This is a genomic window from Pseudoalteromonas sp. TB64 (assembly GCF_000498095.1).
Classification (GTDB): Bacteria; Pseudomonadota; Gammaproteobacteria; order Enterobacterales; family Alteromonadaceae; genus Pseudoalteromonas.
The window spans coordinates 1-57,671 of record NZ_AUTQ01000189.1 but is presented as its reverse complement, the minus strand read 5'-3'; the positions used below and the strand labels follow the sequence as shown (position 1 = coordinate 57,671).

The following is a 57,671-nucleotide window of genomic DNA, read 5'->3' as shown; positions in this document are numbered from 1 at the left end:
TGAACATATTGCTCACTTACTAGCATGGGCAGTTCAAAATAAAATGACCGTACCTGAAATGCTCGATATGCCATTTTACCACCCAGTAATTGAAGAAGGGTTGCGTACTGCCCTTCGTGACTTAAACGCCAAACTTAAATTTGGTCCAGACATTGTAAACTCATGTATGGAATGTGGTCCAGGCGCATAACCTACTCATCACATACAAACTTGCTAAGTAAAAGCCAAAACATTTGTTTTGGCTTTTTTTATAATTTTTTAAAGCAGGCCTCTCAAAAAATATTTTAGCTGTTACACTTAATTGATAATTAAATTAAATAATGGAATAGCTATGCCCAATAATAAATTTAGACTAGTTACTCGCAGCGATTTTGATGGCTTAGTTTGTGCCGTATTGCTTAAAGACTTAGACCTAATTGACGATATTTTGTTTGTACACCCAAAAGACATGCAAGATGGTAAAATAGACATTACCGAAAATGACATTACTACCAATCTTCCCTACGTTGCAGGCTGCCATATAGCATTTGACCATCATCTTAGCGAAACCGTACGTAACTCAAGCGATATTAAAAACCATATTATTGACCCAGAGGCGCCATCAGCAGCACGCGTAGTTTATGACTATTATGGCGGTGCTGAAAAGCTTCCTAACATTTCTGTTGAAATGATGGATGCTGTAGATAAAGGCGACGCCGCTCAGTTTTCAAAAGACGAAATTCTCAACCCAACTGATTGGGTGTTAATGAACTTTATTATGGATGCGCGCACGGGGCTTGGCCGTTTCCGTGAGTTTAAAATTTCAAACTACCAATTAATGATGAAACTTATTGATGCATGTAAAGATCAAAGCATTGAAAGCATTTTACAAATGGAAGACGTAGCCGAACGTGTTGCTTTATATAACGAGCATAACGAAAAAGCCAAAGAGCAAATTACTCAATGCGCAACGGTCCACAAAAACTTAGTGGTACTTGATTTAACCCAAGAAGAAACTATTTACGCCACAAACCGCTTTGTTATTTATGCCATGTACCCCGACTGCAACATCTCTATTCATAAAATGTGGGGCCTTAAAAAGCAAAACGTAGTGTATGCCGTAGGTAAATCAATTACTAACCGCACATCAAATACTAATGTTGGCGAACTGTGTCTTAAATATAATGGCGGGGGCCACTTAAATGCAGGTACTTGCCAAGTAGAAACCAGCAAAGCCGAAGCCGTACTTAGCGAATTAATTGATACAATTACAAGTGATGGTTAATATAAAATAAGCTTACAATAGCCAGAGTAATAGCTCTGGTTATTACTCATTTATTTTATTTTGGTAGAGTGAGTTTATATCACTCCACCACCCTCTCATATCAATTTCAGTAGTCATAAAAGGAATTACCATTTTATGTTAGATACTAAAAAATTCGAACAAACACTTTATCAAGATACAAAAAAAGCATTTAAAAACATCATACAAAAATATGGTGACGATCTTTATGTAATGGGGTTTTACCACACAGGTAGCTACTCACTACTGCCAATGTTTAATACCTTATCGGATTTAAAAGAAGTATTTGAAGAAGAATACGACAACGATGTAAGCAGTTTTTACATGGCTAAATGGAACCCCGAAGACTACCCAACACTTGAGGATTACTCAGAATACTTTGATGAAACAACTGCGGAATGTCAAAAATTAGAAAGTAGCATCGATTTTTTTCAATCAGATATAGAAGCGATGGATAATTGGCACCAATGGCTTGCAACAATGGAAAAAGTGCTGGTGCAATTAGATGCCGAAGGCATGTTTTCAAACGGTATTGAACGCGAAAAAGTCACTTTAGCAATACTTGCCTATGACGAAGAAGAAAGTATTCAATTTAAAAGAATCAAACGACTTAATCCACCAGCCGTTTTAACACAAATTCAAGCTGACTTTGAAGCTATGATTGCAGAACGTGAAAAATGCGAGCAAGAAGTTTTAAACGCCTTTAGTTAAACAGCACAGCGTTACTAAATAAAAAGGGTTGCTCAACTAAAAAAGCATACTCAACAACTTAGCATCAATAGGTTTATGACTCATAACACAAAAATCAGTCATTAAAATTGGATATCACTTTATATTTAATTGTACTCTTTGATGCCCCAATTACTTCAATTAAAGCGCCTTTATAAACCAGGTTATTACCTTCACCTAAATCCATCGTAAAATCTTCTGAAAACGGTTTATGGGTCATAGACTCGTTAAATTCTCGGTATGTAAAATTAAGAATGCGTCCTATTTTTCCATTATATTCAATGATGTGCTGTAAGGCATCTTTTCTAACCGTTAATGACTTCTCTGGAGAATAAACAAAATCAATTATTGTGTCATCAAAGCAAATCATTAAATCGATACATAACTCATTTTTTTCTGGCTCATACTGCACATAATTTTGGTTACGTAATGGCTCACCAAAACTATTGTTAATACTCACAGCAGAATCATCATTCGATTCAAAAGTAGCCCCTGCACTTTTATAAAATACAGTTCGGTTCGATACACCACCATAATAGGCTTTAAAAGGCTCCACAGTAATCGTCTCGGCGTAAGTTCCCGTTGTTTGAGTGAACAGTTTTGAGCCAATCGTTGTTTCTGAGATTTTATTTAATACAGGAGTAGAAATAGTAATGTATTGAGATTTAGGCGCCTTAGACGCACACCCCGATAACGCAATTGTTAACGCGGCAACTAAAGATATAAGTATCGTCTTGTCTATCACTTTTCTGTCCTTGCATTTTTAGAGCTAATATTTTTAATAAAATGGTGAGCTATCAACCATCCTTTGTAGACCTGTTTATGATAACTTAAAGCTGTAATCAATTCATATTTTATAGGGATTTATCCTTTAATTTTAAACGTTAGAATTAATTCATACCCAAAAATATAAAAACGAGCAAGAATATTACATAGCTAAAGACTGTATTTTATCTACAACGTTTGAAAAATAAAAATAAGTACTTTTCATTTTTAGAATATATACGTTATAAACAACGTAATTAATTATGCCATTTAAGGAGCTTTAAATGTGGTTTGAAAAACTAACCGGTTTTAGTGAGCAATCCCCTACACAAGTCCGTAAAAACTTATCCGTTAAAGGGAATATATTAAAATCGCTAGTAAACCAAAAAGAGTTCTTTTGTGGCTTGCTAGAAACACCAACACTAGAAAAACTACGTAGTCGTGTTAGTCACGTTAGTTGCGACAAAGAGTTAAATACAAAAACATCTCTTCGCGAAATAGTTGCCAATGTTCAAGATTTACATATCGACGAAGCGAACATAGGGGCATTATTTCAAGTTGCCTCACAATTTAATCTGTTAGAAATGGTCTCTCCAAATGTTACACCAGAGCAAGGCATTGATGGCTATGAGTACGACCGAACACAAGGACCCGCTTGTGCAATTGCTGCCGGCGCAGGCACTATTTACCGTAACTACTTTGCAAACGTTAACGGTGAAATTGGTCAAACTTCTAACAATCAAATAGATTGCCTAGCTGAAATGGGTGTTGCACTAGGTAATAAAAGCAACCGCCTTTGGGAAATGAAAAATGGCTATGTTTTAGCATCAGCAGATGGCCTAACAGCAATAAATGCAAAACTAGAATTAGCGACTGAATCAGAACGTGATGAACTAAGAAGTTTATTACGCATAGGCGTACAGTGGAATACCGAAGTAACACTGAATAATTTAAAACAAACAGTAACCCAAGTTTATTGCTCTGCGCTACCTGTAGCATATTCACAAGTACCAGCTCAGTTATGGACTAATTTTGCCAAACTCATTTTAGAAGCAACTTACGAAGCAACTATATGCTCAGCTATTTTAAACTTTCAAAAAACGGGGAATAATAAAGTCTACCTAACCCTTATCGGCGGCGGTGTATTCGGCAATGAGCGAGAGTGGATTATGAGTGCGATTGAACGCTCATTAAAACGATACGAATATGCAGGCCTTGACGTGTTTATCGTAAGTTATGGCTCATCAGATCCATACGTTCAAGAGTTAGTTTGTAAATTCAAAATATAAGTAAATCAAGAAAGCCAAATAGTAAAAATGTATTTACTTAAAACGCTGTGAAGAACTTTAAAATAATTTATTTACACTAAATATAACAGTCGGCTTAGAGCTGAGAGTTCAACCATTCGATGCAACACACTGATTAAATAGTTCCGCAGGTGTTTTGCCGTCTATTTTTTTCAGCGCCTCTCATTAAGCTGTTTGGCAACTTGGTTTAATCTTATCTGAGAATGCTCATTTAAGTTAGTTCCTTTTGGGAAATATTGTCTGAATAGCCTATTTTTATTTTCATTAGAACCTCGTTGTCAAGGTGATTGTGGATCACAGTAATAGGCTTAATGCCTGTAGTTAGTGTGAAATCTTTATGATTAGTAAACTCACCCCCTCTGTCGCAAGTTAATAATTTATAAAGCTCTGCTGGCAACTCTCCAGCTTGTTTTATCAACGCTTCAATTACTTGTTTTTTATTACTAGGTACTTTCGCTAACATTACACATCTAGAGTGTCGTTCAACTAGGGTTACGATAAAGCTGTTTCCTGAGCTCTGGATCAAGTCTCCTAGACTTTCCATAGTTTGCTAGACACCAAATAAGTTACATTGTGACTTCTAATAATAGGTGTTTTATGAGCAAAGGGAATGATGCATAGTGACCAAGGTAGCCAATACGGTAGCACTGACTATCTCGCATTTATGAAAGAACATAAACTTGTGCCATAGATGAGTCGAGCTAGGAACTATTATGATAATGCGATTGCTGAAAGCTTTTTTGCTACGACTAAAAAACGAATCATTAAGCGTAAATATACTCAACACACGAAGATGCGAAAGCTGAGACATTCAATTTTATAGAAGTATTTTACAATCCAAAAAAGCGCCCTTCACATACAGGCGGTGTTTCACCTGCTAAGTTTGAAGAAGCGTATTATTCTGAGTTAAGAACTGCCTAGCCAAGCTAGGAAGTCCATTATATCTATATATTTCTCTGTGAGGTGGCACATTTTTTATAACCCAATCATGAGCTTTGTTCTTAACAAAATTAATAAGTAAAATACTATCGAGTGGATCGCTAATTCCAATGCCAGCCATGTGAAGGTTTAACCTTGCTCGTAATATGGCTTATTAGTTATATCACCCTTTACCAGAAATTATATGATGTGCTTCATGCTTCTTTTGTAGGCTTGGCTCACTCATCTACTGAAAACAGAAACGCGCAAGCGTGTTTGTAGGGTCTTGATTCTCTTCCGATAATTAAAATTGTAAGGCGGTAGAATTTTAGTCCCTGCCATATTTAAGCGCTATTTGTGCAAATAATAACGATTCAATTCTTTTCTCTGTCACCTAAACACAAAATGTTAGGGCATCATATACGGCAGCATTAGTGTATTTAAAATAGTTAAAATTATGTTTTATATATTCTTTACAAAGAGAATAACTCAAAATAGCTTTAGATGGTACTGTTGAAAACATCGCTTTATCTAGGTGCTTTGTAGTAAATATTTTTAGGAAGTGCGAATGCGGAGCGCAAAGTCAACACAGCAAAATCAAAAGGGCTGGCTAGAGTGATGATTATCGGGGGAGGATATTTTTTGGATTATAGTAATTTAAAATATATGAAATAGAAACACTCATTTAAAAGAAGTAGAAAGCCATTCCTTAAGTCAAAATGGTTTTTTTGACTCTGTTCTAACGTTCACTTTATACGGTATAAATTCAGACTCTAACCTATCAGAGTAATTCATAAATATAAATTGTTAATATAAGTTACTAATTTTGCAAAATCGCAAGGACTTAATGATTCGCTTTTGATAAACTGCTCGCTGAAAAATACGGCGAGGAAATAACGCATGTGGCTTGAGCAACTCAGGCGTCGACTGGCAAAACCTAAAACATCTGTACAGTTATGCCTATTAGGCGTAAGTGCCGGATTGATTGCTGCATTTTTTATTATTTTATTTCGTTTAACTATTTTATTTTTTCAAAGCTTATTTTTAGAAACCCCTGACGACTTTACTACACTGCCAACACTCGAACGTGTATTAATGCCGCTCATTGCTGCATTTTTAATAGCTTCTTTTGCCGCCTTTACAGGCTTTAAGCATTACCGCTTAGGTATCCCTTTTGTTATTCACCGAATTAAACGCCATTACGGACAAATGCCTCTTTATAACACTGTAAATCAGTTTGTTGGTGGAGCATTGGCACTCATTAGTGGCTTTTCGGTTGGTAGAGAAGGACCTTCTGTTCACTTAGGTGCAACGGGCGCAAGCCTCTTAGCGAATAAACTTCACTTACCTTATAACGCCATGCGTACCTTAAGTGGTTGCGGTGTTGCAGCAGGAATAGCTGCTTCATTTAACACCCCTCTTGCAGCCGTTATTTTTGTAATGGAAGTGGTACTTAGGGAATATAAAGTACATATATTTGTACCTATTATGCTTGCTGCCGTTACTGGTGCACTTGCCACACAATTTGTTTTTGGTGAAGGCTCTGAGCTAGCACTCATTACTATTGCTCCGCTAAGTGGTTGGCATTATCCATACTTAATATTATGTGGCATGGCATTAGGTGCAATTGCTTACAGTTTTAACCAAAACTTAATGCTTATTATTAAAACATTTAAACCTTTAAGCATGTTCCCTCGTTTATTAATTGCAGGCTGCATTGCCAGTGTAATCGCTTATGCAGTTCCACAAGCTATGGGCTCTGGTATGAGTGCAATTACCATTGCAGTTGAATCACCTGATAACGTAAAGCTACTAACGACTATTTTAATTGCTAAATTACTCGCCACGTTGTTTGCGATTGGTTTAGGTATTCCTGGTGGCTTAATTGGTCCTGTTATCGGGCTAGGTGTATTAGTTGGCACCCTTATGGCGTTTTTCGCACAATATATTAGCCCAGGTACAGATATAGCAGGAACTTACGCTGTTTTAGGTATGGCAGGATTAATGGCTGCTACCTTACATGCGCCACTTGCTGCATTAACTACGGTTATGGAATTAACCTCTTCTCCAGAAATAATAGTGCCAGCAATGATTGTTATAACAACTGCTTATGTAACTGCATTACAAGTTTTTGGTAACCGCTCTATATTTTTGCAGCAACTTGATTTTCAAGACTTACCCTATCATGTATCCCCTGCTACAGAAGCACTGCAAAAAGTGGGGATAATGGATGATATGGATGAGGACTTTAAACTTCTTTACTCAGACGATAAAGAACAAATAAAAAACACGCTTGATGCTATGGATAGCCAAACTCCACTTATTGTATTTGACGAAGAGAATGGTTATAGGCTTGCCGAATATGATTTAAGTTTAATGTCTGATCAAGCAATTAATTTAAACTACATAAACTTGCAAGGAATAAGCAGCCAAGCTACGTTAGCTGATGCATTTGATATTTTAAAAGATAAACGCAGTGGTGCATTGTATGTGTATAACCTTTTAGATGATCAACAAATTATGGGGCTGTTACGCTGGGATCAAATAAACAATATTTTGACTATACGTAATAGCTTACTTTAAACAATGGCGAGAACATTATGAGCGCATTATTAATTTATAAAACTCTGCATATATTTTTTATGATTGCTTGGTTTGCTGGCATTTTTTACCTACCACGATTATTTGTATATCACGCAATGAGTGAAGAGAGATCTTGCAACTCTATGCTTAAAGTAATGGAGCGCAGGCTACTTTACTTTGTCACTCCATTTGCCGTTTTAACAGCCGTTTTTGGTGTATTAACAATTGTTGAATATGGTCGTGATTGGTTTAGATACAGCATGTGGCTACATTATAAACTCGTACTCGTTATTATTTTATACCTATACCACGGCTACTGTTTTAAATTACTCGCTGATTTTAAACACGACAGAAACACTAAAACAGATCGCTTTTACCGTATTTTTAATGAGCTTCCCGTTATTGCATTACTTATTATTGTTGCATTAGCAGTGATAAAACCAAGCTTGTAAATCAGCCCAATGAATACCTTATATTTGCTATAATACGCGCGATTGCGTGCCCCATTTTATGGGTTATCGCGCCCTTTTGAATAAATAGGAATAATCCCATGTTAAGTTTCCAAGGTGAAAATATACTATCAGTAGGTCAACTTGACCGAGATTGTATTGAACGTATTTTTGCAGTCGCTAAAAAAATGGAGCCTTATGCAAAAAAACAAAAGCGTACCAACGTACTTGAAGGCGCAATTTTAGCAAACTTATTTTTTGAACCAAGTACTCGTACACGAGTAAGTTTTGGTACAGCCTTTAATTTACTTGGTGGTTTAGTTCGTGAAACAACAGGCATGCAAAGTTCGGCACTGGCTAAAGGTGAATCGTTATACGATACAGCACGTGTTATTTCAGCCTACGCTGACGCGGTAGCTATGCGCCACCCTGACTCAGGTTCAGTAAGTGAATTTGCTACAGGGTGCACAGTACCGGTTATTAATGGGGGTGACGGTCCAAATGAACATCCAACTCAAGCTTTGCTTGATTTGCTTACAATTGAGCGTGAGTTAAGTCGTTTTGATCAAAATATCGACGGTATGCATATTGCCCTTGTTGGCGATTTAAAATACGGACGTACGGTACATTCACTTTCAAAACTGTTATGCCATTATAAAAATGTAAAATTTTCGATGGTTGCACCCGATGGCTTACAAATGCCCGATTACATTTTAGATGCCGTCGATAATGCGGGTCATAAAATTGAACTAGTAAACAAAATGGAAGGCAATTTAGCGGCCGATATCGTTTACCAAACCCGCATACAAGAAGAACGCTTCCCTTCTCAAGAAGAAGCGAATAAATACCGTGGTGGTTTTAGAATAAGCCAGTCTATTTACAGCGAACATTGTAAAACTAACTCTATTCTTATGCACCCGCTTCCACGCGACAGTCGTATTGAAGCCAATGAGCTTGATAATGACTTAAACGCGAATGACAATTTAGCTATATTTCGCCAAGTACAAAATGGCGTATTAATTCGAATGGCTCTGTTTGCTTTAACTCTCGGTGTAGAAAATAAAGTCGAGAAGTATGAAGTAGACGTGCCTTGGTTTAGCCGTAAACGCGATAGCTAACCCCATTTTTTTGTGACAAACAATAGGATTTTTCATGACAATTAGCCAAGACTTATTTGAACGCGCTCAAGCGTCTATTCCAGGTGGTGTAAATTCGCCAGTACGTGCATTTAACGGCGTAGGTGGCACACCACTTTTTATAACCAAAGCAGAAGGCGCGTTTACATTTGATGCCGATGGTAATCGTTATATTGATTATGTTGGCTCTTGGGGCCCTATGATTATGGGTCACAACCACCCTGCAATTAAAAAAGCAGTGCATGACGCAGTAGAAAATGGCCTTAGCTACGGTGCGCCAACCGAAGCTGAAATTTTAATGGCTGAAAAAGTAAAAGAACTCGTACCATCAATCGAAAAAGTGCGCATGGTAAGCTCAGGCACTGAAGCAACGATGAGTGCAATTCGCTTAGCACGTGGCTTTACTGGTCGCGATAAAATATTAAAGTTTGAAGGTTGTTACCATGGTCATGCCGACTCTTTATTAGTTAAAGCCGGCTCTGGTGCACTAACTATGGGCGTACCTAATTCTCCAGGTATTCCTGAGGACTTTGCTAAACATACACTTACGGTATCGTTTAATAACCTAGATGAAGTAAAAGCTATTTTTGCAAAATATGCAGACGAAATTGCCTGTATTATTGTAGAGCCGGTCGCAGGAAATATGAACTGCATTCCTCCGGTAGCAGGCTTTTTAGAAGGTTTGCGTGATGTATGTGATGAATATAAGTCAGTACTTATTTTTGATGAAGTAATGACGGGTTTTCGTGTTGCACTTGGCGGCGCACAAGCTTATTACAATATTAAACCAGACCTTACGTGTTTAGGTAAAGTAATTGGCGGCGGCATGCCTGTTGGCGCATTTGGTGGTAAAACCGAAATAATGGATTACATTGCTCCTGTAGGACCAGTTTACCAAGCTGGTACACTTTCTGGTAACCCTATTGCAATGGCTGCTGGTTTAAAATCACTTGAACTATTAAGCGAGCCTGGCTTGCACAATAAATTAGAGGCAATTTCGAAGGCTATTTGTGAAGGCTTTGAAGCAGGTGCTAAAAAAGCAGGTATTGCATTAACGACTAATTATGCTGGCGGTATGTATGGATTCTTTTTCACTGATGCTGAAAAAGTAACAACGTACAAGCAAGCAACTGAATGCGACCTAGAGCGCTTCAAACGCTTTTTCCACCTTATGCTTGAAGAAGGTGTTTACCTTGCACCATCGGCATTTGAAGCAGGTTTTGTATGTGCTGCACACACTGAGCAAGAAGTTAACGATACAATTGCAGCAGCTGAGCGTTCTTTCGCTAAACTATAAAAAATCTAACTTTACGTTTATTAAATTCTTGTTTTAATAAACATAATTAAGACTAAAGATTGAAAAAAGCCCTTCTGGGCTTTTTTTATTTGTAAAGTAATATAAATGAATAATAATTAAGTAAAATCAGGTCTATTTATTATTACAATTATAAAAATAAAGAGAGTCTTATGTCAGGATTAAGAGATTTTACTGCCCCTGCAATTAAGCTAATGGCAAACTTAAAATACAAAACAAAAATAAGCCTCATGTTTGGCATATTGCTACTCCCTCTTGCTCTGAGTTTATTTTTTTTAGTGTCACTACTAGGTGACAGCATTAACGTTTCAAAAATGCAGCAACAAGGCTTAAAAGGTTACAAAGCTATATTTAACAATCAAATGCAGGGAATAAACGGTCAAAACATTAAAGTAGCTCGTACATTAGGATTCACAATAAAAGATAATCAGGCAGACGATATACTCGAGCTTATTTCTATTCAATCAAACTTAGCACTCGATAGTCAACTTGCCAGCGCTTATGTTAACCGCGCGCTCGTCACACCAATTCCAGCATTAATGATGCAAATAAATTTAACGACTGAAAGTGCAAACACGGTAATTACCAATAACCGATTTACACCGGATACATTTATCGCACTCTCAAATTTAAGTAAATCACTACCATTATATGAAGAGCAATTAAGTAACACTTTAAATGTAGCAATAACAGCAGAAAAATCCGTTCATAAAGAACTTAACCCTCTTTTAAAGCAATTACAAAATGCGGTATATACCTTTAAAAATGCTATAGATAAAAAACTACTTGAACCCGACAACATAGAATTAAATAAAAATGAATTTACACAACTAACTGAAAACGTAAATAATAATATAAGCCTTCTAATTAATAAAAGTATTCCAACTTTAGAAACCTTAGTAAAAAACAAATTACAAACTCAACAATGGACTCGTAACATTGTCTTAATAGCCTCAGTACTTAGTTTAACCTTTGCTTTTTACTTAATGGTCGGTTTTTACTTTGCCGTAGTTGATACAATTATTCGGTTTTCAGAAGCGGCTAATAAAGCTGCCAACGGTGATTTAAAAGCAACGCTTCACTCAAGTGGTAATGATGAAATGAGCATTATTGCATTGCAATATAACGCTTTGCTTAACGCTTTTTCTGATCTGCTATCTGATGTAAAGGCAAGTACAGTAGAGCTTTGTGATGCAACTAAGTCACTATCACACGCAAGCAGTCAAACGAGTGATGATGTTACTAAACAACAAGCGCTTGTAAATGCTATCCATAATTCATTAAGTGATATGGCACAAAGTGCACACGCAGTGGAAGAATCGGCTCATCAAGCGACCATAACGGCTCAAGATGCTGCTATACATGTTAAACAAGGATCAGACAATACGATGGAGCTTGCTAAGTATATGCAAGATCTACAAATTGAATTTGCTGAAAGCCAACAAGCTCTTGATAAACTAGCCCAAGATAGCCAAGAAATCAGCAAAGTAAGTAAAGGTATTAGCGAAATTGCCGATCAAACAAATTTACTCGCACTTAATGCAGCCATTGAAGCAGCTAGAGCCGGTGAGCATGGTAGAGGTTTTGCCGTTGTTGCTGATGAAGTAAGAACGCTTGCTCAGCGTACTCAAATTCAAACTCAAGAAATTCACCAAATTATTAGCTCTTTACAGCAAGCGTCTGACGATACGCAACAAAAAATGCGTTCTAGCGTTAGCAAAATGGAGCAATCTGTAAAAGCCGCAACAGAAACAAATACCGTATTACAAAGCGCTGAACTTAGTATGGGTGATATAAAACATCAAGGTGAAGTAATTGCGGAACGTGTTAAGCAACAGTCTAATGCAACAACACATGCACTAAGTAATTCGAAGGAAGTAAGTGCATTAGCAGATCATACACTCGTCTCTGCTCAATCAACGTTACAAGATGCGCAGCAACTTTCTCGCTTATCGAGTGATTTGACAAGATCAATGAGCTTTTTTAAGTCGTAAAACTAGCAACAGTTAAACAAGAAAGCCGCTAAAAAGCAGCTTTCTTGTTTAACTTAGTTATTACCTTATACACTGTGGTCTTGGCTCGAACTCGCTTGCTCTAAGTGGCAATTGAATTACCTTACCGCATCCAGGCGGAGCTTGTTTACCCGTTTCTTCATTAACAAAAGCCCAGCGAATAGAAGGTGGTCGAGTATCAGCTATAGATTGCGGGTTAAGTGGCTTTAAATAACGAATATATGCTTCAAGCGCCCCTACACTCCCTGTTAGTCCCGTACTTTTGTTGTCATCTCGTCCTAACCAAGCCACAGTTACCGTATTTTGATCAAACCCTGCAAACCAGCTATCACGTAAATCATTACTAGTACCTGTTTTTCCAGCGAGCTGAATTGACGGAAAGTGTAAATTTAAACGCTTAGCAGTGCCGTCTTTCGTTACACGTTTCATGGCATATTTAGTCATGTAAACAGCACCTTTATCAAAACGTGGTTCTGACTTTACAGTATGTTTATAAAGAACTTTACCCACTGAGTCGGTTAATGCTGAGATAGCTGTAAGCTCTCTGTATTCACCGTCAGCAGCGATAGTGGTATATAACTGTGCAACTTCGTAACTCGACATTTCTAGAGCACCTAAAAGCAGCGAAGGATATTCATTTATCGCGCCTTTAGCACCTAAACCTTTTAATGTATTTGCTACTTGATCTACACCTACATCAAGCCCTAAATTTACTGCAGGAATGTTTATGCTACGGCTAAATGCTTTATAAAGCGGGATAGCACCTCGATACTGATGATCAAAGTTTTCTGGCTCCCATACTTTTCCTTCTTCATTCGTTACTTGTAATGGCGAGTCATCTAGTAACGTCGCTAAGTTATAATGAGGAAGTTGTAAAGCAGTTAAATATACTGAAGGCTTAACTAAAGAACCTATATTACGTTTTGTATCTAAAACGCGATTAAAACCAGAGTAACGAACATCACGCCCTGCGACTAATGCCGATACACCGCCTTTTTCTACATTAACAGAGATCATTGCCGCTTCTAGCTTTTCGGTTTTAGGTCTATTTTCTAAATACGGCAAGCTTTTTTCAATCGACTCTTCCATCGCCGTTTGTTTTTGCAAATCAAAATAAGTAAATACTCTTACACCTGCATCAAGTGTTTGCTGATCAGGTAACAACTTATTTAGCTCACGGTTTACTAATTCTAAATAACCTGGGTAAGATTTTTGTAAACTTGCTTTCATTGGTGCAATATCAATAGGTCTATTTAACGATGCTCTATATTCTTTTGTATTTAATAGTTTATTTTCAACCATTAAACGAAGTACCAAGTCACGACGCTCCATAGTACGTTCTTTATAACGACGAGGATTGTAGTAAGACGGTCCTTTAACCATAGCCACCAGCAATGCTATTTGGTCGTATTCAAGCTCATCTATAGGCTTTGAAAAATAAAAATCAGAAGCTAAGCCCATACCATGTACGCCTTGGTTATAAGACTGACCTAGGTAGACTTCATTTAAGTAAGCTTCTAAAATTTGATCTTTTGAATAACGATAATCCAAAATAAGCGCTATAAAAGCCTCATTTACTTTTCGTAAAAGTGATCGCTCGCGCGTTAAATAAATATTTTTAGCTAATTGTTGTGTAAGTGTACTACCACCTTGAACGGTGCGCCCTGCACGTATATTGCTATAAAGTGCACGTAAAATAGAAAATACTGACACCCCATGGTGCTCATAAAAATTACGATCTTCTACAACAAGTAACGTATCTTTTAACATTGCAGGAAACTTATCAAGCGGCAAAAACTCTCTATCTTGTTTTGAGTCGTTACCAATTCGCGCTATTTGTACTGGCTCTAATCTGGCGTTATTTAAGCGTCTACCAAATTTATCTTTTATGGTTGCTACTTTTTGTCCTGCAAAACGAAGTTCAATAACATGAGACTCCTCAAGCCCATCATAAAATTCAAAGTCACGACGATAAATTTTGATGCTATCAGCCGATTTTACAAATTGCCCTGTACGGCTTAGCTTATTTACCGACGTGTAATTTAATCGCTCAAGTTCCCATATTACTTCTTGGCTTGATAAAAACTGTCCTGGGTAAAACTCCATAGAACGCGCATAAACTTGTGCAGGTAATTGCCACTTATTGCCTTCAAATTGACGAGTTATTTTTGAGTCTAAATAAATGAAGTACATCGCCATCGCTATAATTACAGCTAAGCTAAACTTCCAAAACACAGACCATGTTTTTCTAAAAAACGAGCGTTTAGCAACAACAGCAGTTGTTTTTTTAGCTTTTTTAGAAGCACCCTTTTGTGGCGTACTCGATGATTTACTCGCACGTTTAGTTGGAGACTTACTGGTAGGTGTTTTTTTATTATCAGCCATTTAAGTGTAATTTATTCCAAAGGTTATTTGCAAAGTGGATCTTAGCATATAGCCCATAACCCTAACACCTCAAAAGTTAACCTTCCCTGAAACCAAAAAAAGCTCTACCGAAGTAGAGCTTTGAGTGAACACACTATTATTCAAAAAAACAAATTTTAGCCATTACGAACTGATACAAACTCAGGGTATGCTTCAATACCACAGTCGTGTTGATCCATACCATTTAGCTCTTCTTCTTCTGTAACGCGTATTCCCATTGTTTTATTTAGCACAGTCCAAACAATGAACGATGTGATAAAAACAAACCCAGTAATACAAAGAAGACCAATCAACTGAGTAACAAAACTTGCCTCGCCATGTGTAAGTGGAACTAACATAATACCTAGTGCGCCACACGTACCGTGTACAGAAATAGCACCTACTGGGTCATCAATTTTAATTTTATCAAGCGCTATAATACTAAATATAACAAGCGCACCACCAAGTAGACCAAGTAAACAAGCCATTAATGGTGAAGGAGATAGAGGGTCAGCTGTTATAACAACTAAGCCTGCTAATGCACCATTTAAAACCATTGTTAAATCTGATTTACCCCAAAGTACTTTACATACAAACAGTGCAGACACAGCACCCATTGCTGCAGCAGCATTAGTGTTAAGTAGTATTTGGCCAACTGCAGTTGCATTTTCTTTATCAGAAATTAGTAATTGCGAACCACCATTAAAACCAAACCAACCCATCCATAAAATAAATGTACCTAATGTAGCAAGCGGCAAGTTAGAGCCTGGTATTGGGTAAATTTCTCCATTTTTACCATATTTACCTTTACGTGCTCCTAATATTAAAACACCAGCCAATGCGGCAGCTGCGCCTGCACCATGCACAATTGCAGACCCTGCAAAATCAACAAAACCCATTGCATCCAAAAACCCTTCGCCCCATTTCCAGTAACCTTCAATTGGGTAGATAAATCCAGTAAGCACAACGGTAAAAGCTAAGAAAGCCCATAGTTTCATACGTTCAGCAACTGCACCCGATACAATAGACATAGCTGTTGCAACAAACACTACTTGAAAGAAAAAGTCAGACTCTAAAGAGTGACTAGCATTAGCATCTTGCGTACCAATTAAAGCGCCTATCGAAGGAATAATTCCCCCTTTGTCATTGCCTACATACATAATATTGTAGCCAACAAGTAAAAACATCGTACAAGCTATTGAGTATAACGCGATATTTTTAGTTAAAATTTCAGCCGTGTTTTTAGAGCGAACCAAACCCGCTTCTAACATGGCAAAACCTGCTGCCATCCACATTACTAATATACCTGATATCAAAAAATAGAAGGTATCGAGTGAAAACTTTAGTTCTAGTATTGTATTTTCCATGAGACCTCCTTAAAGCGCTTCTTCGTCAAGTTCACCAGTACGAATACGAACAATTTGATCTAAGTCGTATACAAAAATTTTACCATCACCAATTTTACCCGTTGAAGCAATTTTAGTAATTGCTTCTACAACGCGTTGACAGTTTTCAGTACGTGTTGCAATTTCAAGTTTAATTTTAGGAATAAAATCAACCTGGTATTCTGCACCACGATATAACTCTGTATGACCTCGTTGACGGCCGAAACCTTTAACGTCGACTACAGTCATCCCCTCAATACCTAAATCAGCAAGTGCTTCTCGCACATCGTCTAATTTAAATGGTTTTATTATTGCACTAATCATTTTCATAGTGGCCCCCTTTGGACGCTTATTGTTATTCTGTTTGATAGATACAATCCAACCTTTGTGCCACTATTTTATATAAATTAAAAACAATAACTTAAGTTAAAAAGCAAAATAAAAGACAAAAAAAACGCACCATCTAGGTGCGTTAATTTAACAAGTTAGCTACATTGGTGCATTGAGTGTTTTATTCTTCTTTAAAAGCGACTAAAAACCTTAAATCAGACAACGCTTTATTTTCTATACTATACAGTTACGACCTCTACTTTTAGCTTCATACAAAGCGGTATCGGCAACGCGCATTGCATCAGTAAGACTGGTATTTTGAAAATCTGCGACACCTATACTTGTTGTGATGGTTAATGGCTTATCTGTAATAGAAAAATCATAACTTGCCATTTTCTTTCTAAATGCTTCTAAATATTCACGCCCTCGGGCAAGCTCTATATCAGGTAAGATAATCGCAAACTCTTCACCGCCTACTCGTGCAACCGTAAAGTTTGAAAACGTAGAGCGCATTAATGAACCGACTTGTTTTAAAGCCTGATCACCACCTTCATGCCCAAATGTGTCATTAATTTTTTTGAAAAAATCAATATCAAGCAATGCAAGCGTGTTTTTTTGATTTTTATTTTTTAATAGTTTTTCTGCATATTGATAAAAGTAACGGCGATTATAAAGCCCTGTTAAATGATCTCTAAAGGCACTTTCTTTTATGTCGGCTATTAAAGAAAGCTGCTCCATTGTTTGTAATACTCGACAATGAAACTCTTCATTCATAAATGGTTTTGTTAAAAAATCATTTGCACCATATTTAATAAATCGTGCAGACAAACCATGCTTGCCGGCACCTGATAAACCAATAATGGCCAAATCGTCGCGACCTCTAAAATTTCTCACTGCTTTAACAAGCTCGAAGCCATCCATTGTAGGCATTGCATAATCGGTCATTAATAATTTTATATCTGGATTAGCTTTTAATATATCAAGGGCTTGCTGACCGTCGTGGGCGTCTGTTACATCAAACAGTTGTTTTTGAAGCATTTGCTTCATCAAAGAACGACTCAGCATTGAATCATCTGCTATAAGTGCCTTACAGCCTTGGTTTCTTAATAGCTGAGCAACTAGCTTAACGGCGTAATGATACGAATCACGATTATCTTTAATAACATAATCAACAACACCGAGTTCGAGCATTTGCTGGCGTTTATATTCATCAATTTTAGATGTTAGAACAACTGTTGGTATTTTTTTAGTTAAAGTGTACTGCGCAACTTCACCGTGTGGTGCATCGGGTAAAGTTAAATCAACTAAGGCGAGTGAATAATTATGTTTTTCAACATATGTTTTGCATTCAGCTAAGGACCATGCAAAATCAATTGCAACATCAAGGTACTGCGCAGTTAAGTGGCGTAGAACCTGTTGCACTACTTTACTGTCTTCTACCACTAATACTCTTTGCATAGACCTTCTCTTTACTTCTGATTAATTTTTATAGCCGTAACTACAAATAAAAAATAATAAAACTATATTTTTGCAGCTTTAAACTACAAAAAAGAGTAAATAAAACATCCGGTAAGTATTGTTGTAATGTGCTTTAAAGATTAAAGCGTATTCCATTAGATTTATTGAATGAGCTTGTATACAAAAAAGATACAAACTAGAACGCAAATATACCGTATTTTCGTAACCACCTAAATAAATAAACATAAAATAGTGTTAATAAGGTGCATTACACAGCTCTTTAACACTTATTATTTTTACTTAACCAGTATTATCGGCCACTAGTCTCAATACCTTTGTTATTTCTCTCATTTTTATCTTTAATAGCGTATCAACAATAATAAGGATACTCCATGAAGCTTAGTCGTATTATCGGTTTACCGGTAACTGTTATTGCATTAATACTCAGCACTGCCTCATTTGCAGATAATCAACGTCGTATAGATGTTGATAGTAAGGTTGTAACTCAGCATAAAGCTAAAATAAATGGTCAGCGCTTTACTTATACTGTAGCGACTGGCACACAGCCTGTTTGGGATGATAAAGGGGATGCCGTAGCCACATTGCAATACACTTACTACACACGCGATAAGGTAGACGATAGAACAACTCGTCCATTATTAATTTCGTTTAATGGCGGACCTGGCTCAGCCTCTGTATGGATGCATCTTGCATATACGGGTCCTCGCGTATTAAAAATTGATGACGAAGGCTACCCTATTCAACCATATGGTGTAAAAGATAACCCTTACTCCGTGCTCGATATCGCCGATATTGTGTATGTAAACCCCGTTAATACTGGTTACTCTCGTGTACTTGAAAACGATAAAGGTGAAATTTTATCTAAAGCAGAACAAAAGAAAATGTTTTTTGGTGTAAATGCCGATATTAAATACCTTGCAGAGTGGCTTAATACTTTTGTAAATAGAGCTGAGCGCTGGCGCTCTCCTAAATTCTTAATTGGTGAGAGCTACGGTACAACACGTGTATCTGGTCTTGCTCATGAGCTACAAAACAGTCAATGGATGTATATAAACGGTGTTGTACTTGTATCACCTACCGATATTGGTATTAAACGCGACGGCCCAATTAAAGCAGCTAACCGCCTGCCTTACTTTGCAGCAACAGCTTGGTACCACAAAGCGCTTAAAGCCGACTTACAAGCCAAAGACCTAGATGAGTTATTACCTGAAGTAGAGCTGTTTACTGTAAACGAATTAATTCCAGCACTTGCAAAAGGTGGTTTTATTAATCCTGACGAGAAACGTCGAGTTATTACAAAGATGGCGCACTACGCAGGTTTATCAGAAAAGTTTGTTGAGCAAAATAACTTAGATATCCCTACTCAATTCTTTTGGAAAGAGTTGCTACGAGAACGAGGACAAACTGTTGGTCGTCTCGATTCTCGCTATTTAGGAATGGATAAACGCGATGCTGGAGAATCTCCTGACTATTGGGCAGAACTTACGTCTTGGTTACACTCATTCACACCTGCTATTAATCACTATTTACGCGAAAAGTTAAACTATAAAACAGATGTAAAATATAACTTATTTGGCAACGTACATCCGTGGGATAGAACCGGTAACAATACAGGTGAGAATTTACGCTTGGCAATGGCGCAAAACCCTTACTTAAACGTAATGATTCAGTCTGGCTATTTTGATGGCGCAACCAATTACTTTGACGCTAAATATACATTATGGCAATTAGATCCAAGCGGAAAAATGAAAGATCGTTTGAGTTTCAAAGGCTATAGAAGTGGACACATGATGTACCTTCGTCATGCTGATTTAGAAAGTTCTAATAACGATTTACGTGACTTTATTGAACAAGCTTTACCTAAAGCAGGACAAGCCGCAAAATACTAAAAACATCTATAAACATAAAATGGCTCCTTAAGAGCCATTTTATGTGTGCTTTTCATGTCGCAAACAATAGCTTTTAAGTTGAGTTATTACATCGTTAAAACATAACTCTAAATCACTTATTATTTCGCTTTTAACAGCTTTCTTTTCTGCAAGCAATTCAACGTGCTCGCATAATTGGGCAAGTTTTAAAGCAGCGACTGATTTGGATGAAGACTTTAAACCATGCGCCTGAAACGCTAAGTCAGTGTAGTTTTCGCTTATCGCGTAAGCATTTATTAGTTTTACTTGCTCACCTGCTGTTTGTAAAAATGCGTTAAATATCATGCAGTGAATAGCTGGATCATCGCCTAACATCGCTTTTAATAGTGTAATATCTAATTGATCAAAGCTATCTGAAACTATATCTTTAATATCTTGTTTTTCTATACTTGTATTTACCAATGCTTTCGAGTGCTTCATTAGTAGCGTCTTTAATTTAACAAGTTCTATTGGTTTTGTTAAAAAGTCATTCATCCCACTGTTATAACAATTATCTATATTACTTTTAGTAATATTTGCAGTAATTGCTATTATAATAAGTTCGTTAAAAGAGCTATGTTCACGTATTTTTTTTGCTAAGCCTAATCCGTCAAGTAAAGGCATTTGAATATCAGTTAATAAAATATCAAAGTTATTACTTTGCAGGATTTGCCACGCTTGTTCTCCATTACTTACAAAAGTAGAGCTAACTCCTAACATGGTTAGTTGTTGCTTTAAAACTTGTTGATTTGTTACCTGATCCTCAGCAACTAAAACTTCAAGAGTAGGCAATGTTACTGCATCTAAATTTTGCTTAGTTATCTCAGGCACTTGTTCTTGTTCAGGTAAATTTGCTTGTTCAAAACAGTTAAACGTTACGGTAAAACAAGAACCTTGATCTAACTCGCTTTGTACACTAAGCACTCCTTGCATACGCTCAATTAGCTCCTTAGTTATTACTAAGCCTATGCCTGTACCATTTACTTTGCTGGTTTCTGCACCTAAACGATCGAAAGGTTTAAATAAACGAGAAATATAATCAGAAGCAAAACCGCACCCTGTATCTATTACGTCTATTTCACATTGCTTTGTGCTCAAAACCCTACAGTTAATATTGATACTACCATTAGGCTTGTTATATTTAATCGCATTAGACAGCAAGTTAAGCATTACTTGCTTAAAGCGACGTTGATCAATATAAATACTTAACCCATTAAGTGATTCAAAGCCTTGAGTTGTAAGTGTAATCGATTGCTCATTAACCAGTTCTGTTACTAATTCTACTGACTCTTCTAATATATTTTTAACTGGAACGTAAGAAAAATTAAATTGCATATTACCCGACTCAATCGAAGTTAAATCAAGCACATCGTCTATAAGTAATAATAAATGCTCACCTGCTTGATAAATGCTTTTAGCGTTTTCCTTATGTACTTTATTTGCTTTTTCATCGTAACCATACAGTTGAGCCAAACCCAAAATTGCGTTTAAGGGTGTTCTTAACTCATGGCTCATACTTGCCATAAAATCAGATTTTGCTTTACTTGCAGACTCAGCTTGAATACGTAATATGTTTAACTTTTGATGGTTGCTAGCAACTTCATTAACCATGCTATTAAATGCATTAATAACACGACCAACCTCATTTTTTTGTTGTTTGTCTATGTGGCAATCAAAATCACCTTTAGCTAAACGTGCAAACCCTAGTTTTAACGTTCTCAAAGGTGACGTAACTCTATAATCTACCAGCCAAGCCAAGCCTATAAAAACGACAACTAAAATTATAAACTGTATGTATATTAACGTGTAATGGAGTTTTGATGATTCATTTATTTCATTTGTAAAGTTAACAACCAAGCTAATATTAGCAAGTGATTTATCTAAAAATTCAACCTGTTGAAATAACAACATATCACCATTCTCATTAGTCCCTATCCATGTTTCGAGTGGGTACAACTGATTTCCTGTTTCAGAATCAACAATTTTTATGCTTTTCCAATTAGGACGGGTTTGCAACTGGCTGTCTATTTCTTCATAAAGCTCTGCATATTGCCTAGTTAATAATGGTGTAGTAAGCGAGGTAGATAATTGAACTAAAGAACGCTGAGCTGCTTTTGATAAACCATCATTTACCCAGCGTGCCTGTTCAGGTAATGCGTAAAATATAAAAAGAAAAGCCATTAGTAGTCCACAAAGCAATACCACAATAAAGCTTTGCGCTCTTAAACTACGAAACCCTCTAATTTTCAACATAAAATGAGCGTAAGCCCCATTGGGTTAACTGTTGGTATTCAGCTAATGTTGCAATACTCGGCTTAATAATTGGGATCTCTTCAAGCAAATATTTAAATTCTGGATCTTGTCCAATACTTAAAATAGCCTGCTGTACTTTTAGCTGTATTGCAGGGTCAACCCTTGGATGAGCAACAATTGGATGACGGCTTATTTCACGTGTTTTATAAAGTATATCAAGCTTATTTTGTAAGTTTTCTGGTTGTTGCTTAAACGTACCCATTACACCACCACCAGCCATAGTTGAGTGCAACGCTACATTTAAATAGACCGATGGATGGGTTTGAACATAAACCGGTTTAATAGTTATTCCGTGTAATAAAGCTAAGTCGGCTCTCATTAGTAATGAAGCACCTAATGCATTTGGTGCTGGAAATGCAATCTCAGCCCCTTCAAGCTGGCTTAACTTAGTAATACCGCTGTCTTTATTTACAACTAAAATACCTTGAAGTTTACGCCCTGCATCTTTTATTAACGGTAAATACCCTTGTTTTTCATGTGCTATAACACTATGCCAAGGATTCATATAAGCAAAATCGTATTCACCATTAGCAAAAGCTTGTTCAAATACAGGGATCGATTCAACCGTAATTAACTTAATCGTCACTCCGGTCTGTTTACTTACTTGTTTAAGCAAAGGCTGCCAAATTGCATTTAGCTTTTGTGACTCATACTGTGGCACAACACCAAAGGTATACTCTTGAGCAAATAATAATGAACTGTGCATTAAACATAATATAGCCACTAAATACTTCATTAAATCTCCAAATAATAGCGCGTAATTATTATTAGCTTAGTTAAATACTGAGAAACCCACCATAAAATTATTATTTATTCGGTATTTAACACTGACCAGCTTTAATAATAGGCGGTTTTGCTTGATATTCTTTGCTAATAAGTATGTTGCGTAAATTTACGAGAGTTTTATGAGTACTTTTAAGTCCCACTTTATTATTAAGCCATGTAGGAATAGAGCCGCCTGGTAAAGCATAAATCTGATAGACAATATTTAAATCGTCACCTTGTTTGGTCAACAACCAGTGTGCATTTAAAGTAATAACTCTTACAACCCCTTTGGCACGAGGTAGCGAGTCGGCTCTAGCCTTAACTACTAACTGGCTTTGAGTTGGTGTTAGTTGTGAGTAGCAGGAATAAGTAATTACATCTCTATTAGCAACAGGCCAAGGAGAGTCAAAGTAACTATACACAAGGTTTTCGGATGGGCTTAAATGCTTAATAACATTTACTTTTGAGGCGTTTTCTATCCATTGGGGTGCGGTGTTTGTATCGCTAAGCAATTCTAAAAAATCATTAGCATTTACATTACTTACTGTAACTACCCCTCTTACTTCAAATGTATTATCACTGTGGCTTTGATAATACACACTTACTCCACCTTTGTTATTATACAATTGCCATTTAGGCTCAGAGTAAGCGTTAAAACATTGAACTAAAAATAAAATACTAATGCACCTTTGTAAAAAATTAACGTTACAAAAGTGCATTGTTGTTATTGCCAATAAGGTTTTATATCAAACGAAGCTAGTCGGCTTTGCTCCATAGCACTGATTAAATATTCAGATTTTTGATCAAGCCAAGATTGAATTTTTGCTAAATGTTCATCCTCTTGACCCGCACATAGTTGCTTTAAATACTCCAAAGTACTCAGCTCATACATACCATGAGAAATATCTAACCAAGGTAACCTAAACTCTAACCGTTCTTCTTTATCAAATAAAGTACCGAGGCAATTACCACTTAGTAGACTATTTTCAAGCTGCGAACGTAAATCAAGATAACCAACAACATCCATTGTTTGTTCTTTTGGCAATAGTTGATGTAAGTTTTTCCAGTCTTTATTAAAAAGTCTATTAGCAATTGACGATACAGGTTTCTCTGCAGCTTGAAGCTCTACTTGTCCCCAATCTTTACGCCATTGCTTATCAATCAACCAAGTTGTTAGTGACAGTAATAAGCGGTTATAACGTGCGCTATGAAACAGTGCGTTAATATCATCAATACTCGGTTGTAGTTCTTTTAAATCGCCGATAACTTGCGCCAACGCGGGAGCTGCATTTATTTTTTTATAAAAAGCATGGCGTTTAGATGTATATGTTTTTAACTGAATTGCATTTTCTACCCATGCTAATTCACTTAATAGCCACTTAAGTTCTGTACGTAAATGTTCTGTACTCTCTTTAGACACAATATCGTCGTATAACCAAAAAGTATGGCGGATTAAACTAATGCCATCGGTTACTCTTTTTAGTGTTTTTAAGCTCGGCTTGTCAAAATAGCATTGCTCATGTTTTTGCACAAAACGAATACCAAAGTTCATTGCTGCTGTTAACGCACTTTCTTGACTTGCGTTACTTGGCAATTGAACAAAACCTATAGACTTGCTTGGTTTTAATGGTTTTTCATCTGCAAGGCGATAACCACGAGCAGCTTTAGAATATAATCCTAAACGAATACAGTTTTGGCTAACCAATAGGTCTGCAAAAGCAAACAACTCACTACGGCTTCCCTCAACAAGTTCAATTTCTAACTCGCTAATAATCTCAACTTTGCCCGCAGCTGCAACTTCACCTTTATCTAAAACAACTTCAATTTTGCCACCTGTTTCGGTTTCGATTAACCAAGTACGGCGAATAAAGTTAGTACTAAATATGGGATATAGGTTTTTAGAAACGCTACTCACCTGCATGCCATGCGGCCAAATATTGGCATTAAAAGCCATTAAATTAGGACGATTTGACTCAATAGGTAAATTGTACTCAGGTCGTTGATGCAAACCGCCAACAACTTCACCGGCAAGCTTTATAGTTTGCTCGCATTGGGTATCGGCACAACGTGTCCTAAAGCCAATATCAAGCGCTCTAAGCTCACGGCTTGGCGTATCATAATAAGCATTTTGTAAACTACGCGATGGCTTATTAATAACTGTTTTTGCAAATTGAGTAATTAATGAGGGGATCAGTGGAATAACGGCATCTGACACCAAAAACTTCAGTTCTATCTCAGTATCCATTCGGTTTGCGGATTACCTTTAAAATAAATAAGTGCTCAAAATAAACAAAGCGCATCCACAATGCAAATTTTTTAACCTTATTTATCCATCAAAACCAGAGCTGAGTTACAATATCAGTCTTGCTATTACGTTATTTAATCCATACTATCTAACTACTTATGTGAAATAAAAATCATGTTCATAACGGACGCAGTTAGATCAACAAGGTAGATAAATGCTAAAACATTGTTTATTAGGGCTACTTTTAACAGCCACCACATTTATGAGTTATGCAGAAGAAGCGCAAGTAACCAACTCATCTGATGCAAAAACCGCTTATATTATCGATAATTTATATACATTTATGCGCTCTGGCGCGAGTAAAAATTATCGACTACTCGGCTCTGTAGATGCTGGAACAAAGTTAACCTTGTTATCTGCTGAAGAAAACGGCTTTATTAAAATTAAAGATGATAAAGATCGAGAAGGTTGGATAGAATCTAAGTTTGTTACTAAAACAGCAGGATTACATCAGCAATATAAAACGCTTAGTAGCGAAATGAGCACGATGCAAGAAAACCTTCGCCAAGCTCAAATAGAACTTCCGCAACTGCAAGAACAAAATCAAACTTTAACTGATCAAAACTTACAATTATCTGATCAGATCACTAAATTAAAAACAACGCTTGAACAAGAGCGCACTCAAAAAGAAGCAGCAAGCTCTAAAGAGAAACGCCAATTGCTAACTTACGGTGGTGCTATCGCATTTTTGGGTCTGTTTTTAGGTATTATTTTAACCATAGTGTTGTCGCGTCGTAAACGCTACGAAGGTTGGGCGTAATGCTTAAATGATGTGGGATAAAATCCCGCATCGTTATTTTTAAATATCTATTATTAATCCGTCGTCTTTTTTAATTTTTTCAATCACCATATAAGTATGATGCGTACCAACGCCTGGAATATCCACTAAATCACCAAGAACTTGTCTATATTCTTCCATATTAGAAACACGTATTTTTAATAAGTAATCATAACCACCAGCAACCATATCGCATTCAACTACTTGTTGTATTCTTAAAATATGTTCTCTAAATACCTTAAACACAGCCGTGTTAGAAGCAACAAGTGATACTTGCACATGTGCAACTAAACTTTGATTAAGTTTTGCTTCGCTAAGCTTAGCGTAGTAGCCTTCGATATAGCCTTCTTGCTCTAATCGTTTTACACGATCAAGACATGGGCTTGCACTCAAATTAACCTGTTTTGCGAGGTTAACATTTGAAATTCTGCCGTTCTTTTGTAGAACGTCTAATATGGCTAAATCGATACGATCTAGCATGCGTAATCTATTTGGAATTGTCATAACAGAATTTTATGCGGATAAGTTAAATTTATGCCCTGTAAATTATCGTAAAACGCGAAATTTAACCAGCATATTCTGCTGAAATTTAATTAGAATGCACTCACTATATCACTGGTAATTAATTTTACTTTAAATCTAAACACTCCTGGGAGTTGCTTATGTTATTCAAAGGCGATTTGACAACACACTGTCCTATTAGACAGAAAATTCGTGACTTTTACCGCATTGACGAGAATGCGGTTATTGATCATATTTTACCGCTTGCAGAAGTAGGTGTAAAAGCACGAAGTCGTGCATGGGAAAGAGCTCGCCAGATTGTTTTAAACATTCGTAAAGAGCAAGATGGGCAAGGCGGTGTTGATGCGCTTTTAAATGAATTCTCACTCTCTAGTGAAGAAGGCGTAGTATTAATGTGTTTGGCCGAAGCTTTACTTCGCGTTCCAGACAAAGCAACACAGGATGTTTTAATCCGTGACAAACTAGCTAAAGGTGATTGGAGTTCTCACTTAGGAAGCAGCGATTCTTTATTCGTAAATGCGTCTTCTTGGGGTCTACTAGTTACCGGTAAAATGGTTAACTACACAGACAAAACGAAAGAACAGCAGTTTGGTATGCTTAAAAAGACCATTGGTCGTTTAGGTGAACCCGTTATTCGTAAATCTGTAAATTTTGCTATGAAAATTATGGGTAAGCAATTCGTTATGGGTCGTACCATTGACGAAGCAATTGAACGCGCTGCCGATACAGAGCAAAAGGGTTATGTATATTCTTACGATATGCTAGGCGAAGGCGCGCGCACAATGAAAGATGCGAAGCGTTACTTTGACAGCTACATGAATGCAATACACTCTATTGGTAAAGCGGCAAATGGTCGTGGTCCAATAAAAAGCCCAGGTATTTCAGTTAAGCTTTCAGCAATCCACCCTCGTTATGAATTCACTCATAAAGACCGTGTAATGAAAGAAATTGTACCAAAGCTAAAAGAGCTTGCACTTGCTGCTAAAAAATACGATATCGGCTTTACCGTTGATGCAGAAGAAGCAGACCGTCTAGATATTTCTCTTGATGTTATTGAAGCCGTATTTAGCGATAAAGATTTAGGCGATTGGCAAGGGTTTGGTTTAGCTGTGCAAGCGTATCAAAAGCGCGCTATTTTTGTTATTGAATGGCTAACAGAACTTGCGACCCGTGTTGGTCGTAAAATGATGGTACGTTTGGTTAAAGGCGCTTACTGGGATACAGAAATCAAAACCACACAGCAAGACGGTTTAGACCACTACCCCGTATTTACACGTAAAGCGACAACTGACGTTTCTTATAAAGCATGTGCAATTAAAATGCTCGAAGCGCGCGACGTACTTTACCCGCAATTTGCAACGCATAACGCTTATACTGCTGCCACTATTTTAGAAGTTGCAAAAGGTGATAACACAGGCTTTGAATTTCAACGTTTGCACGGTATGGGTGAATCTTTATTTGACCAAATCGTTAACGAAGAAAAAATCCAATGTCGTGTATATGCACCCGTAGGTCAGCACGAAGACTTACTCGCTTACTTAGTACGTCGATTACTAGAAAATGGCGCTAACTCATCATTTGTAAATGCAATTGTAGATACAACTAAACCTGTTGAATCGTTACTGCCAGATCCAGTTGAAACACTGCAAGGTTTACGTAATAAGTACAATACGCAAATTAAAATGCCAATTGATTTATACGGTGAAGAACGCGCTAACTCTAAAGGCATGGATTTAACCGATATAAACGTTATTACCCCTTTCAAAGAAAACCTTGAAATCTGGTTTAACGAGAATTTAATTGAGCAAAGCCAAGTACCTGAAGGCTCGCTTGCAGTTAAAAACCCAGCTAACCATAAAGAAATTATTGGTCACGTTAAATTGCAAACTGGCGAAGAAATGAAAGTATTGCTTGCTAATGCTGAAGCTGCTTTTGAATCATGGTCGCAAACATCAGTAAAAGAGCGTGCTAATTTGCTGCGTCGAATTGCTGATATTTTAGAGCGTCATCACGACGAACTCGTTGCTATATGTATTAAAGAAGCAGGTAAAGTAGCGCAAGACGGTATTGATGAAGTACGTGAAGCCGTAGACTTTTGTCGTTATTATGCAGCGCGCGCAGAAGACTTATCGCAAGATGAGCGTTTTGAAGCCCGTGGCGTTATTTTATGTATTAGCCCATGGAACTTCCCTCTCGCTATTTTCTTAGGTCAAGTTGCTGCTGCTATTGTTACTGGTAATACAGTTATTGCAAAACCAGCAGAGCAAACAAGCTTAATCGCATTACGTGCAATTGAACTTATGCTATCTGTTGGTTTACCTGAGCATGTTGTTCAGCCTGTTATTGCTCGCGGTAGCGAAGTAGGTAAAGTGATAGTGCCTGATGAGCGAATTCAAGCAATTATGTTCACGGGTTCTACCGAAACAGGTACCATCATTTCACAAACACTCGCTGCTCGTAACGATATTCAAGTACCGCTAATTGCAGAAACTGGTGGTCAAAACTGTATGATTGTTGACTCAACAGCCCTTCCTGAACAAGTAGTTGATGATGTAATCAGCTCTGGTTTTCAAAGTGCGGGTCAACGCTGTTCAGCTCTTCGTGTTTTATTCATTCAAGAAGACGTAGCCGATGGCATTATTGAAATGCTTAAAGGCGCATTAGCTGAATTACACATTGGTGACCCATCGTTACTTTCTACCGACGTAGGACCTGTAATTGACGAAAAAGCACTTAAAAACTTAAACGATCACGTTGAGTATTTAAAAGGCAATGCAACACTTCATTACGAGTGCAAAATTCCTGACAATACGCAAAACGGTGCATTCTTTTTTGCGCCTCGTTTATATGAAATTAAAGACTTATCAGTACTTAAGCGCGAAGTATTTGGTCCATGTGTTCATATTGTTCGCTTTAAATCGAGCGAACTAGACGATGTAATGGATCAAATAAATAACACGGGCTATGGTCTAACAATGGGTGTGCATTCACGTATTGAAGAGCGTTGTGAGTACCTTGCTAAAATGTCACGTGCAGGTAATGTTTACATTAACCGAAACATGATTGGTGCAATTGTTGGTGTGCAACCATTTGGTGGCCGTGGTTTATCAGGTACTGGTCCTAAAGCTGGTGGCCCTAACTACCTACAACGCTTAGTGAAAGAAAAAGCATCACCAGATAACGTACAAATGACTAACCTAACGCCAGACGAACTTGATTTACACCACTACAGCGGTGCAAATGAGCAAGTTAAAAAGCTAATGGCTAATTCAATGCGAGATGAAAAAATTTGGCGTGCAACTCCATTAAACGACCGAGTTTCAGCTGTGCGTCAATTGCTTGCTAAAGTTGCTACGGTAGAAATTATCGACGATTTAGCAGACGATTTAGCATTAACATTATCTGAAGCGCGCGCACAACTTAATCGCCTTGAAAAACACATGCGTAAGTTTACAACCCTTCCTGGACCAACGGGTGAGTCTAATACACTTCATCTAGAGGCACGTGGTTGTGTAGTATGTTATGCAGATAAGAGCACTTCATTTAACTTCTGGGCATTATCAATTATTACCGCTATTGCAGCGGGTAATACGGTAATTACAGTAGCGTCTGAGTTGTTTTATGATGAAGCAGTCGCCTTTAAAGATAAATTTATCTCTACCGGTGTTGCTGAAGGTGTTTTCCAAGTAGCTAAACCTAATCAGTTACAAGCTATTTTGGCTCACCCTCATTTAGCGGGTGCGGTAGTTGCTGCTCGTTCGTCTCGTTTAGGCTACTTTAGCCAACAGCTTGCACAACGTAAAGGTGCTATTTTACCGGTAATTAGCTCAGAGTATTACGATACGCTAATTAAACGCCTTATTACCGAAAAAACTATCAGTATTGATACAACGGCATCAGGTGGTAACACATCACTAATGACACTCGTCGAAGACGATGAATAATTAATCTAATACTTTTTTAGTTAAAAATAAAATAAGGCACTGCAAAGTGCCTTTTTTATTTGGTAACACCGTATAACTTTGTTACTTTGTATATAGATTAGTCATATAAGTAATAAAATTGAAAATACTCCCTATCTCACAATTACTTCCTGGCATGTTTGTCCAAAACGTTACTAAGCAAACGGGCAAAATAAAAGTAAAAAGCCAAGGCTGGGTTAAAACCCAAACAAGTATAGATAAACTGATAAAAGCAGGCATTTTAGAAGTAGAAATTGACCCTGACAAAACACTCATTGACTCAGTTCCTGAAAAAGAACCAGTTAAGACACCTTCAGTAAAAATCAAACGAGATCCTTGGCAAAAAGCGCATAGTGCCGAGCAAGAAATGGGAAAAGCCAAAAAACTTTACGACGAAGCAAAAACACTGCAAATAAAAGCATTTAAAGATATAAAAGCGGGTCGAGATATAGATATTGCACCATTTAGAGAACTTGCTAGTGGCTTTATGGACTCCGTTTTTAGAAACCAAGATGCACTAGCGTGCCTCACACAAATGCGTCAAAAAGATGCCTATCTGCTCGAACATTCTATTAATGTATCTATCTTAATGAGTATTTTTGCAAAGCATTTAGGAATAGAAAAAGAAATTATAGAGCAGCTAACAACGGGTGCTCTATTACATGACATTGGTAAAATAAAAATCCCTGATGAAATTCTAAATAAACCAGGTCGCTTTACCGATGATGAATTTACGATAATGAAAAATCATGCACTTTATAGTAAAGAGATTTTAGAAGAGTCAGGATTAACTGGTGTTGCTGTTGATATAGCGGGTATGCACCATGAACGATTGGATGGTAAAGGCTATCCATTTGGTAAAAAAGGCGATGAAATAAGCCAGTATGTACGCATGGCTTCTATTGTAGATGTTTATGATGCACTTACAGCAGAGCGTGTTTACAAAGCCGGTATGGAGCCAATCAAGGCATTTAAAATATTGAAAGATGGATGCCCAGACAGCTTTGACCCTGTATTACTAACTAAGTTTATTCAATGTATTGGTATTCACCCAGTGGGTACATTAGTTAAACTCTCCAGCCAAAAAGTAGGGTTAGTAACAGAAAGCAACCCAACAGCACCATTAAAACCGGTGGTTAAAACATTCTATAGCGCTAAACATAGCCGTTACACGCAAATTCAGGACATTGATTTATCAAGCAAAAAAACTTCAGATTCGCTTGAGGCTGCGGTTAAACCCAAAGAATATAATATTGATTTAGAGCGTTTTTACAAAAATTCTATTTTACCTTAAGTGTATTAAGCTACTTCATTGAACGCAGTTAACTGCATATTGAAGTAGCTCCAACAGTTTTATTCAGGCCAGTCTTGTAAGGCTTTTAAACTAAATTCATACCCATCAAAATCCAGCACACTTTGCTCTGGTGTAATTTCTTGTACTGTAAGCGCTCCAATGCTTTCGCCTTCATGAAGCTCTCGTCCATTAAGTTTTATCCAGCGCTTATCGTTACTCGATGAGTAAATATGTGCTTGATACTTTATAGGCGGCAACATAATTTTTAGTCCATCAGGTAATAATTCTACAGGTCTAACTCTTGATGAATGGTACGTCCCTTGTGTTACTTCATAATCATTTGATTCTTGAGTTTCTTGAACCGCTTGGGCAAATGCATCTTTAAGCTTGTTAGACACTGCATCAAGTTCTGGATCATTTACCGTATTTTGTTTATTACTTAACTGACGACCCAATACTTTATATTTGCTCATATCAAGCTGCGCAGATTCTATATTCTGCTGTTGATTATTTTGCGATTGATTATTCTGAGGTTGATTATATTGAGGTTGATTATATTGAAGCTCAGGTACACTTTGAGTTTGCTGCTGATAACTTTGCTGATTAGGGTTAGCTTGGCTATAACCTTGCTGATTAGCCTGAACTGACGAACCATAAGCTTGAGAGTTATAAACTTGTTGATTTCTCGTTGGTGTAACATTGCCTTGGTTAGGCGCCATTGGCATATATTGCCCTTGCGGTGTTAATAACATTTGCTGAACACCATTTGGTGTTTGTACAAAAACTAACTGCCCTTGCAAAGTTTGACTATTTACTACTTGCTGAGGTGCTTGCTGCTGAACCGTCTTTTGAGCAACGCCTTGTAAAGGCGACTGAGCATTACTATCTGATTCATCTAAAGCTTTAGATTCTTTTTCAGATGCTACTTTAACAGGCGCTGCCTGTATTTTTGTAGTCGTTGTTATATTTTCAACGCTTTCACTTTGTAGCCACTTACCTGTAGCAAAACCACCCGCTACAACAATAAATGCAGCTAAACTTGTGCCAAAAACTAAAGCTAGTCTACGGTAACGTGTTAAAGCCTGCTGTTGTTTTAACTGTTCCGATTGCAAATCATATTGCTCAGCGCTCATATCTGTTTGTTGCGATTGCTTTAAAGCATCTAATAAATAAGACATAACTAACCCAACTATAATATAAATGAAAGCCCAACACCTGCTGCAAAAAAAGCAACAAAGCTAAAGCTATATGATAAAAGCGGCACTGTTTTTTGTGGCGTATTAGTTGAAGCGATAAAATCCATTGGAAGAGATTCTTGAGCTGATTTTTTAATAATATCAACATCAACAATTAATTGTTGCTTAGCAAATGTGCCAACTAAAGCTCGCTCACAAACTAAATTCATAAGCCGAGGAACACCACCAGTTAACTGGTGAACCGCTTGCATAGCATCCAACGAAAATATTCCTTTATCACATCCTGCAATATGCAACCGATGTTTAATGTATGCAATGGTTTGCCCTTGTGTAAGGGGCAGTAGATGATAACGCGCCGTTATTCTTTGAGCGAGTTGTCTCAGTTCATTCCGTTTTAGTAATTCTTGTAGCTCAGGTTGCCCCACTAAAACAATTTGTAATAATTTTTTATGGTCAGTTTCTATATTAGTTAATAAGCGTAACTGTTCTAATACGTCAGGCGCTAGCAGCTGCGCTTCATCAATAATAAGTATGGTGTGCCCACCCGCTTTATTATTTGTCTCGAGGTGCTTTTTTATAATATCAGTAAGGCTTTTAAGCGTTGCATTTTGTGTATCGTAGTTAATATTTAACTCGTCACAAATACTTGCTAACAATTCTAATTCTGAAAGCGCTGGGTTATGGATCATTGCCACTTGCGTGTTTTCAGGTAACTGTTCAAGCATACTTCGGGTAATAGTGGTTTTACCGGTTCCTACTTCACCTGTTAATAATACAAAACCACCGTCCTCTCCTAATCCGTAGGTAAGGTGTGCTAAGGCTTCTTTGTGTCGTTCACTTAAAAATAAATAATGAGGGTTAGGTGAGATGGAAAAAGGTTTTTCATTCAGACCAAAATAGCTTAAATACACCGTGATGTTCCTTCGTAATTAAATCACGGCCTATAATGGCAAAAAAACACGCTCAGTGACAACACTGTGAGTGCTTTATTATTGAAATAACGTAAATTTATGTAAAAGACAAAATACGCAACACAATATTGTGCTGCGCATGAGTAATAAACATTTACTTTTCGTAACGCATTAATCGTAAATACACACTGCTTGTTTTTGCATGCAGGCTATTTAGTCCACTATCAAACTGATACACCCAAGCAGAACTCATATTGCTGACACCTGAAGTATTAGACCAATAATTTTGCAGCTTAGTACCAAAAAACACATTTTCATTAATACTTGGTTCTGTGCAGCTGTGCTCTAAAATACTGGCGAGCTCTTTGATATTAGGTACTTGCCAATCATCATAATCTGCAGTGGTATCATTTAGCGCGCCGCGAAGCGCTTCTTGCCATGTTAACGAGGGCGTTGAGCCATCGCACGCACTTGTTTCACTATTATAAACTTGGCCGTAGCTGCAACGCTGCCACATTAAACCTGTTTCGCTATCAGATACTGTGCCATCAGTATTTATAGTAAACTGATCTGTCGGTGTTGTTGTATCAGCGCCGGCATAGCACGTTTGCTCAGCAGCAACATTAAAACTAAAACCCATCGCTGCTATTGTTAATAGTAATTTTAATTTCATAGCTTTCTCCTAACGACTTCTAACTAAACGAACATACGCCGTATTATTTTTTGGATAAGCAAGGTCGTTGCCATCACTCATATCAATAATGTACGCTTGCGATAAGCTTGTACCATCGGCCGCCGTTTGTGAGGTCCAATAACGTAAGTGGTTAAGTGCACTTTCATCTGGTAAATTGGGGAAAAAATCAGCATCTATTAATACACTTTGAGCTTGCTTACCGTAATCAATTAAGCTTAATAGCTCTGTATAGGTAGGGACTCGCCAATTTGTTCCACCACAAAAATCAAGCGCGTTAACTTCATTTACATACGTTTGTATTCCGCAACTAGTGCCATTTGGACAAGTAGTATTAGCAGTACTTGTATCTGTAAATTCAGTGTCGCCTAAATCCCAAAAATAATGGTTTTGACCATCACGCACTGACGTATTTGGTAAAGTCCCAGAATTCACACTTTTCACTTCCCAAACCAACCCGGTCACATTATCACGCACACAACTAAAGGAGTTGCTGTCATCTGAAACCTCATCAGCAAATTCATTTAGCTTTGTGTAATCAAATGCTAAATTACCTTTGCCAACTTTATCTAATCGATTAGCAAAACTATCACGACCAAGCTCTGCATCTTGAGCAGGAAAGTCATCACTGGCACAGTTAATACGCTGTGTATTATTATAACATTCGCCAACACCACTATCATTTATAAGCCCCAGCGCTTTTGGCGATACATCTATAAATAAAGAGTCTGTATCGGTGCGCCCTTTTGAATCAGTTACTGTCACTTCAAAACTCAATATGGTGTCAGTATCAACATCAGAGGCAGTAAATGTAGTTGTACATTGATTGCTGTTACTTAATGTTTCGGCATTACCGGTAAGTTGTTGCCAGCGGCATTGATATGTATCTGTAACGGTTTCACTACTGGTGGCATCTAACGTTACTTGTTCAAACTCTTCAATATCCTGATCTTCACCCGCATTTGCATCCACTAACTCATTTGTTTTATTAAGTGTCATTGAGTATTGGGTACTTGCTTCACCGCCTTCATCATCGGTTACCGTTAACTGCCAAGATAAATTCACATTACTTTCCAATAAAGGATGAGAAAAGCTAAGTGTTGACTCATTAAAACTCGTAATATCTAAATCAGGACCAGATAATAATTGCCAAAAATAGCTATCAATTTGACCATTTTCATCCGGATCATTTGACTCAACACCACTGAGGGTTACGGTATCTTTATATACTGAAGGAAGTGTTTCGGGCAGTGTTTGCGTTATAACCGCAAGAGGCAGTTGATTATTAGAACTTACAGAAATAGAAATATCGTCTGTAACAACGTTACTTCCTGAGCTTTGATAGCTCACCCTTAAAATAATATTGCTATCGGCTTTTATATCAGGAGCCGTACTTGTTTGTTCTGCTCCGTCAAGCGGAAACCCCTCTAAACTAGGACCACTAACTTGCTGCCAAGTAAATGTGCCATTAGCGGGAGAGCCCTGTGCAGTAATGGTGAATTCGGTTTTTTCGATAATTTGTAAATCAATTCCAGCGTTAACAGATGTTTCTACAGCTGTACTATCACTACTATCACTACTATCACCACTGCCTCCACACGCACTAAGTAAACCGCAAGAAATGAGAGGGATTAAAGCAAACGCTTTCATACGCAGCACCTTTTTATGTCAAATAATTACTATAATGTAATTACAAGCAATAAAGATGCCATCAAACATTACATATAAGCATCTTGATGAATACGCACAAACAGCTTTGTTCCTACTTTACTGTAATCTATTTTATATTCGCGCCCATCTAATGCCTGAATAAATAATAATTGTTTTTCTTCACCAAAAATATCGGCACTACTAATATAAACCATTTCGAGGTAGCGCTCTTTTGCGTCGCGTCTATTTTTTGGTAGTTCTTCTTTAAATGGCTCTAAACCATGTTGTGTTACTTTAATTCGAGGATGAATCTCAGAATTTACAATCACTAAATCAAGTTTTTTATCTTTATGTATTATGGTGTTTCTACCACTTTTAATGAAGGATCTTTCTTGGCTCATTACTGTTCCTACTTACCGTAGCTTAATCACCTAGCTCCGATGCTATAAACTGAGAGGGTTCGCGCTTCCATTTATTTAAGTTAGCGCTAAACCCCCAAATATCTGTATCTAAAACACTGGCAGGTAATAACAAATCGTAACCTGTTAATTGTTGAAGATGCTTTGTTCTATTTGCAAACATAGCAATAAGTCCGTTATAGCTAATCCCATTTTGAGATGTATGTTGCGTATCTTCTATTAACCATTCTGATGGGCAATTGCCATTTTTGCAATGTTTTTGAACAACTTGCATAAATAAATGTCGTTGCTCTATGAGTAATTTACCTGCTATACGAGGGGCAATATTTGCTAAAAACTCATCAATATCATTTACTTTCACGCCTACAGCATTTAATTCTAAATACTCAAATCCATCCTCAACTTTAGGGATACCGCTGTGATGAAAATTATGATGAGCCAAGCTCCAATAGCCGTATTTATGCTTATAAACCAGCGAAGATTCGCTAAGCATTAAACTATAAAATGGTTCTTGAGTTTTTAAAAAACCAACAAAAACAGCCACAATACAAACACTGACTAAAAATATTTCGATGATACTAATTTCGCCAGGGCGTAATAAGTTAAATCCCATTATAAAAATTAATCCAATAGCCCCCGTTATTAATACTTCCATTCCATTACGAGCACCTTGCGCTCTGTATTTAACATTTTGTTTATCTTGATTATCCATGCTGGTAAAACACCATATAAAATACAAACATAATTATAGCCCACAGCACTACTTTTCGAGTTGTTAAACAAACCTTACAGGATGTTTTAAAGTTCATATATTAACCTATTGATATATAAAAAAAGGTACACCCCATAAATATTAATTACTTTTACGCTTAACGCACAAATTAACGAGACACATAACAGCCTTTTTCCGGTCTTATTTCGTACAATACTTACAATTAATTTTCAGGTGTGAAAACGATGTACTCAAGACAATCAGGAAAAGCGCTTTTTCCATTTATTATTGCGTTACTTTTAATATTTAGTGTTTATTTATATTTACCATCAAGCCATGGTAAGCAAGCAGATCCATCTCAAAAATCTACGCAGGTATCTGCGCATACAGTAAGCTCACAAGAAAACGCAGTAATGATTGAAGCAATTGGTAGCGCGCGCGCTAACCAAGCGATTTACATTAATAGTGCGCAAAACGATTATGTCACAGATATTTATTTTAAAGATGGCGACTTAGTCAGTAAAGGTCAAAAGTTAGTTCAATTACAAAATAAGCAAGAACAACTAACCGTTAAAGAACTTAGTATTAACTTACAAGAAGAAAAACGTCAACTTAATCGCTTAACAGAGCTTTCGCGTTCGCAATCAACAGCTAAATCGTTATTAGAGGAGCAGCTCTCTCGCGTTGATGCAACAGAAGCTCAACTAGAAAACGCTAAAACAAAATTAGATGAAATGCTAATCACCGCTCCTTTTTCAGGCCTTCTAGGTAAACGTGAAATATCAATTGGTGCTTACCTTGATAACACAACGGTTATTACAACTCTTGATGACGTTAGCATTATTAAAGTTGATTTTAAAGTTCCTGAAAAATACTTAGCGCAACTTATTATAGGTATGAAAGTATTAACCCAAAATGATGCTTACCCTGGTCAAACCTTTACCGGTAAAGTAACTCATATTAGCTCACGTATTGATTCTGTAACACGCAGCGTAGAAGTAACTGCAAGCTTTGCTAATAAATCAGGTTTGTTACGCCCAGGTATGCTGTTAAACACAGCGCTAGAACTAAGCAGTAATCAAGCATTGATGGTGCCAGAAAAAGCAGTTATCCCTTTACAAGATAAACATTATGTATTTCAAATTAAAGACGGTATTGCTAACAGAATTGAAGTGCATGTTTCAGGTCGAAATAATGGCTGGGTTGCTATTGATGAAGGTCTAGCAAGTGGTGAGCAAGTTGTTACTGAAGGGCTGATAAAAATCCGCACTGGAAGTAAAGTAAGCGTTAAGGGGTAATTAGTGAAAATTACCGATACGAGTGTAAAGCGCCCCGTTTTTGCGATTGTAATTAATTTACTTCTTCTTACTTTTGGAATGGTAGCATTTACGATGCTGCCACTACGTGAGTACCCAGACATTGAAACACCAATAGTAAATATTAGTACTGAATACACAGGTGCATCTGCCGAAATTATAGAAACTAAAATAACCCAAATAATTGAAAACCGTATATCGGGTATTGAAGGCATTAAAAGCATTAACTCATCGAGTCAAAATGGTCGTTCCAATATTACTATTGAGTTTGATATTAATCGTGACATAGATGCAGCATCTAACGATGTACGTGAGCGTGTAGCGCGTGCGCTAGACAGCCTGCCAGACCAAGTACGCCCACCTGAAGTATCTAAATCAAATAGTGATGAAAGCCCGATTGTTTGGTTTGTATTAAACAGCGATAAAATGGACTCATTACAGCTATCTGACTATGCACAGCGCTTTATAGTAGACCGCTTAGCGGTTGTTGATGGTGTATCTAATGTGCGCATTGGTGGTGAACGTAAATACGCCATGAAAATTTGGCTAAACCGCCAAGCAATGGCTGCACGAGGCATTACTTCAAGCGATATAGAAAATACATTACGCACTGAAAACGTAGAATTACCAGCCGGTGAAATAGAATCAATCGATCGTGATTTTACAGTACGTACAGCACGTAGTTACAAAGATCAGCGCGACTTTAATAACTTAGTAGTTAAACGAGGTGAAGAAGGTTATTTAGTTCGCTTAGGCGAAGTTGCAGATGTACGTCTAGAAGCTGAAGATGACGAAAGTTTATTTCGCGGTAATGGTCGTAACATGATTGGTTTAGGGATTGTAAAACAAGCCAAAGCCAACACATTAACGGTAGTAGATAATGCCCGTAGTGAGCTCGAAAAAATAAAACGCAATTTGCCAGAAGGCACAACTATTCAAGATAGTTACGACTCATCTGTATTTATTAAAGAATCAATAAGTGAAGTATATAGCACCCTAGCTGTTTCGATGGGGTTAGTAGTTTTAGTTATATTTTTGTTTTTAGGTAATATACGAGCAACACTTATTCCTGCGGTAACCGTACCTGTAGCGTTAGTTAGTAGCTTTATGTTTTTGCTAGCCATGGGTTACTCAATCAACTTACTTACTCTACTTGCCTTAGTGCTTGCTATTGGTTTAGTTGTTGATGATGCGATTGTAATGCTTGAAAACATTCACCGACGTATCGAATTAGGCGAGCCACCGCTACTTGCTGCATACAGAGGCGCACGCGAAGTGGGCTTTGCAATTGTAGCAACTACCCTTGTGCTTATATCGGTATTTGTACCATTGGTATTTATGGATGGTCGTATTGGTGCGTTATTTACTGAGTTTGCAATGGCGGTGAGTGCCGCTGTATTTTTCTCAAGTGTTACGGCACTAACACTTGCACCTGCGTTGTGCTCTAAAGTATTAAAAGTATCTGATAAGCCAAATAAATTTAGTCAATGGATGGACCGTCAATTTACCAAAATAGAATCAAGCTACCGTAATTCACTTACCACTAACATGACCCGTAAATGGGGCTTAATGGTCAGCCTATTGCTTGCAGGATTTGTAAGTTACTCACTATTTTTACAAGTTCCATCTGAACTCACACCTAAAGAAGACCGTGGTACTTTCTTCATACTAATGAATGGTCCTGAAGGTGCTAGTTACGAAAACAATGCGGCTAACATGGCTAAAATTGAAGAGCGCCTTATTCCCTACTCTGAAGCTGGCGAATTAAGCCGTGTGCTTGTTCGAGTTCCTGGCTTTGGTAGTAGTGGTGGTGTAGCAATTGTTGGTATGGCAGATTGGGATAAACGCAAACGTTCAACATGGGAAGTAATGGACGAAATAAGCGGTAAAATGCAAGAAGTTACTGACGTACGCGCATTTGCAATTATGCGACGCGGCATTGGCGGTAGAGGTATATCTCAGCCTCTTGAATTTGTACTGCAAGGTAACGACTATGATCAACTTGCCGATTGGCGCGACCGTATTATTAAACGTGCAGAAGAAAACCCAGGCTTGCTAAAACTAGACCACGACTACAAAGAAACCTTCCCGCAGTTTTTAGTCAGTATTGATAAAAACAAAGCGGCTGATTTAGGTGTATCTGTATCAGATGTTGGCACAACGCTTGAAACAATGTTGGGTCAGCGCCGTGTTACTACCTTTATTGACCGTGGCGAAGAGTATGATGTAATTTTAAAGGGTACAAAAGAAGACTTTACGAACCCTACTGACATTTCAAATATTTATCTTAAATCTCGTAGCGGCGAACTTGTGCCACTTGATAGTCTTATTAGTTTAAAAGAAGAAGCAACTGCATCCCGTTTAAACCGTTATAACCGTATGCGTGCAATTACACTTAGTGCTAATTTAGCCGAAGGCTATACATTAGAACAAGCACTTAACTTTTTAAATGAAGTAGCTGCGGAGGAAAACGACATTGATGGTGCAATAGATTACAAAGGCGAATCGCAGTTATATTACGAAGGTGCTTCAGCAATGACCTACGTATTTATACTTGCTCTAACGGTTACCTTTTTAGTACTTGCTGCGCAGTTTGAAAGCTTTATGCACCCATTTGTGATTATGCTTACTGTACCGCTTGGTTTGATGGGCGCTATGTTCGGACTTTGGGCTACAGGGCTTACTCTTAATATTTACAGCCAAATAGGTATTGTAATGCTCATAGGGTTAAGTGCTAAAAACGGTATACTCATAGTCGAATTTACTAACCAATTACGCGATAAAGGCATTGAGTTTAGTGAAGCAATATTACAAGCGGCTACTCAACGTTTGCGTCCAATTATTATGACTTCACTAACAACGGTAATGAGCTCTGTACCATTAGTACTCGCCTCAGGTCCTGGCGCTGAAAGTCGTATGGTAATTGGTGTTGTAATATTCACCGGTGTGGTTGTATCCACTTTACTTACTCTTTTTGTAGTGCCTGCTGCTTATTATGCATTGGCGCGTAATACGCAATCACCAGAGTTTTTACAGCAAAAACTCGACAAGCAAGCCACAGAAAAACCTTTAGAAGAGATCTAACCTTCGTATAGCGCCGTAACCTTGTTGTTGCGGCGTATACAATTTATGCTCTGCATAACCCTTCTACATATTTTTAGGAATACTTATGAGCTCAACAACGCAAGTGGCAACATTTGGTGGCGGCTGTTTTTGGTGTATAGATGCTGCATTTAGACGTGTAAATGGTGTATTAAATGTAAGCTCTGGTTACACAGGTGGAAATACAGATACTCCTACCTACAAATCAGTGTGTTCTGGCACCACCGGTCATGCAGAAGTAGTTAAAGTTGAATTTGATAGCTCAGTTGTTACTTATGAGACTCTACTCGCTATGTTTTTTACTTTGCATGATGCAACTCAGCTAAATAAACAAGGTAACGATGTAGGTACGCAATACAGAAGCGTTGTTTATTACCATGATGAAATCCAACTAAAACAAACTAACGAAATGATAGCTCAACTACAAAGCCATGTAACTGAAGCTATTGTGACAGAAATCAGCCCTGCTACTATTTATTACCCAGCAGAGCATTATCATCAAGATTACTATAACGAAAACCCAGAACAAGGTTACTGTAGTATTTTGATTGCGCCTAAACTGCACAAGTTTGAAACTGTATTTAAAGAGTTTTTAACTGATTAATACCAATCTGCATAAATATAGGAGCTATTTAAGGATAATAATATTGCGCTCTAACTAGACAAAGAATTTTATATTTAGTGGTTCTAAATAAAAAATTTTAACGACGTTAGCGTGTGATTTAACCCGTTAAATTGTTTAGAGGTTTATGCAGGTTGATATAACTTAAAAATAAACAGCAAAAAGCCCGGTAACTTTCCGGGCTTTTGTTTTTTTTCAACTTAGTTTAATAATATTTAATTATTAAACATTATTAAAACTGGTAGCTAGCACCCGCAAAAAAGCGGCGCTCTGGCGTGTTGTAGTAATATATTTCGCCTGTTGTAAAGTCAGCGTTAGAGTCAACCGCGTTGTACTCTTTATCAAATAAGTTCTCTACACGAAGCGAAACCTCAATGTGCTCATTTACTTGATAATTGCCCGCTAGGTCCCAAAGTGTGTAAGAGCCTAAGCGCGTTACAGTACCCTCTCGGTCACTGCGATATTGCACATCTAAGCTTGCGTCAAAAGCACCAAACTGTTTTGCAACTTCCCAATTAAAAGTACGTTTAGCAACATTACGTAACTCAGCTCCCGTTTCTTTGTCCTCGGCGCTTAAGTAGGCAAAATTAAGGTTACTATCAAAACCAAATATTTGCTGTGACAGGCTAAACTCAACCCCTTCGTAGCGTGCTTCATTTAAGTTGATAGGAAAAAAGTTAGAATCTAAAGATATTTTATCTTCAATATCATTTCTAAAAATAGCAACGTCAACACTTGCTATATCAAAATCTACATTTAACCCAATCTCTCGATTTAATGATTTTTCAGGCTCTAAATCAGGATTAGATGAAGGTGGAAAACCAGGAAAAGCTGGAAAGTATAAATCGTTAAATGTAGGCGCTTTAAAACCTGTGCTTTGGCTTATGCGGAACGTGGCGTCTTCAGATAAATGGTAACCCGCAGCGGCTGTATATGTTGTTTCGTCACCAAACTGCTCATCATCGTCTTGGCGAATTGTTAAATTAGCTAACACTTTTTCAGCATTGTAATAAGCACCAACAAATACTGCCAATACATCACGTTCTTGCATATCATACTGCGTTGAACTGTGCGATACATCATCGTTGTACCAGTTAACACCACCGCTAATACTAAGCTCTTCTGATAATATATATTGACCGTTATAATCTAATTGCACACGCTTAGTTATAAAATCACTCACACCAAATGATGCGGTATCTTGTGAGTCATCTGTTGAAATAGCAATATCAATGCTGTGCATTTGATTTGTGTAGCTTTTATTCCAACCAGCAGAAAGTTGATAATTCTTAAAGTCCCCTCGCTCAATATTGCTATCGGCTGAACTAAATCGGCTATCGTAATCAGCATAACCTTCACTATATTGACCTAATAACTTAAAGTCGCCGTAGTGTGCATCGGTGTAATTTACTTTAAAACCAAGGTTTTTATTTTCATAGCCATCTTCATCGGGTGCTACACCTTGCAGTGCATCAAAGCCATCTGTTTTTTCAAAACCTGCATTAAACGCAGTAGTAACATCGCCTGACTTTACAGAACCAGCTACCTGATAATCTTGATAAGCGTCTGAGCCAAACGTAGCACTTACAGATAAATTATCAGACTCTCGCGTTATAATGTTAATAACACCAGCCAATGCATCAGAGCCATAAACAGCTGCGCGTGAACCTTTAATAATTTCAATACGTTCAATACTATTTAGCGGCACATTACTTAACGCTTTTTGACCAAGTGTTGCAGAACCCGTTCGCACACCGTCAATCAAAATTAACGTATCGCCAGAGCCTGTACCACGAAGTGACACACCTGTATTTTGACCAAAACCACCGTTTGGATTAACCTGAAAACCAACCTGCTTGCTTAATAATGTAGGTAAATCACGTACATTGCTTGCTTCTATTTCAGCACGGTCAATAACATTTACGCTTGCTAAAACGTCATTGATTGATTGCTCAAATTTATTAGCTGTAACGGTTATTTTTTCGATTGATTGTTCTGTACCAGACACAGAAAATGAAAGCACAGCAGAAATTGCAACGCCTAGAATTGTTTTGTTTAACATGATGTCCCCTACCTTTGCCCACCGCAAAGATTTAAGTAAGTAAGATTGTATCAAGGCCGGTCTCCGGACTCAGTAAACACCTATTAATATGTGTTAATACTTTACCGTTGCGGGGGCAGTGTTGGGATTGTTATTTGAATAAAACGCACCAACTTCCCGATTATCTAGCTAGACAATTCACTGTGTGAAGCATCTATTAAGCACCTTGAAAATATGTCGCTATTGTGAGTATTTTGTTTACAAATGTCAATGGACGTCTATATAGCCAAAGTTAACTAAAGTATATTGAATTACGTTTTTATAGATGATGTTTGTTACGAATTTATATTAAGCTAATAACTTTTTGTAACTTAAGGTTGGGCTTCATACATTTTAATCTTTTTATAAAAAACACGCTTGGTCATTATGTTAGGTGCTATCAAAATATAATGTATGAGAAGAAGTGGTGATTTTAGAAGTAAAAAGAGCTTCAATCGCTATGTACTAAATACATCAAACGATTGAAGCAAAGCATGTAAACCAAATAGTTTATGCTTAAAATGTAGTGTATTAATCGCGGAAGTTTTTAAACTGGAAAGGTTGACCTAAATCAGCACTGCGAACTACTTGCATTGCTTCTTGAAGATCGTCACGCTTTTTACCTGTTACGCGAACTTCTTCACCTTGAATGGCTGCTTGAACTTTAACTTTCGAATCTTTAATGGCTTTAACTACCTTTTTAGCCATGTCTTTTTCGATGCCCTGCTTTAAGCCTACATTACGAAAAACATTTTTACCTGCACGGCTAATATCTTGAAGTTCTAAGCTTGATACATCCATACCACGCTTAGATATTTTGTTAGCCAAAATATCAAATAATTGCATAACCTGAGAATCAGCTTCAGCTTTAAGCTTAATTGTTTTATCGTTTAGCTCAATAGATGCGTCAACGCCTCTAAAGTCAAAGCGAGTTTCTAGCTCACGGTTTGCGTTATCAACTGCGTTTTTAGCTTCGTTCATTTCTACTTCAGATACAATATCAAATGAAGGCATTGGTTTGCTCCTAACTATTTAATCTTAATTTTATGCCGCAATTATAACGCTAAAATTATAAATCTTTACATTTTTCTGCATCTTGTTCAGGTGCGATACTAAATTAGTTTGATATACTTAAGTTTCTTTTTTAAGCGATTTTAGGATTTGTCGTGACAAGGCGTGTTTATCAAGCAATTTTTTTAGTCAGTATCGTAGCGTTTACCTTTTTATTTGCCAAAGAAGTAAAAGGTAGTGTTGTAAACTTATTTCCTCATGTTGATAAAGTAGCTCATTTTGGGATTTTTTTTATACTTGCCATAATAATGGATAGAGCATTTAAAATACCTTTGTATGTGCAAATACTTTTATTAGCTGGCTATGGCGCTTCAATAGAAATAATGCAAGATACCCTTCCTTATAGACAAGCATCACTAGGTGATTTTTTTGCTGATTTTGCAGGTGCAGCAAGCTACTTTTTAATTAAAGCTATTTTTATTACTCGCAAAAAGAACCCATATGACTAATATTCTTGTAGTAGGTGATGGTGCGATAGGCTTATTATTTAGCCATTTTTTAAGCGCACAGCATAATGTAAATGTTTTAACACGTAAAAATACCAATAACACACGCTTTTATAGCCGAGATGGCTACGCTTCAAAAAAAATAAATGCTCATTTTGTTTCGTTAAATCAGCTAAATAGTTTAGCCGAATTTGATATTATTTTATTTACCGTTAAGGCTTTTCAGGTGCAAAGTGCATTTGAACAAGTAAAACCTTTTTTATCAAAACATACTAGCGTAATACTCTCGCACAACGGTATGGGAAATGTTAAAACGCTAAACAATCAGCTAAGTAATCATCAAGCACTATACTTTTTAACCACGACTATGGCTGGTTTTAAATCAAATCAATATATTGTGCAGCATACTGGTGATGGGCAGAGTGTTATTGGTGGGTGTAATGAATTAGCACTTAAAAATGCAGCAGATATAACCGAGCTATTAAAAGAAATTCCTCGCTTAACTGTAACTAACAACATTCAACAATTACGTTTTGAAAAGTTGATGGTTAACATTGCAATTAATCCGCTTAGTGCTTTGCATAATGTTAAAAACGGTGAGTTACGTGCGCCTCAATACAACTCAACCATTATTAACTTATTAACTGAAGCATGTAACATAGCTAAAGCACAAAACCTCAATATAACTTTAATTAACGCACTTACAACTGCTTATAAAGTAATGACCCTCACCTCAGAAAACTACTCTTCAATGCAACAAGACGCAGCTCATAATAGATCAACAGAAATAATGGCAATTTGTGGTTATATTAGCGAGCAAGGTAAGCTCTATAATATTAAAACACCATATAACGATGATCTACTTGCTAAAATGCAGGCAAAAAAAAGCGTGGTCTAAACCACGCTTATAAAATTTAACTCAACTTTACGGGCGATACACCTTTACAGTTTCAAAGCCTTGCTCGTGTAGCATAAGCGCTTGTAGTTGGCTCATTACACCTCTATCGCAATACAAGTAGTAGTCAGTGTTTTTTGGTAAGTCACCAAACTTAGTCGCTAAACGAAAAAACGGTAAGTGCACAACTTCAATACCGTCAATCTCAAGAGGCGAGGCTTCTTCTTCCTCTTGTGAACGAATATCAACAACAACAGACCCTACTGGTAAATCTGCGACTGATTCAGCTTCTTTTAATTCTTGTTTAGCTTCAACGTCAATATCGCGTACATCCATGATGCGCGCGTTATTTACAACAGTATCAAGCACATCAAAGTCAAACTTCTCTTCTTCACCAAGAATAACGTCAATTTTAGCTTTAACTGTTGGTTTTTTAGAAATTACACCACAGTACTCAGGCATCGTTTCAGCCATTTCAGCTGTGCCAATTTGGCGAGCAATATTAATAATTTCTTGTTTATCATGTTGAATAAGTGGGCGCAAAATAAGCGTTTCGGTTACACGGTCAATCACGCTTAAGTTCGCTAATGTTTGACTAGATACCTGACCAATACTTTCACCAGTGACAAGTGCTTGAATATTTAACTTTTGCGCTACAACACTACCTGCGCGCATCATCATACGTTTAAGTACAACACCCATTTGGCTGTTTTCAACGTTTTCGAGGATTTCTGCCACTACAGGTTCAAAATCAACAGTTACAAACTTAACTTTATGAGTTGAACTGTACTTTTTCCATAAGTAATAACTTGCTTGTTTAACACCAATTTCGTGTGCCGCGCCACCTAAATTAAAGAATAAAAAGTGTGTACGTGCACCTTTACGGATCATTTGATAACTGGCTACACCCGAGTCAAAACCACCCGACATAAGCGACAGTACATCTTCTTGAGTTGGTAACGGGAAGCCTGCCATGCCGTAATGTGTTTGCGAAACGATGTAAGCTTTATCGTCTTTTATCTCTAGGCGTATTGTTACTTCTGGGTGGCTAAGCTTCACACTTGCGCCTTCAATATGCTGGTTTAAACCACCTCCAACATAACGTTCCAAATCAGTAGACGTAAAATCATGTTGCCCAATACGCTTTGCACGTACGCAAAATGTTTTACCTATAATTGTATGCCCAACTAGCGCTATTGTTTTTTGGTAAATATCATCAAGAGTTTCAAATTGTGTTTCAGTTACTTCAATAAACTGAACAATGCCAGGTATGCGCTTAAGGCTGTCGATAAAATCAAGACGAACTTGTGGATCTTCAATTTTGGTTACAACTGAGATGTTGTCCCAGTTATTTCTTACTTGTACTTTTTCGTCAACACGGCGTAATACAATTTTAATGTTATTTTCTAACACTTTAGTAAAGCGTTTACGTACCGAACGGCTTTTAATGGCTATTTCAGGATGTAGTTTGACGATAAATTTAAGCATAGTTCACTCTTAGACTGCGGGAATTCGCGCTCCCAGGCATTTGGCGCGCGATTATAGCAAAAAATTCAGCGTCTAGGAAATAGCCAAAAGGCAGTTGTTATACAACCGCTGAAGCTTGCTGTGCTAGTTCTGTGTATTTTTCTCGTAATAGATTCATTTTATCGATACTTTTATCCGTGCTGTACGCCCTAAACAGCGTAAGTACTTTTAAAATACCATGATATATATCTTGCTCGGCTAGTGTGCCACTTGGTCTACGCGCTTTAATGTAAGGCGTCCAAAAGCTAACCGTTAATTTTAAGGTATGTGCTAATTCAATTACATCTTGCTCATCAATAGCAATCATTTCACTATCGCGTAAGCCAATAATTATTTTGCGAACTTGTTCTAATAGCTCAAGCTGAAAATCAATATAGGCTTGTTTTAAATCACTGTCTCTGGAAAGTATGTCGCCAAGGTTGTCGTAAAAAAAATGATAGCGCCACATCAATTCAAATAACGAATCTAGGTAAGCGGTTAAATGACTAAAAGCATCGTCATCTTTATTAATTGGCTTAAAGTGTGTACTTAGGTGCTCGCGGTAAAGCGCAAAAATATGACGGATAATGTCTTCTTTATTTTTAAAATGATAGTAAAGATTACCCGGGCTCATCCCTAAATGTGATGCAATATGATTAGTTGATATTGCACGTTCACCTTGCTCATTAAATAGCGAAATACTGGTGTGTATTATTTTATCCTTGGTATTCATATGCTAACACTCTAATTATCTTATGGACTACATTACACTTATAACAAGCTATGCAGTATAAACAAATATTTACCATTAAAACACTCTAACACTATTTCCCACCCTTTAGCGTATTAGTAAAACACCTGTTTTTTAGCAAAGCTGATTTGTGTAAAAAACACTGTTAGACTAGCGAAAAAATAATAGATAGTGAACTTTATGAACATTACTGCAATTTATCCAGGTACTTTTGACCCGCTTACAAATGGTCATACCGATCTTATTCAGCGTGCTGCAAAAATGTTTGATACCGTGCTAGTCGCTATTGCACATAATCCGAGTAAAAAGCCCTGCTTTAGCCTTGAAGAACGTGTTGAACTTGCAAACAGTATTTTAAGCCACTTAGATAATGTTAAAGTAATTGGTTTTTCAGGTCTGCTCGCTGATTTAGCAAAAGAGCATAGCGCCAATGTTTTAATTCGTGGAATTAGAGCTGTATCTGACTTTGACTACGAATTTCAATTAGCTAATATGAATCGCCGCCTAAATCCGGATTTAGAAAGTGTATTTTTAACACCTGCAGAGCGAAACTCATTTATTTCATCAACGCTTGTTAAAGAAGTAGCACGTCACAATGGGGATGTTAGTGAGTTTGTAGATCCTATAATAGTCAAAGCGCTTAAAACTAAACTTGGTGATGGCGCCAGTAATTAAATTACACTCTTACCTTACATTAGCGTATAAAAATATACGCTAATTCGTTTTTGTAACAAAACTAGGTTTTAGCTTTTTGATTAGCCATACTAATTTTAACAAGTCTTTGTTTATAATAAGTACAAGTGCCATAACAATATCAATAATAGGCATAAGAAAACCATACAGCATCCATAACCACCAAAAGTCCCAGTTATCATAGATCGTATTATCAAAATACATACTTATGAATAATGTAGCGTTAATGCTAAGCCCTACAACAAGGTAGCTAAATGCGTAAGGTATTTTACTTCCTAAACAAATACGCCATATAACAATAACTACAATTGTTAGTACATCAAACATAAACAACTTTAAATGTGGAGCCGTTGTACTTATGTCCATAAATAAGCTAAATGTGTACGAAATCATCATAATGAAAGAAAGGTGAACCCGGCTTTTATCTTGCCTATTAATAGCAACTGATAGAGTGTACAAAAAAGCAAAAACAAAAAGCCATGTAATAAATATCCCAAAATATTCGTTAATTGAATTTAATTGCCAAAATAACTCCTCCATACTACTTAACCTCTTCATTACTACATTTTTTAGGATTAAGTAAATGTCGTTTTAATGCAACCAAACCTAAAAAATCCTTATTAATTAGAAGAATTAAAAGCATTGTTAAATCAGAAATTATTTGCCCTATCGCATATAAAGCCCAAAACCACCAGTAATCTAAATTCCCTAAGACAATGCTGTCGTAATGCATTCCAAAAAAAACAAATGCATTAAAGCTAAGTCCAACTAAAAGATAATAAAAAGCAACAGGAAAGTTTTTACTAAAATAGATACGCCATAAAATCAAAACAAATATAGTTACGATATCAAATATAAAAAGAGTCAAATGGGGTGTCTCGCTCAGGGGATCCATAAAAACACTTGAGGTGTAAGATACCATCATAATGAATGCAAGCTGTGTGCAACTTTTGTCATACTTGTTAATGCTTGCGGAAAGATTATATAAAAAAGCAATAACAAAAGACCATGTTATAAAAATGGTTATATAGTCGTATAAACCAGCCACTTTCCACAAAAACTCAAGCATTGCGTGACCTTTTAAATTTTTCAGTTAAAAAGTTAGTAAGCTTAACCAAGCCTAAAACCTCTATATCGTAATACATAGCTAAAAATAAAGATGCGTTAATAGAAAGACCTGCAAATAGGTAATAAAAGGCAGTTGGTACTATTTTTTATATGCAAATAACCAAAGTAGTAAAATACCAATGGTAACAAAGTCATAATAAAAGTAATTTAAATGAGGAGTTGCAATACTTGTATCCATAAACAGGCTAGAAATATACGATACCAACATGACAAATGAACTCTGCTTTTATCAACCTTATTTATACTAGCAGACAGGTTATATAAAAATGCAATTAAGATAAACCATATAAATAATATTGCTACGTTATATTCCAAGTCAACAAGCCCCAAAAGTATATCAGCCATTAACTTTTCTCTTAAAAGTACTATTTATTAGCCATATCTAAACCCAAGAAATCTTTGTTTATAAAGAATATAGCTATCATTGATAAATCGACCACATTAATACTTATTGAATAGAATGACCAAAACCACCAAGGTTCGTAATTATTAAAAACTGACACATCTATATACATACCAAGAAATAATGATGAGTTTATAGTCAACCCTAACAACAAGTAGATCGATATAAGATTTTCAATAATGAAAAACCTTAAAATAATAATGGCGAAAATAGTTGTTATATCAAACAAAAAGAGTTGAAGGTACGATATATCTTGTATATCGATAAACAGGCTTGAGGAGTAAGAAATTGTCATAACCAATGATAACCATACAGCTTCTTTTCTAGGTTTGTTAATACTTATAACTAATGAGTACAAAAAAGCCATTAAAAAGCCCCACTGTACAAATGCACCTATGTAAAAAGAAATTGCTGGATTAACTAGAATATTATCCATTATTTTTGAGATTTTTATTGAGTACTAGTGACAGAATCATTAAAACATCGAACATATTTACACCAATAGAATAAACACTCCAATACCACCAAGGCTCATAGTTATATAAGACGTATAGATCGTAATGCAATATTAAGGCGAGTACAGCATTTATTGTTAATGCAAAGATGATGAAGTGAAAAGCTGTAGAGCGCTGAAGTATTTTAAAGTGCTGTAAAGTTAACAAAGCTAAAATTGTAAAAAAGTCGTAGAGCGCCGAGTTTAAATATAAACTTTCTAATAAGCTTATGTAACCACTGGAAATATATGAGAAAAGCATAAGCGTAGATAAATAAACAGTGGATTTATTTTCTTTATTTATAGTAGAGGCCAAACAATACAGGAAGGCCATTAAAAAGCCCCACTGAGTGAAAGCTTGTACATAAACCATTAGGGGTTCAGTAACATACATTTAAGCTAGGTTACTTTGTGGGTATCGTTTGATTTGAAGTAGCTAAGGGTTTTGTTTTTTAATTTATTAAGACCGAGAAAATCTCTATCAACAATAAGTGCAACAATCATTGTTAAGTCTATAATATTAACTGAAACTGCGTAAATGTCCCATAATAACCACGGTTCTTTGTTTTGATGTACATATAAATCAAAATACATCAAAAGAAAAAAAGTTAAATTTATTGATAGTCCCACGATCAAGTATATGAATGAAACGGAGGTTTTTTTCTTACAAGCAAGGCTGACAGAAAGAATTAAAATAGTTAGAACATCATATATTGCCCAATCTAACAATACAGTAGTTTTTATCGACAGCCATGTAAAGAAATAATCAGATAGTGTGTAAGAAACCATCATAACAAACGAACTGAACAATAGATTTGTATCTCTTTTCACATTTAGGGAGTAAACAAAGACATTAAAAAAAAATGCCATTAAAAATCCCCACATTGTAAATGCTGAAAGCGAAAAAAAACCAAAAAACTCAGTTAAAAACATTTATAACCTTAATTAATTACTTAGGTTTTATAGGTATTATACCACCACCGCGCTGTAATTCTGCACCAGCTGCAGCAATAGCCTCTTGAGAGAAGCTTACTGTATCAGATTGCAGGGTTTTAGGGCTAGCAGTTTGTTCCATTGCAGGCTTTAATTGTTGTGTTTTATTGTATGCTTGCATTTGTACTTGGCTATTAGTTGAAACTTGCATGTAATTGATCCTTATAAAAGTTTAAATTATATTTGGTTCAACTTTTAACCACATTATTATGTAGATAAATGCATCACCTGTTTAAAGTAGCGATAGCAGTTCTGCTATCTTACATAGTACAAAGCAACCAATGTGCCAACTTTTTTTGACACGCTAAATATACCTATAAAATAGGTATAAAACCAAACAACAAAACAACTCAGACCAGACCAGACCAAATTACTGCAGACATAAAAAAACGCACAGGGGTAACCGTGCGTTTTTTGTATCCAGGGAGTTTAAGCTACGTATTTACACGGGATCTCCGTACTTTTACTTAGCTTTAAAATATATTCCATTGCTACTTCGTCACAATTCTCTTTACGAAGGCAAAGTTCGCAATCTTTCATTACTTTTTCAGGCAGGCTCTCTTTAGAGCAAAACGTGAAACGCTGCTTTTCGAAAAAGTCAGGGACACGTGTTAATACGATTACCCGATTTAGTGCCAATTTTTTGGCTTTAACTAATAAGTGCTCAACTAACTGCCTACCTTGACCTGAAACAGCGCTTTGGGGGTCTATACCTAATGAGCGTATTTCAGCAAGGCCAGTGTCGTATATATACAACGACGCACATCCAGTTACTCTGCCGTTAATTTCTGTTACAGCAAACTCATTTATAGAGTGCACCATATCGCTTTTAGCACGCGGTAGGTTTTCGCCTACAGTTGCCCAATGTTGAACCAATTTAGCAATTGATTCAACATCATCTAAGTTGGCATCACGAACCGTTATTTGCTGTTTTTTTTTCGCTTCTTTTATTGCATTCGTTACTTGCTCAATAGATGTACCGCCAAGTGCTTGACGCGCTTTTATACAGGCGTCAATTTCAAGTACCGGATATACATCGTCTTCAAACACGTCGCTTACCGATTTATATTGCGCAAGCGAAAGATCTTCAAGTGTTTTACCTTCACTAATAGCAAGCTGAACAAGCACACCCACAATATGATGCCCTTCTCTAAACGGTACGCCTTTAGCAACGAGGTAATCTGCAAGCTCAGTTGCATTAGCATGACCCCCTTTAGCTGCCGAAAGAGTACGTTCGCTTCTTACCTTAACGCCTTTAATACACGCTTGTGCCATATGAATACACGCTAGCCATGTTGGCATTGCGTCAAATATGCCTTCTTTGTCCTCTTGCATATCTTTATTGTAGGCAAGTGGTAGTGCCTTTAACGTCATCATCATCGCGCTAAACGCACCAAATACACGTCCGGTTTTACCACGAATAAGCTCAAGTGCATCAGGGTTTTTCTTCTGAGGCATTAACGATGAGCCAGACGTCACATTATCTGCAAGCTCTATAAAACCAGCTTCACCAGAGTTATAAAATATTAAATCTTCAGACATACGTGATAAGTGAATCATCGAAATAGATGCACAGCTTAATAGCTCTACAACAAAGTCGCGATCAGACACGCCATCAAGGCTATTTTTAGTAGCACCAGTAAAGCCTAAGCCTTGTGCAAGTGTTTGGCGATCAATTGGGTAAGCTGTGCCGGCCAATGCGCCACTTCCAAGTGGACAAAAGTTCATGCGTGCTTTTGCATCTTGCAAACGGCTTTCATCACGCTCTAGCATTTCTACGTAAGCCATACACCAATGGCTAAATAATACGGGTTGAGCACGCTGTAAATGAGTATAACCAGGTAAAATTGTTCCCAGTTCACGCTCAGCTAAAGATACAAATTCACCTTTGAGTTGCTCAATTGCTTTTAAAATATGATCTGCGGTGTCACGACACCATAATCTAAAGTCTGTCGCTACTTGGTCATTACGGCTTCTGCCTGTATGTAATTTTTTAGCTAGATCACCTACTTTTTCGATTAATGCAGCTTCAACATGCGAGTGAATATCCTCTGCACCCGAGGTCGCTACGGCGAGTGGATCAGCTTTTACTTCTTCAAGTAACTCATACAATGCCGCAACAAGCTCTTTGTGCTCATCACTCGATAGCACATTTACTTGCTCAAGTGCGCCAGCCCATGCCACAGAGCCAATAATATCTTGCTCTGCTAACTGATAATCGAAGGGAAGAGAGTCGTTAAATTGCTTAAACGCCTCATCTGGACCCGTAGAAAAACGTCCGCCCCATAATGCCATGAAATATCTCCAAACCCTGTAGTGCCCCTTTTACAAGGGGCGTAATAATTTACTTTTTAGCGAGTGCTGAAATTCTGCTTGAAAGCGAGAATAAACGAATAAAGCCTTCAGCGTGTGATTGGTCGTACACATCATCTTCGCCAAATGTAGCGAATGCTTCGCTGTATAAGCTATTTGGTGACTGCTTTTGTACCGCTGTTACTTGACCTTTGTATAGCTTAAGTACCACTTCACCTGTTGCCACTTTAGAAAGTGCCTCAGCACCAGCTAAAATAGAATCTTTAAGCGGTGTAAACCAACGACCGTCGTATACTAAATGCGAAAACTCGCCGCCCAGTACTTCTTTCCATTTACGGCTTNCAGCCATAATTACTGTACCGCCTGGCGTTTCATAGCAACCGCGTGACTTCATGCCTACTAAACGGTTTTCTACAATATCAACACGACCAACACCATGAGGTGATGCAATATCGTTTAATTTAACTAAACAGTCGTATGGCTTAAGCTCTACACCATTTACAGCAACCACTTCGCCTTCAACAACTTTTAATGTTACTAGCTCTGATTTATCCGGTGCTTGCTCTGGTGAGTTTGTCCATGTCCATACTTGTTCAGTTGGTTGGCACCATGGGTCTTCAAGCTCTCCACCTTCGTGCGAAATATGCCATGCGTTAGCATCACGGCTGTAAATTTTTGTAGCCGATGCTGAACACGGTATGTCACGCTCTGCTAAGTAATCAAGTAATGACTCACGACTCGATAAGTCCCACTCACGCCATGGCGCAATTACTTTTAAATCAGGTGCAAGAGCAGCAAAACATGATTCAAAACGAACTTGGTCGTTACCTTTACCAGTACAACCATGAGAAAGTGCGTCAGCACCTACTTTACGTGCAATTTCAACTTGTGCTTTAGCAATAATTGGGCGCGCCATAGACGTACCTAATAAATAAGTGCCTTCGTAAATTGAGCCTGTTTTAAGCGTTGGGTAAATGTAATCACTTACCATTTCATCTTTTAAGTCAACTACGTAACATTCAGATGCACCAGACGCGATTGCTTTAGCTTCTACGCCTTCAAGCTCTTCAGCGCCTTGACCTACATCAGCAACAAACGCGATTACTTCACAACCGTAGTTTTCTTTTAACCATGGCACGATAGCCGACGTATCAAGACCACCTGAATAGGCTAAAACGACTTTTTTAATTGAACTCATAGGTGTTCCTTAACAAAATTTGGATTTAATAATGTAACTAACAGAGCGTTTTGCGCATGCATACGATTCTCTGCTTGTTGAATAATTTTAGATGCTGGACCGTCCATTACCTCAGAGGTAATTTCAAATTCACGGTGTGCCGGTTGGCAATGTAATACCGTAGTCGCACCCGTTTGATTTAGTAATGCCTGATTTAACTGATAAGGCATGTACTTTTCTTTTACCTGTTCAAGCGGTGTTGTATCACCCATTGATACCCATGTATCTGCGTATACAACGTTTGCACCAACGGCAGCCTCAACCCTATCGCTCACCATTACTGATGCGCCATTCATTGCTGCAATTTGCTCAGCTTTTTTAAGTATTTGTGAATCTGGCGAACACCCTTTTGGTGTTACAGCTACAAAGTCAGTCCCTAAAGTAGCGGCAAGTAACATCAATGAATGAGTTACGTTATTGCCTTCACCTAAGTAAGCAACTTTAAGCTCACTTACATCGCCATGTACTTCTTGAAGCGTTAAAAAGTCAGCAAGTGCTTGGCACGGGTGGTACAAATCACACAAGCTATTAACTACTGGTACTGATGAATATTCACCTAACGTAGTTAATGTGCTGTGCTGGTTTACACGTGCCACAATACCGTCTGCCCATGTAGAAATATTAAGTGCGAAATCTTTAATTGATTCGCGTGCACCCATTGCACCATTTTGCTGATCTAAATAAACAGCATGACCACCTAAACGATTAATACCAATATCGAATGACAAACGCGTACGTAAACTTTGTTTTTCAAATAACGTTACGATTGATTTACCAGCTAATACTTGACTGTATTTTTCTGGTTTTGCTTTAATGTCACGCGCTAGCTTTAATAAGTTAAGTGCGCCTTCTTGGTCTAATTCTAAACCCGTTAAAAAATTTTCAAACATAATAAACCTATGGTGTAATTTTAGTTCCGACATGCTTGCCTTCAAGCAAGTCAGTTAAATTTTCTGGCTTTTGCCAGCTGGAAATATACACACCGCGTCGTAAGTGTTGGGCAGCGTGAAGGCTGGTCTTAACTTTGACCTCCATCCCGCCCACAATTACTCCTTCATTTATTAAAGTATCAATGTGTTTTGTGTCAAGTTGATGTAGCGGCTG

At 37.2% G+C, this 57,671-nt stretch carries 47 protein-coding genes, 2 pseudogenes and 1 riboswitch (1 of these 50 running past the window's edge); of the genes and pseudogenes, 19 read left to right on the top strand and 30 right to left on the bottom strand.

The features are described from left to right. From L647_RS0115910 to L647_RS0115900, 3 genes are all read left to right on the top strand, one after another. Positions 1-190: the 3' portion of a dihydrolipoyl dehydrogenase gene (locus L647_RS0115910; RefSeq protein WP_024611936.1), read on the top strand. The gene continues 1,244 nt to the left of window position 1, outside the view; the window shows 190 of its 1,434 coding nt (coding positions 1,245-1,434); the start codon falls outside the window, past its left edge; the stop codon is at positions 188-190. A 141-nt stretch (positions 191-331) separates the two neighbouring features. After that, complete coding sequence (locus L647_RS0115905; RefSeq protein ID WP_024611935.1) at positions 332-1,264, top strand: exopolyphosphatase; 933 nt, start codon at positions 332-334, stop codon at positions 1,262-1,264. Positions 1,265-1,399: 135 nt separating this feature from the next. Next, complete coding sequence (locus L647_RS0115900; RefSeq protein WP_024611934.1) at positions 1,400-1,993, top strand: DUF4303 domain-containing protein; 594 nt, start codon at positions 1,400-1,402, stop codon at positions 1,991-1,993. A 94-nt stretch (positions 1,994-2,087) separates the two neighbouring features. Here L647_RS0115900 and L647_RS1000000125035 read toward each other — a convergent pair whose 3' ends face one another. Further along, the gene (locus L647_RS1000000125035) at positions 2,088-2,756 is read right to left on the bottom strand and encodes a hypothetical protein (RefSeq protein ID WP_024611933.1); all 669 of its coding nucleotides are present in this window, start codon (positions 2,754-2,756) and stop codon (positions 2,088-2,090) included. Between the two features lie 304 nt (positions 2,757-3,060). Between L647_RS1000000125035 and L647_RS0115890 the strand changes: the two genes are divergently transcribed. Then, positions 3,061-4,065: a hypothetical protein gene (locus tag L647_RS0115890; protein ID WP_024611932.1), complete on the top strand. Its 1,005-nt coding sequence runs from the start codon at positions 3,061-3,063 to the stop codon at positions 4,063-4,065. Between the two features lie 108 nt (positions 4,066-4,173). Here the strand turns inward: L647_RS0115890 and L647_RS1000000126500 are convergent. Next, a pseudogene (locus L647_RS1000000126500) lies at positions 4,174-4,615 on the bottom strand (IS30 family transposase); the annotation flags it as partial. 1,286 nt (positions 4,616-5,901) lie between these two features. Here L647_RS1000000126500 and L647_RS0115875 point away from each other — a divergent pair. From L647_RS0115875 to L647_RS0115850, 5 genes are all read left to right on the top strand, one after another. Then, positions 5,902-7,584: a chloride channel protein gene (locus L647_RS0115875; RefSeq protein WP_024611929.1), complete on the top strand. Its 1,683-nt coding sequence runs from the start codon at positions 5,902-5,904 to the stop codon at positions 7,582-7,584. A 17-nt stretch (positions 7,585-7,601) separates the two neighbouring features. After that, complete coding sequence (locus tag L647_RS0115870) at positions 7,602-8,036, top strand: CopD family protein (protein WP_024611928.1); 435 nt, start codon at positions 7,602-7,604, stop codon at positions 8,034-8,036. Between the two features lie 98 nt (positions 8,037-8,134). Then, a complete protein-coding gene (locus tag L647_RS0115860; RefSeq protein WP_024611927.1) occupies positions 8,135-9,151 on the top strand; it encodes an aspartate carbamoyltransferase in 1,017 nt (338 codons plus the stop codon). A 34-nt stretch (positions 9,152-9,185) separates the two neighbouring features. After that, positions 9,186-10,466 carry a glutamate-1-semialdehyde 2,1-aminomutase gene (gene hemL, locus L647_RS0115855; RefSeq protein WP_024611926.1) on the top strand — a complete coding sequence of 427 codons (1,281 nt, stop codon included), beginning with the start codon at positions 9,186-9,188 and terminating at the stop codon, positions 10,464-10,466. 170 nt (positions 10,467-10,636) lie between these two features. Then, a complete protein-coding gene (locus L647_RS0115850) occupies positions 10,637-12,478 on the top strand; it encodes a methyl-accepting chemotaxis protein (RefSeq protein ID WP_024611925.1) in 1,842 nt (613 codons plus the stop codon). A gap of 60 nt (positions 12,479-12,538) precedes the next feature. Here the strand turns inward: L647_RS0115850 and mrcB are convergent, their stop codons facing one another. The 4 genes from mrcB to L647_RS0115830 all read right to left on the bottom strand — a co-directional run bounded on the left by mrcB (position 12,539) and on the right by L647_RS0115830 (position 18,072). Beyond that, positions 12,539-14,881 (bottom strand): penicillin-binding protein 1B, encoded by a 2,343-nt coding sequence (gene mrcB / locus L647_RS0115845; protein ID WP_024611924.1) that lies wholly within the window; start codon positions 14,879-14,881, stop codon positions 12,539-12,541. Between the two features lie 155 nt (positions 14,882-15,036). Beyond that, a complete protein-coding gene (locus tag L647_RS0115840) occupies positions 15,037-16,266 on the bottom strand; it encodes an ammonium transporter (protein ID WP_024611923.1) in 1,230 nt (409 codons plus the stop codon). Positions 16,267-16,275: 9 nt separating this feature from the next. Beyond that, the gene (locus tag L647_RS0115835) at positions 16,276-16,614 is read right to left on the bottom strand and encodes a P-II family nitrogen regulator (protein WP_024611922.1); all 339 of its coding nucleotides are present in this window, start codon (positions 16,612-16,614) and stop codon (positions 16,276-16,278) included. A 234-nt stretch (positions 16,615-16,848) separates the two neighbouring features. After that, positions 16,849-18,072, bottom strand: coding sequence for a response regulator (locus L647_RS0115830; RefSeq protein ID WP_024611921.1), 1,224 nt, complete (start codon positions 18,070-18,072; stop codon positions 16,849-16,851). A gap of 392 nt (positions 18,073-18,464) precedes the next feature. Between L647_RS0115830 and L647_RS0115825 the strand changes: the two genes are divergently transcribed. Continuing rightward, positions 18,465-19,982, top strand: coding sequence for a carboxypeptidase (locus L647_RS0115825; protein ID WP_024611920.1), 1,518 nt, complete (start codon positions 18,465-18,467; stop codon positions 19,980-19,982). 39 nt (positions 19,983-20,021) lie between these two features. On the opposite strand, the gene L647_RS0115820 is transcribed toward L647_RS0115825, so the two are convergent. The 4 genes from L647_RS0115820 to L647_RS0115805 all read right to left on the bottom strand — a co-directional run bounded on the left by L647_RS0115820 (position 20,022) and on the right by L647_RS0115805 (position 25,323). Next, positions 20,022-22,253: an ATP-binding protein gene (locus L647_RS0115820; RefSeq protein WP_024611919.1), complete on the bottom strand. Its 2,232-nt coding sequence runs from the start codon at positions 22,251-22,253 to the stop codon at positions 20,022-20,024. Beyond that, entirely contained in the window at positions 22,240-23,049 is an 810-nt protein-coding gene (locus tag L647_RS0115815) for a phosphate/phosphite/phosphonate ABC transporter substrate-binding protein (protein ID WP_024611918.1), read from the bottom strand. The genes L647_RS0115820 and L647_RS0115815 overlap by 14 nt, the downstream gene beginning before the upstream one ends. 85 nt (positions 23,050-23,134) lie before the next feature. After that, complete coding sequence (locus L647_RS0115810) at positions 23,135-23,797, bottom strand: START domain-containing protein (protein ID WP_029880515.1); 663 nt, start codon at positions 23,795-23,797, stop codon at positions 23,135-23,137. 5 nt (positions 23,798-23,802) lie between these two features. Further along, on the bottom strand, positions 23,803-25,323 hold the full coding sequence (locus L647_RS0115805; protein WP_024611916.1) for a CYTH and CHAD domain-containing protein: 1,521 nt from the start codon (positions 25,321-25,323) through the stop codon (positions 23,803-23,805). A 214-nt stretch (positions 25,324-25,537) separates the two neighbouring features. Here L647_RS0115805 and L647_RS0115800 point away from each other — a divergent pair, with 214 nt between their 5' ends. Next, positions 25,538-26,143 (top strand): TIGR04211 family SH3 domain-containing protein, encoded by a 606-nt coding sequence (locus tag L647_RS0115800; RefSeq protein ID WP_024611915.1) that lies wholly within the window; start codon positions 25,538-25,540, stop codon positions 26,141-26,143. A 39-nt stretch (positions 26,144-26,182) separates the two neighbouring features. Here the strand turns inward: L647_RS0115800 and L647_RS0115795 are convergent, their stop codons facing one another. Beyond that, the gene (locus tag L647_RS0115795; protein ID WP_024611914.1) at positions 26,183-26,665 is read right to left on the bottom strand and encodes a winged helix-turn-helix transcriptional regulator; all 483 of its coding nucleotides are present in this window, start codon (positions 26,663-26,665) and stop codon (positions 26,183-26,185) included. 158 nt (positions 26,666-26,823) lie between these two features. On the opposite strand from L647_RS0115795, the gene putA reads away from it, so the two are divergent. Together putA and L647_RS0115785 are read left to right on the top strand one after the other, a co-directional pair. Then, positions 26,824-30,627, top strand: coding sequence for a bifunctional proline dehydrogenase/L-glutamate gamma-semialdehyde dehydrogenase PutA (gene putA, locus L647_RS0115790; protein ID WP_024611913.1), 3,804 nt, complete (start codon positions 26,824-26,826; stop codon positions 30,625-30,627). Between the two features lie 118 nt (positions 30,628-30,745). Continuing rightward, positions 30,746-31,939 (top strand): HD-GYP domain-containing protein, encoded by a 1,194-nt coding sequence (locus tag L647_RS0115785; protein WP_024611912.1) that lies wholly within the window; start codon positions 30,746-30,748, stop codon positions 31,937-31,939. A 59-nt stretch (positions 31,940-31,998) separates the two neighbouring features. On the opposite strand, the gene L647_RS0115780 is transcribed toward L647_RS0115785, so the two are convergent. From L647_RS0115780 to L647_RS0115755, 6 genes are all read right to left on the bottom strand, one after another. Continuing rightward, complete coding sequence (locus L647_RS0115780) at positions 31,999-33,117, bottom strand: general secretion pathway protein GspB (RefSeq protein WP_024611911.1); 1,119 nt, start codon at positions 33,115-33,117, stop codon at positions 31,999-32,001. A gap of 11 nt (positions 33,118-33,128) precedes the next feature. After that, a complete protein-coding gene (locus tag L647_RS0115775) occupies positions 33,129-34,046 on the bottom strand; it encodes an AAA family ATPase (RefSeq protein ID WP_024611910.1) in 918 nt (305 codons plus the stop codon). 154 nt (positions 34,047-34,200) lie between these two features. Next, positions 34,201-34,719, bottom strand: a complete 519-nt coding sequence (locus L647_RS0115770) for a DUF1566 domain-containing protein (protein ID WP_024611909.1) — start codon at positions 34,717-34,719, stop codon at positions 34,201-34,203. Positions 34,720-34,728: 9 nt separating this feature from the next. Further along, positions 34,729-36,387 carry a DUF1566 domain-containing protein gene (locus L647_RS0115765; protein ID WP_024611908.1) on the bottom strand — a complete coding sequence of 553 codons (1,659 nt, stop codon included), beginning with the start codon at positions 36,385-36,387 and terminating at the stop codon, positions 34,729-34,731. A gap of 68 nt (positions 36,388-36,455) precedes the next feature. Continuing rightward, the gene (locus L647_RS0115760) at positions 36,456-36,788 is read right to left on the bottom strand and encodes a hypothetical protein (protein ID WP_024611907.1); all 333 of its coding nucleotides are present in this window, start codon (positions 36,786-36,788) and stop codon (positions 36,456-36,458) included. Positions 36,789-36,810: 22 nt separating this feature from the next. Further along, entirely contained in the window at positions 36,811-37,518 is a 708-nt protein-coding gene (locus tag L647_RS0115755; protein WP_024611906.1) for a DUF2982 domain-containing protein, read from the bottom strand. Between the two features lie 245 nt (positions 37,519-37,763). On the opposite strand from L647_RS0115755, the gene L647_RS0115750 reads away from it, so the two are divergent. From L647_RS0115750 to msrA, 3 genes are all read left to right on the top strand, one after another. After that, positions 37,764-38,816, top strand: coding sequence for an efflux RND transporter periplasmic adaptor subunit (locus tag L647_RS0115750; protein ID WP_024611905.1), 1,053 nt, complete (start codon positions 37,764-37,766; stop codon positions 38,814-38,816). A gap of 3 nt (positions 38,817-38,819) precedes the next feature. Further along, positions 38,820-41,918 carry an efflux RND transporter permease subunit gene (locus L647_RS0115745; protein WP_024611904.1) on the top strand — a complete coding sequence of 1,033 codons (3,099 nt, stop codon included), beginning with the start codon at positions 38,820-38,822 and terminating at the stop codon, positions 41,916-41,918. 85 nt (positions 41,919-42,003) lie between these two features. Then, entirely contained in the window at positions 42,004-42,540 is a 537-nt protein-coding gene (gene msrA, locus L647_RS0115740) for a peptide-methionine (S)-S-oxide reductase MsrA (RefSeq protein ID WP_024611903.1), read from the top strand. A gap of 250 nt (positions 42,541-42,790) precedes the next feature. Here msrA and L647_RS0115735 read toward each other — a convergent pair whose 3' ends face one another. Further along, positions 42,791-44,620 carry a TonB-dependent receptor gene (locus tag L647_RS0115735; protein ID WP_024611902.1) on the bottom strand — a complete coding sequence of 610 codons (1,830 nt, stop codon included), beginning with the start codon at positions 44,618-44,620 and terminating at the stop codon, positions 42,791-42,793. A gap of 36 nt (positions 44,621-44,656) precedes the next feature. Then, a riboswitch (cobalamin riboswitch) is annotated at positions 44,657-44,843 on the bottom strand. Between the two features lie 326 nt (positions 44,844-45,169). Next, positions 45,170-45,652: a YajQ family cyclic di-GMP-binding protein gene (locus tag L647_RS0115730; protein ID WP_024611901.1), complete on the bottom strand. Its 483-nt coding sequence runs from the start codon at positions 45,650-45,652 to the stop codon at positions 45,170-45,172. Between the two features lie 152 nt (positions 45,653-45,804). Here L647_RS0115730 and L647_RS0115725 point away from each other — a divergent pair, with 152 nt between their 5' ends. Next, the gene (locus L647_RS0115725; protein WP_024611900.1) at positions 45,805-46,158 is read left to right on the top strand and encodes a VanZ family protein; all 354 of its coding nucleotides are present in this window, start codon (positions 45,805-45,807) and stop codon (positions 46,156-46,158) included. Beyond that, positions 46,151-47,053, top strand: coding sequence for a 2-dehydropantoate 2-reductase (locus tag L647_RS0115720; RefSeq protein ID WP_024611899.1), 903 nt, complete (start codon positions 46,151-46,153; stop codon positions 47,051-47,053). Before L647_RS0115725 ends, L647_RS0115720 begins: the two co-directional genes overlap by 8 nt. Before the next feature lie 27 nt (positions 47,054-47,080). Here L647_RS0115720 and thiI read toward each other — a convergent pair whose 3' ends face one another. Then, a complete protein-coding gene (gene thiI, locus L647_RS0115715) occupies positions 47,081-48,538 on the bottom strand; it encodes a tRNA uracil 4-sulfurtransferase ThiI (RefSeq protein WP_024611898.1) in 1,458 nt (485 codons plus the stop codon). A gap of 97 nt (positions 48,539-48,635) precedes the next feature. Beyond that, entirely contained in the window at positions 48,636-49,289 is a 654-nt protein-coding gene (locus tag L647_RS0115710; RefSeq protein WP_024611897.1) for a TetR/AcrR family transcriptional regulator, read from the bottom strand. Between the two features lie 198 nt (positions 49,290-49,487). Here L647_RS0115710 and coaD point away from each other — a divergent pair, with 198 nt between their 5' ends. Next, positions 49,488-49,982 carry a pantetheine-phosphate adenylyltransferase gene (coaD, locus tag L647_RS0115705; RefSeq protein ID WP_024611896.1) on the top strand — a complete coding sequence of 165 codons (495 nt, stop codon included), beginning with the start codon at positions 49,488-49,490 and terminating at the stop codon, positions 49,980-49,982. 39 nt (positions 49,983-50,021) lie between these two features. Here coaD and L647_RS0115700 read toward each other — a convergent pair whose 3' ends face one another. The 9 genes and pseudogenes from L647_RS0115700 to L647_RS0115650 all read right to left on the bottom strand — a co-directional run. Next, complete coding sequence (locus tag L647_RS0115700; RefSeq protein WP_024611895.1) at positions 50,022-50,540, bottom strand: hypothetical protein; 519 nt, start codon at positions 50,538-50,540, stop codon at positions 50,022-50,024. Between the two features lies 1 nt (position 50,541). Next, positions 50,542-51,069 (bottom strand): hypothetical protein, encoded by a 528-nt coding sequence (locus L647_RS0115695; protein ID WP_024611894.1) that lies wholly within the window; start codon positions 51,067-51,069, stop codon positions 50,542-50,544. Positions 51,070-51,493: 424 nt separating this feature from the next. Continuing rightward, a complete protein-coding gene (locus tag L647_RS1000000126495; protein WP_024611893.1) occupies positions 51,494-51,967 on the bottom strand; it encodes a membrane protein in 474 nt (157 codons plus the stop codon). A 456-nt stretch (positions 51,968-52,423) separates the two neighbouring features. Next, positions 52,424-52,957: a hypothetical protein gene (locus L647_RS1000000126145; RefSeq protein ID WP_024611891.1), complete on the bottom strand. Its 534-nt coding sequence runs from the start codon at positions 52,955-52,957 to the stop codon at positions 52,424-52,426. A gap of 16 nt (positions 52,958-52,973) precedes the next feature. Further along, positions 52,974-53,168 (bottom strand): hypothetical protein, encoded by a 195-nt coding sequence (locus L647_RS0115670; protein ID WP_024611890.1) that lies wholly within the window; start codon positions 53,166-53,168, stop codon positions 52,974-52,976. A 278-nt stretch (positions 53,169-53,446) separates the two neighbouring features. Beyond that, positions 53,447-55,312 (bottom strand): argininosuccinate lyase, encoded by a 1,866-nt coding sequence (gene argH / locus L647_RS0115665; protein WP_024611889.1) that lies wholly within the window; start codon positions 55,310-55,312, stop codon positions 53,447-53,449. Between the two features lie 49 nt (positions 55,313-55,361). After that, positions 55,362-56,528, bottom strand: coding sequence for an argininosuccinate synthase (locus tag L647_RS0115660; RefSeq protein ID WP_024609000.1), 1,167 nt, complete (start codon positions 56,526-56,528; stop codon positions 55,362-55,364). Continuing rightward, positions 56,525-57,457 (bottom strand): ornithine carbamoyltransferase, encoded by a 933-nt coding sequence (locus L647_RS0115655; protein WP_024611888.1) that lies wholly within the window; start codon positions 57,455-57,457, stop codon positions 56,525-56,527. Before L647_RS0115655 ends, L647_RS0115660 begins: the two co-directional genes overlap by 4 nt. A gap of 7 nt (positions 57,458-57,464) precedes the next feature. Beyond that, a pseudogene (locus L647_RS0115650) lies at positions 57,465-57,671 on the bottom strand (acetylglutamate kinase); the annotation flags it as partial.

Excerpts from the sequence above, each read along its gene's own strand:
- L647_RS0115905 (WP_024611935.1), top strand. The coding sequence starts at position 332 with ATGCCCAATAATAAATTTAGACTAGTTACTCGCAGCGATTTTGATGGC.
- L647_RS0115900 (WP_024611934.1), top strand. The coding sequence starts at position 1,400 with ATGTTAGATACTAAAAAATTCGAACAAACACTTTATCAAGATACAAAA.
- L647_RS0115890 (WP_024611932.1), top strand. The coding sequence starts at position 3,061 with ATGTGGTTTGAAAAACTAACCGGTTTTAGTGAGCAATCCCCTACACAA.
- L647_RS0115875 (WP_024611929.1), top strand. The coding sequence starts at position 5,902 with ATGTGGCTTGAGCAACTCAGGCGTCGACTGGCAAAACCTAAAACATCT.
- L647_RS0115870 (WP_024611928.1), top strand. The coding sequence starts at position 7,602 with ATGAGCGCATTATTAATTTATAAAACTCTGCATATATTTTTTATGATT.
- L647_RS0115860 (WP_024611927.1), top strand. The coding sequence starts at position 8,135 with ATGTTAAGTTTCCAAGGTGAAAATATACTATCAGTAGGTCAACTTGAC.
- hemL (WP_024611926.1), top strand. The coding sequence starts at position 9,186 with ATGACAATTAGCCAAGACTTATTTGAACGCGCTCAAGCGTCTATTCCA.
- L647_RS0115850 (WP_024611925.1), top strand. The coding sequence starts at position 10,637 with ATGTCAGGATTAAGAGATTTTACTGCCCCTGCAATTAAGCTAATGGCA.
- mrcB (WP_024611924.1), bottom strand. The coding sequence starts at position 14,881 with ATGGCTGATAATAAAAAAACACCTACCAGTAAGTCTCCAACTAAACGT.
- L647_RS0115840 (WP_024611923.1), bottom strand. The coding sequence starts at position 16,266 with ATGGAAAATACAATACTAGAACTAAAGTTTTCACTCGATACCTTCTAT.
- L647_RS0115835 (WP_024611922.1), bottom strand. The coding sequence starts at position 16,614 with ATGAAAATGATTAGTGCAATAATAAAACCATTTAAATTAGACGATGTG.
- L647_RS0115830 (WP_024611921.1), bottom strand. The coding sequence starts at position 18,072 with ATGCAAAGAGTATTAGTGGTAGAAGACAGTAAAGTAGTGCAACAGGTT.
- L647_RS0115825 (WP_024611920.1), top strand. The coding sequence starts at position 18,465 with ATGAAGCTTAGTCGTATTATCGGTTTACCGGTAACTGTTATTGCATTA.
- L647_RS0115820 (WP_024611919.1), bottom strand. The coding sequence starts at position 22,253 with ATGTTGAAAATTAGAGGGTTTCGTAGTTTAAGAGCGCAAAGCTTTATT.
- L647_RS0115815 (WP_024611918.1), bottom strand. The coding sequence starts at position 23,049 with ATGAAGTATTTAGTGGCTATATTATGTTTAATGCACAGTTCATTATTA.
- L647_RS0115810 (WP_029880515.1), bottom strand. The coding sequence starts at position 23,797 with ATGCACTTTTGTAACGTTAATTTTTTACAAAGGTGCATTAGTATTTTA.
- L647_RS0115805 (WP_024611916.1), bottom strand. The coding sequence starts at position 25,323 with ATGGATACTGAGATAGAACTGAAGTTTTTGGTGTCAGATGCCGTTATT.
- L647_RS0115800 (WP_024611915.1), top strand. The coding sequence starts at position 25,538 with ATGCTAAAACATTGTTTATTAGGGCTACTTTTAACAGCCACCACATTT.
- L647_RS0115795 (WP_024611914.1), bottom strand. The coding sequence starts at position 26,665 with ATGACAATTCCAAATAGATTACGCATGCTAGATCGTATCGATTTAGCC.
- putA (WP_024611913.1), top strand. The coding sequence starts at position 26,824 with ATGTTATTCAAAGGCGATTTGACAACACACTGTCCTATTAGACAGAAA.
- L647_RS0115780 (WP_024611911.1), bottom strand. The coding sequence starts at position 33,117 with ATGTCTTATTTATTAGATGCTTTAAAGCAATCGCAACAAACAGATATG.
- L647_RS0115770 (WP_024611909.1), bottom strand. The coding sequence starts at position 34,719 with ATGAAATTAAAATTACTATTAACAATAGCAGCGATGGGTTTTAGTTTT.
- L647_RS0115765 (WP_024611908.1), bottom strand. The coding sequence starts at position 36,387 with ATGAAAGCGTTTGCTTTAATCCCTCTCATTTCTTGCGGTTTACTTAGT.
- L647_RS0115760 (WP_024611907.1), bottom strand. The coding sequence starts at position 36,788 with ATGAGCCAAGAAAGATCCTTCATTAAAAGTGGTAGAAACACCATAATA.
- L647_RS0115755 (WP_024611906.1), bottom strand. The coding sequence starts at position 37,518 with ATGGATAATCAAGATAAACAAAATGTTAAATACAGAGCGCAAGGTGCT.
- L647_RS0115750 (WP_024611905.1), top strand. The coding sequence starts at position 37,764 with ATGTACTCAAGACAATCAGGAAAAGCGCTTTTTCCATTTATTATTGCG.
- msrA (WP_024611903.1), top strand. The coding sequence starts at position 42,004 with ATGAGCTCAACAACGCAAGTGGCAACATTTGGTGGCGGCTGTTTTTGG.
- L647_RS0115735 (WP_024611902.1), bottom strand. The coding sequence starts at position 44,620 with ATGTTAAACAAAACAATTCTAGGCGTTGCAATTTCTGCTGTGCTTTCA.
- L647_RS0115730 (WP_024611901.1), bottom strand. The coding sequence starts at position 45,652 with ATGCCTTCATTTGATATTGTATCTGAAGTAGAAATGAACGAAGCTAAA.
- L647_RS0115720 (WP_024611899.1), top strand. The coding sequence starts at position 46,151 with ATGACTAATATTCTTGTAGTAGGTGATGGTGCGATAGGCTTATTATTT.
- thiI (WP_024611898.1), bottom strand. The coding sequence starts at position 48,538 with ATGCTTAAATTTATCGTCAAACTACATCCTGAAATAGCCATTAAAAGC.
- L647_RS0115710 (WP_024611897.1), bottom strand. The coding sequence starts at position 49,289 with ATGAATACCAAGGATAAAATAATACACACCAGTATTTCGCTATTTAAT.
- coaD (WP_024611896.1), top strand. The coding sequence starts at position 49,488 with ATGAACATTACTGCAATTTATCCAGGTACTTTTGACCCGCTTACAAAT.
- L647_RS0115700 (WP_024611895.1), bottom strand. The coding sequence starts at position 50,540 with ATGGAGGAGTTATTTTGGCAATTAAATTCAATTAACGAATATTTTGGG.
- L647_RS0115695 (WP_024611894.1), bottom strand. The coding sequence starts at position 51,069 with ATGCTTGAGTTTTTGTGGAAAGTGGCTGGTTTATACGACTATATAACC.
- L647_RS1000000126495 (WP_024611893.1), bottom strand. The coding sequence starts at position 51,967 with ATGGATAATATTCTAGTTAATCCAGCAATTTCTTTTTACATAGGTGCA.
- L647_RS1000000126145 (WP_024611891.1), bottom strand. The coding sequence starts at position 52,957 with ATGTTTTTAACTGAGTTTTTTGGTTTTTTTTCGCTTTCAGCATTTACA.
- L647_RS0115670 (WP_024611890.1), bottom strand. The coding sequence starts at position 53,168 with ATGCAAGTTTCAACTAATAGCCAAGTACAAATGCAAGCATACAATAAA.
- argH (WP_024611889.1), bottom strand. The coding sequence starts at position 55,312 with ATGGCATTATGGGGCGGACGTTTTTCTACGGGTCCAGATGAGGCGTTT.
- L647_RS0115655 (WP_024611888.1), bottom strand. The coding sequence starts at position 57,457 with ATGTTTGAAAATTTTTTAACGGGTTTAGAATTAGACCAAGAAGGCGCA.